Raw genomic sequence first — 48,129 nt, 5'->3', positions numbered from 1 at the left:
GTTTGCTTCTCAGAGCCACGGGACCCCTCCCTGGGGGAAGGGGGGCGGGGGGGGAGGAGTTTGCGGAAATGGGGGGGGGGGGGGGGGGGTGGGTGCCCCACGCGATGTGCGCCCCCCACGCTCAGGACAGCTGCGGCAGCACCTCCGCGCCCAGCCGCCGGACATTCTCCTCGGTCGCGGCCAGATCCCCGGAGCCCTCGACGAGCAGCGCGAAGCGCGTGATGCCCGTACGCTCCGAGGTCGCCGCGAGCCGGTCGGCCGCCAGCCGCGGCGGGCCCACCGGGTGCAGCCCGCACAGCAACTCCGTGTACGCCACGGGATCGCGCATGGAGCGCAGCCGTCCGTCGACCGTGACATGGGCGTCGAGCCCCTTCTTCAGCCACCCCGGCATCGCCTTCACCAAGGTCTCCTCGGCCTCCTCGCGCCCGTCGGCGATCTGGGCCACACCGGCCGACACATGCCCGGCGCGCGCGACGACGTCCGGCGAGTGTCCCGCGTCGAGCGCGTGCCTGCGCCACAGCGCGACCATCTCCGCCTTGTCCTCGTCGCCGCAATGCATTCCGAGGAGCATCGGCAGCCCGCGCTCGCCCGCGAGCCGGACGCTCGCCGGGGACGTGCAGGCGACGACGACCTCCGGGCCCTCGGCGCTCCCGTCGAGCAGCTCGTCCGGCCTCGGCACGACGGCGACTTCACGGAATGCGAATCGTTCACCCTGCGCCGCCACTCGGGGCTCGCGCAGCCACCGCAGCAGCAGGTCGAGCGATTCGGGGAAGCCCTTCTCGTACGCCGCGAGACCGGCGCCGAAGACCTCCAGATCGACCCACGGCCCACCACGGCCCACACCGAGGGAGAACCGCCCTCCGGAGGTGAGGTGCAGCAGCGCCGCCTGCTCGCCGAGCGCCACGGGATGGGCGGTCGGCAGGACGCTCACCGCGGTGCCCACCCGGATCCGCTCCGTGCGGCCGAGCAGCAGCGCGGCCAGGGTCACGGCCGACGGGCACACCCCGTACGGCACGAAGTGGTGCTCGGCCAGCCATACCGAGTCGAGCCCGGCCGCCTCCGCGGCCTCGGCGGACCGCACCGCCCGGTGCAACGCCTCCCCTTGGCCCTGGCCCGGGAACTGGGCCGCCAGTACAAAAGCTCCAACGCGCATCGCCTTCTGCCTCCTTGCGGCCGACGCGGCACTCCCCCCACACAGGCAACAACGTCTGACACGTGCCAAAGGCACGGCCACGCGTGAAGTTGTTGCGATTTTCCGGTAACTGGGCCCTCCGGGTGCCGGGATATCGCCCCGTACGGGACGCCTACCCGCGACCGCGGCCCGTAGGCTGGAAGGGAAACAGTCCGGTCCCCCCGTGAGGTGTCACGTGTCCCCGCGCCGCAACCGCCCCCGTGGCGGCGAGAAGCCCACCGATCGCGCGAGCGAGGCGGGCGACCGTTACGGCGGCGTACAGCGGACGGAGAGCTGGCAGGGCGAGGACTGGTCCGTGCGCCATGTCGCCGGGGCGAACTCCGTCGGCAAGCGCTACCGCTGCCCGGGCTGCGACCAGGAGATCCCGTCCGGTATGCCGCATGTGGTGGCCTGGCCGGAGCACGGCGGCGTCGAGGACCGCCGCCACTGGCACAAGGCGTGCTGGAACGCGAAGGACCGCCGCACCTCGCGGGTGCAGCGGTCCCGTAACGCGCCCAGGTACTGAGGCGGATCAGCCGCCGCGGCTCGGACGCCGCTCAGAGGTCGCTCAGACGTCGCGCTTGTCCAGCGTGAGGTACGCGCCGCCCATCGCGACCGCCGTCACCCCGAGCATGATCAGCAGAGGCTCCCAGCCCGACGGCCCGTTCCCCTCCACCGCACCCTCGTTGTAGAGCGCGACGATCAGGCTCGGGATCGAGTACGTCAGCAGGGCCTCCTGCAGCTTCACGAGCGAGTTCGAGAACATGAACATCGCGGCCACCAGCGGCAGCAGCATCAGCCCGATCATGATCGTGATCGCGCCGGCCGAGTGGCGGATGATCGCCCCGACCGCCAGCGCCAGCAGCCCGAGCAGCGCGAGGAAGAGACCGATGCCCAGGGTCGAGCGCAGCCATTCCCCGGCGGACGCGCGAGGAGCGTCCACGACCGCCGACTGGATCACGGCGACGAGCGTCGCCGTGAGTGTGGTGACCGCGAAGACCAGCAGGAAGAAGACGATTGCCTTCGCCGTCAGCACCCTGGCCCGGCTGGGGCATGCCGTCAGCGTCGTACGGATCATGCCTGTGCTGTACTCGGACGCGATCGTGAGCACACCGAGGGTGATGACGCAGACAGATCCGAGCAGCACGCCGAAGAAGCCGAGGCCGAGGGCGGGCTGCTGTTCGACAGGGGACTCACCGACGGCCGCGACGATCGCGGCGATGCCCGATCCGACGCCCAGCATCAGCACGATCATGACGCCGAGCGTCCACATCGTGGAGCGCACCGAACGGATCTTGGTCCACTCGGAGGCGAGGGCGTCACCGAGGTGGGCCCTGCGCACCGGGATCGGCGAGGCGTAGGCGGCGCCCGGCTGCTGGTAGGGGGTGGGGGCGGTCATCGGGCGTCCTCGGGCTTGTTCGGGTCGTCGGCGGGCGCGGGCGCGGGCGTGGGCGTGGGTGCGGGCGCTGCGGCCTCGGCGGGCGCGGATGCCGCAGGCCCGGCCGCGTCCGGGTTCTGCCCGGGCGGCGGCGGGGCGTACCAGCCCTGCTGCGGGACCTCGGGGACGACGACCGGCTGCAGCGACGGGTCGCTGAGCCGATCAGCGCCTCCGGCGCGGGCCATCGGCGGCTCCTGCATGAGTCCGGCCTTCAGGTCGTCCGTCGAGCGGTAGTCCACGGCGCTCTGCGTCATCCGCATGTACGCCTCCTCCAGGGAGGCCTGGTGCGGCGACAGTTCCCACAGCCGTACGTCGGCCTCGTGCGCCAGCTCGCTGATACGGGGCAGCGCCAGACCGGTCACCCGCAGCGCCCCGTCCTGCTCCGGCATGACCTGCCCGCCGGCCTCGGTGAGGACGGCCGTCAGCTTCTCCCGCTGCTGCGGCTCGGACTGCGGCGTACGCACCCGGGCGAAGCCCGCCGAATTGGCCGCGATGAAGTCCTTGACGCTCATGTCGGCCAGCAGCCGGCCGCGCCCGATCACGATGAGATGGTCGGCGGTGAGCGCCATCTCGCTCATCAGATGCGAGGAGACGAAGACCGTACGGCCCTCGGCCGCCAGCGACTTCATCAGATTGCGCACCCACAGGATGCCCTCGGGGTCGAGACCGTTGACCGGCTCGTCGAAGAGCAGCACCTGGGGGTCGCCGAGCAGCGCGGCGGCGATGCCGAGCCGCTGCCCCATGCCCAGCGAGAAGCCGCTGGAACGGCGCTTGGCGACGTCCTGCAGCCCGACGACGCCGAGCACCTCGTCGACCCGGCGCGCCGGGATCCCGGAGAGCTGCGCGAGCGACAGCAGATGGTTCCGCGCGCTCCGCCCGCCGTGCACGGCCTTGGCGTCGAGCAGCGCGCCGACCTCACGCGGCGCGTTCGGCAGCTGCCGGAAGGGGTGGCCGCCGATCGTGACGTGTCCGGCGGTCGGCCGGTCGAGGCCGAGGATCATCCGCATGGTCGTCGACTTGCCGGAGCCGTTGGGTCCGAGAAAGCCGGTGACGGCGCCGGGCCGCACCTGGAAGGAAAGGTTGTCCACGGCCGTCTTGGCGCCGTAGCGCTTCGTCAGGCCGACTGCCTCGATCATTCTCCAGCCCCATCGACAGTTCAGGTCGTCGGGGCACGGACCGCAGCGGACCGCACGCCCCCGTAAGAGCTAGGAGGATATCCAGCCCTTGACGGTTCCGACCAAGATGTACGAGTCGGTCATGCGTCCCGCTTCTTGAGGACCGCGTAACCGCCGAGAACGGCCACGGCCACCCAGATCAGCATGATGCCGAGACCGCCCCATGGGCCGTACGGCGCCGGGTCGCTGTTCATCGCGTCCGGGAGCACCTGCATGATCTTCGCACCGGCCTGGTCCGGGAAGTACCGGGCGACGTCCTTCGCGTACGGCACGGCCGACAGGATCTGGGAGACCAGGAAGAAGAACGGCATCAGGATGCCGAGCGACAGCATCGAGCTGCGCAGCATCGCCGCGACGCCCATCGAGAAGATCGCGATCAGGCCCATGTAGAGCCCGGCGCCGATCACGGCGCGCAGGACGTTCTCCTCGCCGATCGTCGTGCCGTGGTCGCCCAGCAGGGCCTGCCCGAGGAAGAAGGTGAGGAAGCTCGTCGCCATCCCCACGACCAGAGCGAGCAGTCCGGCGACCGCGATCTTGCTGAACAGGAACGTGGCGCGCTGCGGCACGGCCGCCAGTGACGTACGGATCATTCCGGAGCTGTACTCCGTGCCGACCACCAGCACACCGAAGACGACCATCGCGAGCTGGCCCAGGACCATTCCGGAGAAGCTGATCAGCGTCGGGTCGAAGGTGGCCCGCTCCAGCTCCGGCAGATCGTCGAAGGTCGCGGACATCAGCGCGCAGAGCGCGGCGCTGAGGGCGACCGTCACGGCGAACGCGCTCACCAGGGTCCAGGTGGTGGAGGAGACCGTACGGATCTTGGTCCACTCGGACTGGAGGACGGCGGGTACCGAGGCCATGGGTCAGGCTCCCTCGTTGCGCGGGGCCCACTGCGGGGCGGTCGTTCCGGTGTCGGTGGAGTGCGCGTGGTACTCGACCGCGCCCGCCGTCATCTGCATGAAGGCCTCCTCCAGCGAGGCCCGCTGGGCGCTCAGTTCATGGAGCACGATCCGGTGCTGGGCGGCCAGCTCGCCGAGCTGCTCGGTGGTGGCGCCGTCGATCTCCAGCGTCCCGTTGCCCGACTCGACGGCGGTCAGACCCTGCCCGTGGAGGACGTCCCGCAACCGCTCCTGCTGCGGGGAACGGAGCCGTACATAACTGCGGGAGTTCTGGTGGATGAAATCGGCCATCGACGTATCCGCGAGGAGCCGGCCCTGGCCGATCACGATCAAGTGGTCTGCGGTGAGGGCCATTTCACTCATCAGATGAGAGGAAACGAAGATCGTCCGCCCCTCGGACGCGAGCAGTTTCATGAGATTGCGGATCCAGTGAATTCCCTCGGGGTCAAGACCGTTGACCGGCTCGTCGAAGAGCAGCACCTGAGGGTCGCCGAGCAGCGCGGATGCGATTCCCAGCCGCTGCCCCATACCGAGCGAGAAACTCTTGGACTTCTTCTTGGTGACCGCCGTCAGCCCGACGAGATCGAGGACCTCGGCGACCCGCCGCTGCGGAATCCGGTTCGCCTGCGCGAGGCAGAGCAGGTTGTTGTACGCACTGCGGCCGCCGTGCATCGCCTTGGCGTCCAGCAGGGCGCCGATGTACTTGAGCGGTTCCTGAAGGTCCCGGTAGTGCTTGCCGTCGATCCGGACCGACCCGCTGGTGGGATTGTCCAGATCCAGCATCATGCGCATGGTCGTCGACTTGCCCGCTCCGTTGGGTCCGAGGAAGCCGGTCACGACGCCCGGGCGGACCTGGAACGAGAGGTGGTCGACCGCGACCTTGGCGCCGAAGCGCTTGGTGAGACCCTCGAGCTCGATCATGCGTTCACGCTACGGGCGGGGAATGGCCTGCGCCACCGCTTTGGGTAACCGGGGCTGACGCCCCCGTGCCCCTACGGTTGCCCGTGGACCACCCACCGGCCCGCAGACGGGCACGCAACCGCTACCGCAAACGCCCGTGCCCGGCGCCGTCATGGCACCGGGCACGGGCGAGTGGGGGCGTACCGCGGAGCGGGTCAGCGGGTCTGCTGGGCCGGGACGCCCCGCGAGATCGGCTCGTCGTCGGCGGGCGTGCCCGCCGCGGCCACGGCCGCACCGGTCAGCGTCGCCAGCATCTCGCGGACGTTGGTCAGCTGCGCGTTGATCGAGTCGCGGCGGTTCGTCAGCGCCGCCAGCTCGCGCTCGGATTCCGAACGGATCCGGTCCGCCTTCGCGTTCGCGTCCGCGACGATGTCCTCGGCCTGACGCTGCGCGGTCTCGACCGTCTGGCGGGCGCGGCGCTCGGCGTCCGTACGCAGCTTCTCCGCCTCCAGGCGCAGCTGCTCGGCCCGGTGCTCGATCTCCGCCAGGCGCTTCTCGGCCTTCGCCTGACGCGATGCCAGGTCCCGCTCGGACTGCTCGCGGCGCTTCGCCAGGTTCGTCTCGAAGTCGGCCGCCGCCTGAGCGGCCTTCGCGCGGGTCTCCTCGAAGAGCGCGTCCGCCTCCTCGCGCTTGGACTGCGCGTCCTTCTGCGCGTCGGCGCGCAGCGTATTCGCCTCGCTCTGGGCCTTCTCGACGATCCGGACGCCCTCGTCCTCGGCCTTCTGCTTGCGCTCGGCCGCGAACGCCTCCGCGTCGTTGCGCACCTGCTGGGCCGCCGACTCGGCGAGCTCACGGTGCTGCTCGGCGGCGCGACGGGCCTCCTCGCGAAGGTCCTTCGCCTCCTCCTCGGCGAGGCGGAGGATCTTCTCGACACGCGCACCGAGTCCGGCGTACGACGGCTCCGCGTCGTTGACCTGGGACTGGGCATTCTGCGTCTCGAGGTGGAGCTCCTCGATGCGCTTTTCCAGAGAGGTGATCCGTGCGAGAGCACTGTCACGATCGGCGACGAGTTTGGTAATGCGGTCATCCACCTGACCGCGGTCGTACCCACGCCGCACGAGCTCGAAGCCGAAGGGGGAGGAAGTGTCGCTCATGGGGTTCCTGTCGAATGAGACCGGTGAGGTGTTAGGGGGAATCCTAGGCGCCGAAGCGGCGTGTCATCGAGCAGATGCCCGTTTGATATGGAGAATGTCCAGCCTTTTGGGTGGCTAGCCCTCGGAGGGCTTGCTACTCGAACGTGTAACCCCCGCTGCCGCACCCGCCTTGACCCCGCCCGCACCGGAGCCGCCGCCCGATCCGGCCTTGGAGGTCGGCGTCTCGAACGACTCCAACGCCTCCAGCACGTCCTGGACACGGGAGATCTCCGCCTGGATGTCCTCCCGCCGGCGCACGAGCACGTCGAGCTCCCGCTTGCCGTCCGCGATCATGCGGTCGGCCTCGCGGTCCGCCTCCGCCTTCACCTGCTCGGCGGCGCGGACCAGCTCGGCCTTCTTCTGCTCGGCCTCCTTGAGGAGGGCCTCGGCCTTCTTCACCGCGGCGATCCGCACCTTGCCGGCCTCCGAGTTGGCATCGGACATCAGCTCCTTGGCCTTCGCCTCGGCCTCGGCCAGCTGCTCGGTCGCGGCCTTGACCAGCTGGTCGCAGCGATCGCCCGCCGCCTTCATCTGCTCGGCGGACTCACGGCGGGCCCGCTCGTGCAGCTCCTCGACCTCGCCCTCGACACGGGTGCGAAGCTCCTCCGCGCGCTCCCTGATGGCGGTCGCGTCGCTGCGCGCACCCACCAGCAGCTCGTCGGCGTCCGTACGGGCCTTCTCCACGTGGGAGTTGCCCTCGATGGTCGCCTCGGCCACCAGCCGTTCGGCTTCCTTGCGGGCGGCGCCCACCATCGTGTCGGCCTGCTCCTCGGCCTCGGTGGTGGCGCGCAGCGCCTCCTCCTGGGCCTTGGCCATGAGCTGGTCCGCCTGCTCGGCCGCGTCCGAACGCCGCTTCGCCGCGTCCTGACGGGCCGCGTCGAGCGTACGGTCCGTCTCTTCCCGCGCCTCGGCACGCATCTGCTCCGCCGCGCTCTCGGCATCGGCGCGCACCCGCTCCGCCTCGGCCCGGATGCGCTCGGCGGCCTGCTGGGCGGAGCCGACGGTCTCGGCCGCCTCGGCGCGCAGCCGCTCGGCCTCCGCCGACGCCTCGGCGATGAGCTGGTCGGCCTGCTCGGCCGCGTCGCCACGGCGCTTGTCGGCGGCCTGCCTCGCCTCGTCCAGCACCTGCTCGGCGTCCGTGCGGGCGGCCGCGCGCAGGCCCTCGGCCTGCGCCTCACCGTCCGCCTTGACCTGCTCGGCCTCGGTGCGCAGTCGAGCCGCGTCCTGCTCGGCGAGCGACAGCAGCTCCGACGCCTCGGTCGTGATCCGGTCGGACTCGCTCGTCGCCTCGCCCACCAGCCGGTCGGCCTGGGCCGCGGCCTCGGAACGGATGCGGTTGGCGTCCTCGCGGGCCTCCGCACGCGTCCGTGCCGCGTCCTGCTCCGCGGTGGCGACAGCGTCCGACGCCTCCGTACGCATCCGCTGCACGTACTCCGCGGTGTCCGAACGCAGCCGCTCCGACTCCGCGATCGCGTCGGTCATGGTCCGCTCGGCGAGCGCCTTCGCGGCCTCCGTCTCCTCGTCGGCGCGCGCCCGGATGCGGTTGGCGTCCTCGGTGGCGCGCTCCCGCTCCGCGTACGCGTCGGCGCGGACCCGGTCCGCCTCCTCCTGCGCCTCGGTCCTCGTACGCTCCGCGGCGTGCTCGGCGGCGCTGCGCAGCCCGGCGATCTCCTGCTCGGCCTGCTCCTGGAGACCCGACACGGAGTCCCGTACCTGCTGGGCGGTCTGCTCGGCGGCCGACACCATCTCGGTGGCCCGCCGGTCCGCCTCCTCGACCAGGCGCTGCGCCTCGGTCTGTGCCTCCTCGACCCGCTTGCGGGCGGAGGCCAGCAGCTCCTCGCTCTGCTCCCGGGCCAGCTCGCGCTCCTGGTCCGCCTCCGTACGGGCCGCGGTGAGGATCTCCTCGGCCTCCCGGCGGCGCCGGTTCGCCTCCTCCTGCGCGGCGGCCAGCGCCTCCGTGGCCTCCTGACCGACACGCTCGGCGGCGGCCGCGGCCTCGCCGCGGACCCGGTCCGCGCTCTCCTGCGCCTCCGTCTTCAGGCGCTCGGCCTCGGCGGCGGCCTCGGTCTGCAGCCGTACGGCCACGGCCTCGCCCTCGGCGCGCGAGGCCGAGGCGTCCGCTGCCGCCTCGTCGCGCAGCCGCTCGGCCTCCTGCTCGGCCTGTGCCTGGAGCGTACGGATCCGCTCGGCCGCCTCGGTGCGCAGCCGCTCGGTCTCCTCGGCGGTCTCCCTGCGGATCCGCTCGCTCTCCGTGCGGGCCTCGGACAGCGCCTTCTCGGCGGAGACGAGCCGGGCCTCCGCCTCCGTGTGCAGCCGGGTCAGCTCCTCGTCGGCCTCCCGGCGACGGGCGACCGCGGCGCGCGCCGCTTCCTCGCGCGTCTCACGGGCCGCGGACTCCGCCTCGGCACGGGTGTGTTCGGCCTGCTCCTCGGCCTCGGCGCGCAGCCGGTCCGCCTCGGCGCGGGTGCGCTCCAGCGTCTCCTCGGCCTGCCGGCGCAGCGTCGTCGCCCGCTCGATCGCTTCCGTACGGACCCGCTCGCTGTCCGCGGTCGCCCCGGAACGGACGTCGTCCGCATCGGCCTTCGCCTTGGTCAGCAGTTCCTCGGCGGACCTGGCCGCCTCCTCGATCTGCTGGACGGCCTCACGGCGCGCCTCGCTGCGGATCCGCTCGCCCTCGGCGACGGCCTCGGCACGCAGCTGCTCGGCCTCGCCGCGCAGCCGCCGCGCCTCCTCCTGCAGCTCGACCGTCTTGGCCCGGTACTCCTTGGTGTCGTCCTTCGCGGCGCCCTTGAGCTCCTCGGCCGTGTCATGGGCCTCGGCGCGCAGCCGGTCCGCCTCCGCCTCGGCCTCGCGACGGATGCGTTCGGCCTCCTCGGTGGCCTTGCGCGTGGTGGCCTTGGCCTCCTCGGAGGCCTTGTTGAGGACCTCCTCCGCGGTGCGGGCGGCCTTGGCGAGCTGTGCGGCGGAGTCCTCGGCGGCGACCGTACGGGCCTTGTCGGCGGCCTCCGCGAGGAGCTTCTCCGCCTCGGCGCGCGCGTCCGCGAGCGCCTGCTCGGCCTCGGCCTTGAGGGTCTCGGACTCCTTCGTGGCCTCGCCGACCAGCCGGGCGATCTCCGACCTGGCGGTACGGGTGCGCTGCTCGTTGGCCGACTCGGCGCTCGCCAGCGTCTTGCTCGCGCTCTCCTTGGCCTCCGTGACGACCTTCTCGGCCTCCGCGCGGGCCACGCGCAGCTTCGCCTCGGCCTCCTGCAGCCGCTGCTCGGCGGCGCGGCTGAGCTCCGCGGCCTGCTGGCGGGCCTGGTCGGACTCGGCACTGGTCGTGGAGCGCAGCTGCTCGGCGTGGGTGGTGGCCTCGTGCGCCTGGGTCGATGCGGCGTTCAGCAGCCGCTCTGCGTCCCTGCGGGCGCGCAGCAGGATCGCTTCGGCTTCGGCACGGGCGGTCTCGGCCTCGGAGCCGAGCCGCTGGCGGGTCTCCTCGGCGACGCGGGCAGCCTCGGCGCGGGCGGCGGCCAGTGCCTGCTCCGCCTCGGTGCGCGACTCGTCGAGGAGCCGGCGCGCCTGGGACTCGGTGCGGGCCCGGAGCTGCTCGGCCCAGGCCACGTTCTCGTTGACGTGCGCCTCGACGGTCTGGCGGCGCTCGGCGAGCTCCTGGTCGAGGCGCTGGCGTCGCTGGTTGGCCTCGGCGTGCAGCTCGGCCTGGAGGCGGGCCTGGTGCTCGGCGTGCTCCTGGAGGATGCGCTGGGTCTGCGCACGGGCCTCGCGCAGCTCCCGCTCGGCGTCCGAGCGCAGCTGGTCGGCCTGGATCTGGGCGTTACGGAGCAGCTGCTCCGCCTGGTAGCCGATGTCGGCGCTGTCGTACGCAGGACGGGTCGCGAGAGCTCGGCGCGCCTCGTGGAGCTTGGCGCGCAAAACCTCGACCTGGTATCCGAGGTCCTCGGCGTGCTGGACGGCCTTCTCCCGCTCGGTCTTCAGCCGGTCCATCTCGGCTTCGAACCGCGAGAGGTGGTCGTCGTCAGCTCGGTGGCTCTCCTGGCGTTCGTAGCCCCGCACTGCGCGGTCCCATCCGTCCCCTGGTCGCAAGTCTCTACAGTCGAGCACCGTTCGCCGGCGAACGGCCCCCCGGGGAATGGTGGCAGATCGAACTTCGCCAACAAACAACGCCGTGGCGCGGCCCCCGGCCCCGGCCCGGAGCCGCCCACTCTACCGGGCCAGGAATCCGGAGGTCAGTGCTCCGCTGAGGACGGGTCGGCGGACGTCACGAGTTCCGTGAGTACACCGTGGCAGTCCTTGGGGTGCAGGAAGGTGATCCGGGAGCCCATCGAGCCGATGCGCGGCTCGTCGTACAGGACGCGTACGCCCTTGTCACGGATGGACTGCGCGTCCCCGTCGACGTCGGCCGTGCCGAAGGCGATGTGGTGCACGCCCTCCCCGTTCTTGGCCAGCCACTTCCCGACCGCGGAGTCCTCGCGGGTGGGCTCCAGGAGCTGGAGGTACGAGGCGCCGCCGTCCGAGGTCTCGTTGATCTTGAGCATGGCCTCGCGGACGCCCTGCTCCTCGTTGACTTCGGCGTGGAACACCTCGAAGCCGTACGTCGCCCGGTAGAACTCGACAGTCCTGTCGAGGTCGAAGCAGGCGATCCCGATGTGGTCGATTCGCGTCAGCATGGCTCCAGTGCAGCGCTCACAGCGGTGGTTACGCAACGTGCGCGCGATCACACCGGCTGCCCGGTGACCCGAACGCATACCGCTCAGTACAGTTCAAGTAAACCCTCGTTCACTCCTCAGCCGCCGTGCTGGAAGGGGATCCCCTCTCATGTCTGGAACGAACAGCACCACCTCCGTGATCGTTGCCGGTGCCCGTACGCCCATGGGGCGGCTGCTCGGCTCGCTGAAGTCCTTCTCCGGCGCCGACCTGGGCGGTTTCGCGATCAAGGCCGCGCTGGACCGTGCCGGGATCGGCGGTGACCAGGTGCAGTACGTGATCATGGGCCAGGTGCTCCAGGCCGGCGCGGGGCAGATCCCTGCCCGCCAGGCCGCGGTCAAGGCCGGCATCCCCATGAGCGTCCCCGCGCTGACCGTCAACAAGGTGTGTCTCTCCGGGCTCGACGCGATCGCCCTGGCCGACCAGCTGATCCGTGCGGGTGAGTTCGACGTGATCGTCGCCGGCGGCCAGGAGTCCATGACGAACGCGCCGCACCTGCTGCCGAAGTCGCGCGAGGGCTTCAAGTACGGCGCGATCGAGATGCTCGACGCGATGGCGTACGACGGCCTGACCGACGCCTTCGAGGGCATCGCCATGGGCGAGTCCACCGAGAAGCACAACACCCGCCTCGGCATCGCCCGGCCCGAGCAGGACGAGATCGCGGCCCTGTCGCACCAGCGCGCCGCCGCCGCGCAGAAGAACGGCCTCTTCGAGGCCGAGATCACGCCCGTCGAGATCCCGCAGCGCAAGGGCGAGCCGGTCCTCTTCAGCAAGGACGAGGGCATCCGCGCCGAGACGACGGCCGAGTCGCTCGGCAAGCTGCGCCCGGCGTTCGCGAAGGACGGCACGATCACCGCCGGCACCTCCTCGCAGATCTCCGACGGTGCCGCCGCGGTCGTCGTGATGAGCAAGGCCAAGGCCGAGGAGCTCGGCCTCGAGTGGATCGCCGAGATCGGCGCGCACGGCAATGTGGCGGGTCCGGACAACTCGCTCCAGTCCCAGCCGTCCAACGCCATCGCGCACGCCCTCAAGAAGGACGGCCTGGAGGTCTCCGACCTCGACCTCATCGAGATCAACGAGGCGTTCGCCGCGGTCGCCGTGCAGTCAATGAAGGACCTCGGGGTGTCCCCGGAAAAGGTGAACGTCAACGGTGGCGCGATCGCCCTGGGACACCCGATCGGCATGTCCGGCGCGCGGATCGTCCTGCACCTGGCGCTCGAGCTGAAGCGCCGCGGTGGCGGGATCGGCGCGGCGGCGCTGTGCGGCGGTGGCGGCCAGGGTGACGCGCTGATCGTCCGCGTACCGGCCAAGTAAGACCCTCGAAGATCGGAGCAGGCACGATGGTGGACGTCCCCCAGCTGGTCGCCCAGGCGAGAGAGGGCCGGCCGCGGGCCGTGGCCCGGCTGATCTCACTCGTCGAGGGGGCGTCCCCACAGCTCCGCGAGGTCATGGCGGCGCTCGCGCCGCTGACCGGCGGTGCGTACGTGGTGGGGCTGACCGGATCGCCGGGTGTCGGCAAGTCGACGTCCACGTCCGCGCTGGTGTCGGCGTACCGGCGGGCCGGGAAGCGGGTCGGCGTGCTGGCCGTCGACCCGTCATCGCCCTTCTCGGGCGGGGCGCTGCTCGGCGACCGGGTGCGGATGTCGGAGCACGCGTCCGACCCCGGCGTCTACATCCGCTCGATGGCCACCCGCGGCCATCTCGGCGGTCTCGCCTGGGCCGCGCCGCAGGCCATCCGCGTCCTGGACGCGGCCGGCTGCGACGTGGTGCTGGTCGAGACGGTCGGCGTCGGCCAGTCGGAGGTGGAGATCGCCTCCGAGGCCGACACCTCGGTGGTGCTGCTGGCGCCCGGCATGGGCGACGGCATCCAGGCCGCGAAGGCGGGCATCCTGGAGATCGGCGATGTGTACGTCGTCAACAAGGCGGACCGCGACGGCGCCGACGCGACCGCGCGCGAGCTGAACCACATGCTCGGTCTCGGTGAGTCCCGTGCGCCGGGCGACTGGCGGCCGCCGATCGTGAAGACGGTCGCGGCGCGGGGCGAGGGCATCGACGAGGTCGTCGAGGCGCTCGAGAAGCACCGCGCGTGGATGGAGGAGCACGGCGTCCTCGCGGCCCGGCGCATCCGCCGGGCCGCGCACGAGGTCGAGACGATCGCGGTGACCGCGCTCCGCGAGCGCATCGGCGACCTCCACGGCGATCGCCGCCTGGACGCCCTCGCGTCCCGCATCGTGGCGGGCGAACTGGACCCGTACGCGGCGGCGGACGAACTGGTGGCGGGCCTCACGTCCTGACCGGCTGCGGCCCGGGTGAACAGCAACCCGGGCCGGCCCGCATCCGTCTGCGGCCAGGTGGGTGGCTTGTGGGCAGCCGACCCTTCGGGGCGAGCCCAGGTCGGTGACCCGAAGGGGGACGCGCAGGGGTCGTGTTCTGGACGTAAAAGCGCCCGCAACTCGCGCGAAGCGCGGTGACCACGCGGCGGAGCCGCATACCGGACGCAGCAGTCCAGGACACGAGCCCCGGAGCGGACCCCAACGGCAACCCACCTGTGCGGGTCACCCCGACCACTCACCCCGTCCGGCGTTCGAGGACGGACGCACTGCCCACCCTCACGGCACCGGGCACACCGAGACCGGTCCCCGGGTGCAGCCGCGGACACGGGCCCACCCCCGTGCCCCCGACCGGGGGGCGCCGGGGCGCCGAGGCCCCCGTCAGACCTTGCCGCGGCGGCCGCGCAAGTGGTCCGCCACCGGCTTCAAGGACTCGCTCAGATCCGCAAGCGCCTCCGATGACAACAGGTCGATGAAGTGCTGCCGCACGGACTCGACGTGGTGCGGCGCGACCTTCTGCATGGTGTCCATGCCGTGGTCGGTGAGAACGGCGTACAACCCGCGGCGGTCCGACTCGCAGTTCTCCCTGCGGACCAGGCCCGCGTTCTCCATGCGGGTGATCTGGTGGGAGAGCCGGCTCTTCGACTGGAGCGTGGCCGCGGCCAGATCGCTCATCCGCATGCGCCGCTCCGCGGACTCCGAGAGATTGACGAGGATCTCGTAGTCGTTGTTGGTCAGGCCGAACGGTTGCAGGTCCTTCTCCATCTGGTACGTCAGCAGTCTGTTGACGTCCAGATACGTGCGCCAGGCGCACTGCTCCGTGTCGCTCAGCCAGCGCGTGGCCGTCTCGGTCTCCATGTATGGATACTACCCTAAGAAGTTGAAAGCCGGACGAAGTCGTGGAGTGTGACGTCCGGCGCCTCTGTGCCCATGGTCCCCACGTTGTCCATGGTCCCCACATAGCCCATGGAACCCACGTTGTCCATGGTCTCCATGGTCCCCCACACAAGGGCGCAGACGTTCGACGTCACACTCCGCAGACTACCGCTCACAGCCCGAAGCGACGCTGGAGGTCCCCAAGCTGGCCGGGAAGGCGCGGGGAGGACCCATGTTGACCAGGCGCCCCGTGCCCCGTGTGGCCTCCGCCCGGCACCCCGTCCGCGTGCGGGACGACGCCCGTCGCATGCTCCGGCATGAGCGCCTCGGACGACTGGAGAAGCACCGTCCCCGCCCCCACGAACTCGAACTGGTGCTCCTCGCCGGACGCCCCGCCGATCCCCGTGAGCTGCCGCAGCCCGCCGATGACCCCGCTCATGTAGCCGTGGTCGTAGTGGTGGCACGGCGACGGGCAGTCCGCCCAGCCGACCAGCGCCTGGGGATCCACCCGGATCGGCGGCTCCATGAAGACCACCGGACCGTTGGACGCCGCGACGAACTTCCCCGTACCGATCAGGGTCAGAAAGCCCGGCACGATCGACTGCTTCAGCGCCAGCGACGGCTGGTACGCCAGCAGGTTCCCGGACCGGATCGTCAGATTGCCCTCGTCCAGGTCGTACGAGTTCACGTCGAACGCCCGGTCCGCGAGCAGCATCTTGCCGCTGCCCTCGGCCACCACCCAGTCGCTCGCGTGCAGCGGCGAGTGGAAGCTCGTACGCATCAGCCGGTCCAGTCGGCCGTGGCCGATGCCGTTGAACTCGATCTGCCCGTAGTAGGCGATCATCTTGCCCTTCTGCAGGAACCACTGGGAGCCCTTGAGCTCCACGCAGAAGGTGTAGGCGTTGACGTTGTCGTCGCTCGGCAGCGTCATCGGGTCGAAAATCACCGGCGTGCTCACAGCTTCTCCTCCGACGCCTGGACGTACACCGCACCACTGCCGCTCAGCTCCAGCTGGAACGCCTCGCCCGAGCCGCGCCCCACCATGTCGCGCCAGCCCAGCGCCGTGGAGAGCTTGTTCCGAACGTCGCCGTGGTGCGCGACGTACGCCTGCGGGTCGACATGGACCGGCCGGCCCGGAGTGATCGGGAGTTCGATCACTCCGCCGTGCGCCATGACCGCGACTGCCCCGTGGCCCTTCAGTGTCGTGGTGAAGAGGCCCTGCCCGGTGACCTGGCCGCGCACCATGCCCATGACCCCGCCCTGCGAGCCCATGAACATCGTGCCCTGCTGCAGCGTCCCGTCGAAGGCGAGCAGCCGGTCGGCCTCGACGTACAGGGTGTCGCCGGTCAGGTTGATCACCTGGATGTGGTGGCCGCCGTGGCCGAACATCACGGTCCCGGACCCCTCGACCGTCATCAGCGGGGTCGCCTCGTCGGCCACCCGCCGGCCGATCATCGACATCAGGCCGCCCTGGCCGCCCGCCATGTTCGGGGTGAAGGACACCTCGCCCTTGTACGCGAGCATCGCGCCGCGCTGGCTGTACATCTTCTGACCGGGGACGACGGTCGCCTCGACCATCTTCGAATTGATCTCACGGAAGGGCATGTCACACGTCCCCTGCGATCGTGTTGCGCTCGCTCGGCTGTACGTACACGAGCCCGTCGCCCTCGAAGCGGAGCTGGAAGGCCTCGCCGCCGCCCTCGCCCAGGAGAGTCCGGAAGGTGACCCCGGACTGGAAGTGCTGCTGCACATTGCCCTGGTGCGCGATGTACGCCCCGGGGTCGACCGAGAGCGGGTACTGGGGCGTCACCCGCAGCACCACGGCCGGCCCGTCCGACATGATCGCGGCCTGGCCCGTGCCCTCGACGGTCGTCGTGAACAGGCCGTTCCCGGTCGCGCCACCGCGCAGACCGGTGAAGCTGGTGCCGGTGCGCAGCCCGCCGTCCGTGCAGAGGAGATTGCTCGACTCGACGTACAGCTTGTCGCCGTGCAGTGAGACGAGGTTGATCTCGGACGCGCGGTCGGCGAAGTAGCAGGTGCCCTGGCCCTTCACCTCCATCATGGTCATCTGCTCGCCGGTGAGGCGGCGGGTCACCATGCCGCGGATGCCCTCACCGCCGCCGGACAGTTTCTTGAACGCCATCTGGCCGTCGTAGGCGACCATCGACCCGTTCTTCGCCTTGACGGCGTCCCCGGTCATGTCGACGGCCAGCACCTTGCTGCCTTGAAGTCGGAACATTGCCACGGGGTGACGTTACTGGGCGTTGGGCGCGCGCCGACAGAGACCCGGGGACGATACCGACCCCGATCCGGCCCTTACGCCTGTCCGGCGACCCGGGTAAAGATCAAGGAAAGAGCGATGCCATAATGGCACCGCTTGTGCGTGCGTTCACAAGCCCGACGCCTCTTCTGCCCCCTGCATCGAAGGTGCCTCCGTGGACATCAAGACCGCATCCTCCCTCCACCGCCTCCGACTCGTCTCCGCGCCGGAGGCCGTGTCGTTCCTCCTGCTGCTCGTCTGCTCGGTGCTCAAGCGCACGACGGAGTTCAACGCGGTCCCGGTGATGGGCGCGATCCACGGCGTGCTCTTCATCCTGTACGTGATCTTCTGGCTGGACGCCTGGAACCGTACGAAGTGGGACGTCAAGACGGCCGCCCTCTACTTCGTCCTCTCGGTGCTGCCCGCCGGCGGCTTCTTCGCCGAGCGCAAGCTCAAGCGCGCCGCCGAGGACGCCGTCATCGCCGCCCGCGCCCGCCGCGAAGGCAAGGTGAACGCGTGATCGTCGCCTTCTCCGTCACCCCGCTGGGCGTCGGCGAGGACGTCGGCGAGTACGTCGCCGACGCCGTGCGCGTCGTCCGTGAGTCCGGGCTGCCCAACCGCACGGACGCCATGTTCACCTCGATCGAGGGGGAGTGGGACGAGGTGATGGACGTCGTCAAGCGCGCCGTCGCCGCCGTCGAGGCACGTGCGCCGCGCGTCTCCGTCGTCCTCAAGGCGGACATCAGGCCCGGTGTCACCGACGGACTGACCAGCAAGGTCGAAACGGTGGAGCGCCACCTGTCCGCCTGACCGCGCCCGCCACAAGGAGAGCCCCGGCCCGCTGGGCCGGGGGCTCTTTCGCACCCAGCCGTTGAGCGAGTGCTCAAAGTCGGGCAGCTTCACGTTGCGCAGTCGCTCAAAAGGGTCGCTGGCCTGGGGATCGGCATGGCGCTGTACATCGAGACGCACATCCGCGTGGATCCGGAGACGCTCTGGGAGCGGACCCGGCGCCCCGCGGAGCACCAGCGGTGGGATCTGCGGTTCACCGAGATCGACCACCTGCCGTGTGCGTCGGGCGAGCCGCAGCGCTTCCGGTACGCGACCCGGGTGCCCGCTTCGACGCGACGATGATCCACAGCCCCGAGGGCGGCTGCGTCCTCGACCACCCGGACGGCGCCGAGCGGGCCCTCGACGCCCTGGAGCAGCTCACCGTGCTGACCGCGGCGCTCGAGGGGCTCGGTCCCGTGGCCCAGCGGGCGGTCCGCCACCGGATACGGCGCACGGCGCGCGAGGGGCGCCGCTGAACCCTGCGGGCCCTTGCCCGTTGGACCGCTCAGGGCGCGCCGGGCTGCGGCGCCGCCAGGGCGATGCCCATCGGTGTCCGCTCGTACAGCACCTGATGCCCGTAGCGGCGCGACCTCAGCAGGCCCGCGTCCCGCAGCACCGACAGATGCGCCGACACGCTGGACGGCGCGAGGCCCAGGCGGTGCGCCAGCGCCGTCGTGCCCGCGGGCTCGTCCAGCGCGCACAGCACGTCCGCCCGCACCCGACCCAGCAGCCGAGCCAGCGCATCGGGCGTACGGCCGCCGGGGTCCGACCAGAGTCCGCCGATGCCGCGGGCCGGATAGACGAGGGTCGGCTGCCACGGCGGATCGAAGCCGCTGACGACGTCCGGCCAGCAGAAGACGCTGGGCATCAGCACCAGACCCGCACCGCCCAGCACCCGGCTGTGATCGCTCACCGTGTCGATCGTCAGCGTCGATCCGCCGTCCCACTCCAGGCGCGGGTGCAGCTCCCGCAGCAGCCCTTCGAGTCCCCCTTCGGCCAGCCGCCGCGAGTGGTACGCCACGTCCGCCTCCAGCAGCGCCCGCAGCCTCGGCCAGTCCGGGGCGACGAGCACCTCCCACGCCCTCTCGAGCAACGCGGCGAGCTCCCGCACCGAGCGCGCCGGGTCCGCGAGCATCGCCCGCCCCGCGGGGGTGTCCGCCGCCCCCGCGTCGGTCAGCGCGCGCCTCAGGTCGTCGAGCGCCCGGTTGGGGTCCGTGGCCCTGACCGCGGCGATCTCCTCCTCGAAGGCGGCGGCGGGGCCGATGGGCGGCGGGTAGATGAAGTCCGGGTTGTGCCCCCGGCGCGGCATCAGCAACTGCAGCGGTGTGAGGTCGAGGTCCGCGGCGGCGAGCGCTACGCGCAGCCGGCGCAGCCACGGCAGGTGGTAGCCGTGCCGTTCCGGCCGGGCGAGGGTCCGTACGGCCTCTTGGGTTTCCCAGATCGGCGACACCGCGAACCGGCAGCGGAGCAGATCGGCCTCGCCGAAGTGGAGTGTGAACGGCACGCGGCGCCCCCTGGCTCGTGATGTGCGCGCACTCGGTGATGGGACCGGAGCGTGCCGCGCGAAGATTCGTTCCCAGCCGAAAGTCTAGGGCCGGGGACGGGGCGACGGCAGGCTGCCGGCATGACCGCCGAACCGATTCCTCCGGCCCCCACGGCCCCCGCGGCCCCCACGGCCGCCGGGGCCGCTCCGTCCGGGGCCGCTCCGTCCGGGGGCGCGGGACAGCCATCGGCCGCGACCGGCAGCCCCTCTCCGCGCGGGGGCTATGCGAGCGTCTTCGCCGTACGCGAGTTCCGGGCCGTGTTCGCCGCGCACACGCTGTCCCTCCTCGGCGTCGTGGTCAGCGAGATATCCCTGACCGTGCTCGTCTACGACCTCACCGGATCCCCGCTGCTGAGCGCCCTCACCTTCGCGCTCGGTTTCCTGCCCTATCTCCTCGGCGGAACGCTGCTCGCCGGGGTCGCCGACCGGTACCCCGCCCGCCGGGTGCTCGTCGTGTGCGATCTCGTCTGCGCGGGGTGCGTCGCCCTGATGGTGCTGCCCACGACCCCGGTCGCGGGGCTGCTCGTGCTGCGGTGTGCCGTCGCCGCCGTGGCGCCCGTGTTCAACGGGACCCGAATGGCGACGCTCGCCGACGTCCTCGGCCAGGGGGAACGGTTCGTACTCGGCCGCTCGTTGCTGCGGATCGTCTCGCAGAGCGCCCTGCTCGCCGGATTCGGGGCGGGCGGCGTCCTGCTGACCCTCGTGCCCGCGCGCGGTGCCATCGCGATCACCGCGGCGACCTTTCTCTGCTCGGCCGTCCTGCTGCGGTTCGGCACCCGCCGCAGGCCCGCGCGGGGCGATGTGCGCAAGGTGTCGCTGCTCAGGGACTCGCTCGACGGTGCCCGCCAGGTGTTCGCCGACCGCCGGCTGCGCGCGCTGACCCTGATGTTCTGGGTGCCGCCCCTGTTCGTCGTGGCACCGGAAGCCCTGGCCGCCCCGTACGCCGACGGCATCGGCGTCGGCACCGCCGCGCTCGGGCTGCTGATGTGCGCGATGCCGGTGGGCCACATCGCAGGCGAGCTCTTCGCGGGTTCCGTGCTGAGCGCGGCCGTCCGCGCCCGCATCGTGCTGCCCCTCGCCGGCTGCTGCCTGCTGCCGTTCCTCCTGTACGCCGTACGCCCCGGAGTGCCGCTCGCGATGATGGCCCTGGCGCTGAGCGGGCTGGCGTCGGCGTACTCCCTGGGCCTCGACCAGTGGTACGTCGCGGCGGTGCCCGAAGAGCTGCGCGGCCGGGCCATGACGCTGATGACCGCCGGCATGATGACGGTCCAGGGAATCGGCATGGCGGCCGCGGGCGTCGCGGCCGAGTTCCTGCCCGTCCACCAGGTGGTCGCCGGCATCGGGGTGCTGGGCACGCTCTGCGTGCTCGTCCTCGCCGCCGAGCTGCGGAGGACCGAACTTCGAGACGGGGCTGACCAGCATGTGACCAGTGGGTAAGGTCGGTGCCGTGCCGAAGCCGCTCAGTCTCCCCTTCGACCCCATCGCCCGAGCCGACGAGCTCTGGCAGCGCCGCTGGGGTCCCGTGCCCTCGATGGCCGCGATCACCTCGATCATGCGGGCGCACCAGATCCTGCTCGCCGAGGTCGACGCGGTCGTCAAGCCGTACGGACTGACCTTCGCGCGGTACGAGGCGCTGGTGCTGCTCACCTTCTCCAAGGCGGGCGAGCTGCCGATGTCCAAGATCGGCGAGCGGCTGATGGTGCACCCCACATCCGTGACGAACACGGTGGACCGCCTGGTGAAGTCCGGCCTGGTCGCCAAGCGCCCCAACCCGAACGACGGCCGCGGCACGCTCGCCTCCATCACCGAGAAGGGCCGCGAGGTCGTGGAGGCCGCCACCCGCGATCTGATGGCGATGGACTTCGGGCTCGGGGCGTACGACTCCGAGGAGTGCGCGGAGATCTTCGCGCTGCTGCGGCCGTTGCGCATCGCCGCGCACGACTTCGAGGAGAAGTGACCCGGGCCGTCGGGTCTTGATCGGACCGGACGGGCCGCGACCTGGTCCGACGGGACGTGATCCGGGTCTCCCGACCCACCGGAAGATCGCCCGAACCGGACGGTTAACCTCGTCGGCATGAAGAAGAGCGTGCTGACCCGCTACCGGGTGATGGCCTATGTCACCGCAGTGATGCTGCTCGTGCTGTGCACCTGCATGGTGTTCAAGTACGGCTTCGGGAAGGGCGAGGACGTCACCTTCGCGGTCTCGCAGGTCCACGGCATCCTCTACATCATCTACCTGGTCTTCGCCTTCGACCTGGGCTCCAAGGCCAAGTGGTCGTTCGGCAAGCTGCTGTGGGTGCTGCTCTCCGGGACCATCCCCTTCGCCGCCTTCTTCGTGGAGCGCAAGGTCACACGCACGGTAGAGCCGCTGGTCAGCGGCCAGGTTCCGGCCGTCGCCAAGGCATAACGCAACCGCCGTACGGGTATGTACGGCGGTTTGCCATCGACATTTACTAGGACGTCCTAGTAAATTCGAGGGTATGGACGCTGACGCCATCGAGGAGGGCCGCCACCGCTGGCAGGCCCGGTACGACGCCGCAAAGAAGCGGAACGCCGACTTCACCACGCTCTCCGGTGATCCGGTCGAGCCGGTCTACGGGCCCAGGCCCGGCGACACCTACGAGGGCTTCGAGCGGATCGGCTGGCCCGGCGAGTATCCGTTCACGCGCGGCCTGTACCCGACGGGCTACCGGGGCCGCACCTGGACCATCCGCCAGTTCGCCGGATTCGGCAACGCCGAGCAGACCAACGAGCGGTACAAGATGATCCTCGCCGCCGGCGGCGGCGGGCTCAGTGTCGCCTTCGACATGCCGACGCTGATGGGCCGCGACTCCGACGACCCGCGCTCGCTCGGCGAGGTCGGCCACTGCGGTGTCGCGATCGACTCCGCCGCCGACATGGAGGTCCTCTTCAAGGACATCACGCTCGGCGATGTCACGACGTCGATGACCATCAGCGGACCGGCCGTCCCGGTCTTCTGCATGTACCTCGTCGCCGCCGAGCGCCAGGGCGTCGACCCGGCCGTCCTCAACGGCACGCTCCAGACGGACATCTTCAAGGAGTACATCGCGCAGAAGGAGTGGCTCTTCGAGCCCGAGCCCCATCTGCGCCTGATCGGCGACCTGATGGAGCACTGCGCCCGCTCCATCCCCGCGTACAAGCCGCTCTCCGTCTCCGGCTACCACATCCGCGAGGCGGGCGCGACGGCCGCGCAGGAGCTGGCCTACACGCTCGCGGACGGCTTCGGCTACGTCGAACTCGGCCTGAGCCGCGGCCTGGACGTGGACGTCTTCGCGCCGGGTCTCTCCTTCTTCTTCGACGCCCACCTCGACTTCTTCGAGGAGATCGCCAAGTTCCGCGCGGCCCGCCGCATCTGGGCCCGCTGGATGAAGGAGGTCTACGGCGCGAAGACCGACAAGGCGCAGTGGCTGCGCTTCCACACCCAGACCGCCGGTGTCTCGCTGACGGCCCAGCAGCCGTACAACAACGTCGTCCGGACGGCCGTGGAGGCCCTCGCGGCCGTGCTCGGCGGCACCAACTCGCTGCACACCAACGCCCTGGACGAGACCCTCGCCCTGCCGTCCGAGCAGGCCGCCGAGATCGCCCTGCGCACGCAGCAGGTGCTGATGGAGGAGACCGGCGTCGGCAACGTGGCCGACCCGCTGGGCGGTTCCTGGTACGTCGAGCAGCTCACCGACCGCATCGAGGCCGACGCCGAGAGGATCTTCGAGCAGATCAAGGAGCGCGGACTGCGCGCCCACCCGGACGGGCAGCACCCCATCGGGCCCATGACCTCCGGCATTCTGCGCGGGATCGAGGACGGCTGGTTCACCGGCGAGATCGCCGAGTCCGCGTTCCGCTACCAGCAGGCCCTGGAGAAGGGCGACAAGCGGGTCGTCGGCGTCAACGTGCACCACGGCTCGGTCACCGGCGACCTGGAGATCCTCCGCGTCAGCCACGAGGTCGAATGGGAGCAGGTCCGCATCCTCGGCGAGCGCAAGTCTCGTCGCGACGACGCCCGCGTACGGGCCTCGCTGGACGCGATGCTGGCCGCCGCCCGCGACGGCTCCAACATGATCGAGCCGATGCTCGACGCGGTGCGTGCGGAGGCCACGCTCGGGGAGATCTGCGACGCGCTGCGGGACGAGTGGGGGACGTACACGGAGCCCCCGGGCTTCTGATCCGACTAGCGGGGAGCGGGTCCCCGAAACCCGATGGAAGGACCGGCTGTTCCGCCCGTACGGTGGCGGGATGGCCGGTCTTCCCGTTCCCGTGCGTGACGTACGCGTGCGCATCCAGTCCGTAGGAGCCTGCGGCCCCTTCGCGCGCATCACCGTGGACTTCGAGCCGCCCGGGGCGGCCGGTGCCGCGGAGTTCCGGAACACGGTGCCGGAGGAGGACCTGCCCGCCGAGTACCTCCACGCGCTGTGGGTGGGTCTCCAGGGTGGCCTCGACGGCGTCGCCGCTCTCGTCACGCTCACCCAGGGCCGCCACCACGAGGTGGACTCCTCCGAGTACGGCTTCAAGCTCGCCGGGGAGATGGCGGGCCGTGCCGCGCGCGTCGGGGCCGGGCTGCTGCCGCCCGAGGAGGCGGAGAGGCTCACGAAGGTGTCCTGGCCGGGCAAGCCGGGGTCCACGGAGCCCACGACCGCCGGCTGAGGTTCATCCTGAGGTCGTTGCGCGGCCCCCGGGCCTCACGGCTGCGTCGCCGCGCCGAGACCGCCCAGCAGGACCGCGGTGAAGCGGTGGACCCAGTCCTCGTCGACGGGTTCGCAGCTCACGAGAGCCCGGTGCACCACCGCGCCCGCGATCACGTCGAAGATCAGGTCGGCGGTGCGGGCAGCCGCCTCCGGGTCGGCCTCACTCGGCAGTTCGCCGCGGGCCTGTGCCCGCGCCCGCCCCTCCAGGACCAGCCGCTTCTGGCGGTCCACGATCGAGATTCGGATCCGCTCGCGCAGCGGCTCGTCGCGCGTCGACTCGGCCACCACCGCCATCAGCGCGGTCCTGGCCTCGGGCCGCTCGAGGAGTGCCGCGAACTGCAGCACCACGCCCTCGATGTCCGCGGCGAGCGAGCCCCGGTCGGGGAGCTCCAGCTCGTCGAAGAGGACCGCGACGGCGTCCACGACGAGTTCGTTCTTGCCCGCCCAGCGTCGGTAGAGGGTCGTTTTCGCCACCCCGGCCCGGGTCGCCACATCACCCATCGTCAGCTTGGACCAGCCCAGTTCGACCAGGGCGGCCCTGGTCGCCTCGAGGATGGCGGCGTCCGCCTCGGCGCTGCGGGGGCGGCCGGTGCGGGGCGATTTCGGACGGGTGCGGCTACACATGACGGCGACCATACCGGCCAGTAGGTGATGCGCTGTGAGCCACTTCACCGGGTGACCCTTCCCGTGCCCGCGGTAATCGAGTTACGCTACGACTCGTAGCGAAAGCGTGAGCTGAGCGACAACCACAGGTGCCAGGTGGGGACCCGGCGCCACAGTACGCATCACATGACGCACCACCGGCGGGGCGTACTTCTGCCGGGGTTCCGTCCGGGTTTTTCACTCGTGCGCGCGGAGGGGGGAGGATGTACTCATGCAGCCTAGGAACATGTCCATGAGCGGCGTCGTCGACCTCGCCGCGGTGAAGGCGGCCGGTGAGGCCAAGGCCAAGGCGGAGCAGGCCCGTGCCGATGCCGCCCGGCAGGGTGGCGGCGGTGCCGTGCCCCCCTCCAGTCTGGTGATCGACGTCGACGAGGCGGGCTTCGAGCGCGACATCCTCCAGCGCTCGGCCGAAGTGCCGGTCGTCATCGACTTCTGGGCCGAGTGGTGCGAGCCCTGCAAGCAGCTCAGCCCGGTGCTGGAGCGGCTCGCCCACGAATACAACGGCCGTTTCGTGCTCGCCAAGATCGACGTCGAAGCCAACCAAATGCTGATGCAGCAGTTCGGGATCCAGGGCATCCCGGCCGTGTTCGCGGTGGTCGCGGGTCAGGCGCTGCCGCTCTTCCAGGGCCTGGCGCCCGAACAGCAGATCCGGCAGACCCTCGACCAGCTGATCCAGGTCGGCGAGGAGCGCTTCGGGCTCACCGGTCTCACCGTGGACGCGGACGCCGAGGAGGGCGCCGCGGCCCCGGCCCCGGTCCCGGCGGGACCGTACGACGCGCTGCTCGAAGCGGCCGTCCAGGCGCTGGACGCGGGCGACCTCGGCGGCGCCGTCCAGGCGTACAAGAACGTGCTCGCCGACGACCCGGGCAACATGGAGGCCAAGCTCGGCCTCGCCCAGGCCGAACTGCTCGCCCGGGTGCAGGACATGGACCCGTCGGCGGTGCGCAAGGAGGCCGCGGACAAGCCGGACGACGTCCAGGCGCAGATCGCGGCCGCCGACCTCGACCTGGTCGGTGGGCATGTCGAGGACGCCTTCGGCCGGCTGGTCGACACCGTGCGGCGTACGGCGGGCGAGGACCGCGACGCCGCCCGGCTGCGGCTGCTGGAGCTGTTCGAGGTGATCGGCCCGGACGACCCGCGGGTGACGGCAGCGCGCACGGCGCTCGCGCGCGTGCTGTTCTGACGGGGCCGTTGCCGCCGTTGCGGGCGGCGGATTTGGCGACAGAGTGACAGACGGCGGCCGCGCTTTACCAAAACTTGGTAAACGTGGCCGCTGTTACTTGGAGTAAATCAACTCCATTGCTCTGTCCGTTTTTTCGCACCTATCGCCCCTTCTGTTCTGCACCCCGAGGCACCCTCTGTGGCCGGTCGACATCGCGCTGTCGTGGGGTGGTTATCCGTCCGTTACTAGTGAGTAACGAACCCCCTTGTGCCCCGGCGCGTAATGCACCACGATCGGCGACGCTCGGTCCATTACCGCACCAGCCCGGCAGCCAGCCGCGTCCGCGGTCCTGGGTCCCCACCGAGTGGGCCGGCGGCAGAGGCGCCGGCCGCGGACAGGGGGGTTCCTGCCTGACCGGCAGGGCCTGTCCATTGCGGTTGCGCGAAGGCGTGGCCAGTGGTTGTCGCTCGGGGGTGATCGCCGGTGATGCGGACGCGGCTCGCGCCTGTTCTCACGGCGCTCTCCTTCCCGAGGACGTAGCACTTCTCCCATCCCAGGACGGACCCCCTCGGTCCGTACCGGAGATGTACGTCCGAGAAGGAGGAACAGATATGTCCCAGGTTCGTGGTGGGACCAGATGGAAGCGGTTCGCGGTCGTCATGGTGCCGTCCGTGGCCGCCACGGCCGCGATAGGCGTCGGTCTGGCCCAGGGTGCGCTGGCCGCGTCGTTCAGCGTTTCCGGCCAGAGCTTCAAGGTGACGGCCAGTGAGCTGAAGGGTGAGGACTTCTTCCAGTACGGAAGCCTCGCGACGGGCACCGACCTCAAGGGCAACAAGACCGCCCACCCGGTCGCGGTGTCGTCGTTCAGCCACGCGACGATCACCAACATGTGCCAGTCGGTCGTCACTCCCGACGTGCCGTTCTTCGGCAGCGTCAGCCTGGAGCTGAAGGCCGGCGGCAAGGGTACGCCCGTCGATGCGACGGACCTCTACCTGGACGTCGCGGAGCTCGAGGCGAACGCCGAGTTCGGCCAGATCGACATCGGCGTCGCCGCCGGTGACAAGGCCAACAAGCCGGGCATCCAGCCGGGCACGCAGGCGAACCCGTACGGCTTCGCCCAGCGGGCCAAGACGGCCAAGCTGACCGACGTCAAGCAGACGGCGTGGGCGACCACCGCCGGCACGTTCAAGCTGAGCGGTCTCAGCATGAAGCTGCACAAGGGCGTCAAGGAGTGCTACTAAGCACCCGCCCGGGCGGGTGGGGAGCGCCTGTCGCGGCCCCGCCCGCCCGACCCTCACTTCTTTTCACAGCAACACCGGTTCCAGGGAGCTGTTTTCCATGAGCGCCGAGTCACCGGGGCAGAACGACGAGCACTACCTCCGCGTCATCAAGCGGCGTTTCCGCGACTGGCGGGGCCAGCGGCCCTTCTGGGCCGGCCTGTTCACGATGCTCGGCGGCGTACCAATTGCCTACTTCCCGTATGCCAGCCTCAAGCTCGGCCATATGACGCTGAACATGGCCACGACGGCGGGCGCGGGTTCGCTGATCATCGGAGTACTGCTGGTGACGCTGGGGCTGACGATGTGGTTCCACCACATTGTCCGGGTGTTCGCCGGGGTGGCCACGATTCTGCTGGCGCTGATCTCGCTGCCGGTCTCCAACATTGGTGGCTTTCTCATCGGCTTCCTGTTCGCCCTGATCGGTGGCGCGCTCTCCCTCTCCTGGGCGCCGGGTCAGCCTGCCGAGCCGGCCGAGGCCACCGCGGGGCCGACTGCGCCGGCCCCGGCGCCGGGCGACGAGGCCCACGTTCCCCTGGTACCGGGTCCGCAGTTCTCGGACACCGTGAACATGACGAAGACGACTGCCGAAGGCGGGAGGAACAGTGCGGGGTGACGAAGAATCACTGATCGCGGCTGACGACGAGCCCCGCCTGAGAAAGGGCCCGCGTCACGCGGCGCCGAGGAAGTCGCTGCTCACCAAGCTGCAGATACCCGCCGGCAAGGCCATGGCCATAGCCGCGATGCCCACGGCGGTCTTCGTCGGCATGGGTCTCACGCCCAAGCTGGCGCTCGCCGACGAGAAGGACATTCCCTTCGCCCCCGGCCCGTGCGTGACGCGCTCGGACGAGCCTCAGGAAGCGGAGGAGTCGCCGTCCGCCCCGGAGTCGCCGAAGCCCTCCGGCGACGCGTCCGATTCCACGGACGAGCCTTCGGGCAAGCCGTCCGACGAGCCGTCCGCGAGCCCGTCCGGCGACGCCGGGGAGGAGCCGGAGCCCAGCGAGTCCCCCTCGGCCTCCGAGGCGGCGGGCGAGCCGGCCGGCCAGTCCGCGCCCACCGCGGACCCCACGCCCAGCGAGACCAAGAACCCGCTCGACCCGCTGGGTGTCGGCGACGCGATCAAGGACCTGCTCGACGGCCCTGACGAGGAGCCGACGGCCACGCCGACGTCCCCGGCGCCGAGCGACACCGAGGAGCCCACCGAGGAGCCGTCGAAGCCGGCGGCGGAGGCCCCCGCCGACGCTGGCGAGGGGACCAAGGACCCAGTCGACGGCACGGTCGACAAGACCAAGGAAGCGATCAAGGACGCGGCCGAGAAGGCCGGTGCCGACGTCGAGGAACTCGACGACAAGGTCAAGGGCCTCGACCCGGTCAAGGACGAGGACATCCCGGAGGGCGCCGACGGCAAGCCGCGCTTCCCGTGTCCCACCCCTGACCCGGAGGCCCTGGCCGCCGCCGACCTGGAGGCGGGAATCCCGCTGCTGCCGGACGCGCCCTGGCGCCTGGAGAGCAGCAGGCTCACCCTGAGCGGGCTCAAGTACCACGGCATCGTCGAGGTGAAGACCGGCAGCGGCAAGATCAAGAAGGCGCTGAAGTTCACGGCGACCTCGGTGGACATCAAGGACCTGCACCAGCTGGTCGAGGGCCCGAACGGAACCACCGCGCACGTCAAGGCGGCTGCGGGCTCCACGTCCACGATCCGCAACGGCACGGTGACCATGTACACGGAGGAGCTGAAGGGCAACCTCTTCGGCCTCATCCCGGTCACCTTCAGCCCTCAGACCCCGCCCCCGCTGGACGTCCCGTTCGCCATCTTCACCGACGTGAAGATCAAGCAGGCGGGCCAGTTCGGAGGCACGCTGACCGTGCCGGGGCTGCACAACTACTTCACCGGTGGCAACGCCGGCTGATTTTCCGGGAGCCGCGGAAAAGACTGTGGGCCGCACCCTCGCTACGGGGGTGCGGCCCACAGTTGCGCTACCAATAATTCCTTTGTGATCGCGGCTAGTTGGGGCTCGTCGGCACATGTTACGCACATTCGGTACGGAGCTGCCCGAGGCGTTGGGGATGGGGAGACGCGCCATTTGGACAGTCGGACTCGAGAGAGCGGTGGCCAACAGCAACGTGAGGCTGTCGGTCTCCCTGGACGGCGTCGCAGGCGCCAAGACCGCTGACGAGGCCCTAACGCTGCTGGTGCAGCGGGGAGAGACGATCGCCGCGGGCGACTGGGCCAAGGTCCAGTCCTCGGGCTACGGAACCGCATGGGAGATGATCAAGCTTCGTACGGCGGTCAGGCTGGAGCAGCGCAGGTGGTCGTCGACCGAGTGGCACATGACCGACGAGACGGGCAGGTGGTGCGGGTCTATCCGGAGCGATTCCGGTACCCCAACGGAGAGCTGGTGCCCGAGTGAAGGGAGCATGGCGGCTATGACAGACCTTATCCGCGAGGGGCGGCTGTTCCGAGTCGTCCGCTTCAACCCCTCACACCGGCAGCTCTTCCTGCAGAGTGACGCGACGCTGGTGGACCAGACCACGACACGGATCGAGGTCTACATCGGGCATGTGGAGCTGATGTTCCTCAAGCCCATTTACGGGAATGGGCTCCACATCCGACGGGCTACTGCCGCCGAGTTCGCGGTGGTGAGCGATCGGCACGGGATCCCGGCGGAGGACGCCGCGTACACCTGGATGCTGGAGCGCGACGGCGACAGCTTCGTCGTAGGGGGCAACCCGAGTTGGCGTGAGGCGGAATACGAGCTGATGGGGGAGCGGGAGTCCTTGTACGACCCGTCCAAGCCATGGCCTCCGGAATTTCCGGTGGAGTCAGGCACCGTCAACTGAGCCCGCCTACGCGTGGGTGAAGGGCGGCACCTCAGGACCAACTGGGGTGCCGCCCGCGCCTTCCGTGAGCTCAGAGAGTCACGCCTCGCCCCCACAGCTCCTCCGCATGTTCCGCGAACCTGTCGAACATCCCGCCGTCGCCCTGGCGGCGCAAATGCAGCAGCGGAGAGTCATGGCCGACGAGCCTCGCCAGGTGCGGTGTGACGAGGGCGTCGTGGTCGAAGCGGAACACAGACAGGGATACGTGGTTCACGGCGTCGTCCGCGCTGCTGAGACGTGTCTCCAGGCCGTCCATGGGGCCAAGACGCTCCAAGTTCTCCACGGTGACCCGTGGACACACTGAGCGCCACGTCCTCGATGGCCTCGCGCCGGCGGGTGACCTCCGCGTCGGGGTCTCCCAGCAGGAAGCGTTCCTTGCCGCGTATCCGACCATGGACGCCGACAGCCCGAGGGCCGCACCCCCACCCGGGGTGCGGCCCCATGGTCGTACGTGCCCGAAGGCGTCAGGCAGGCTTGTTGCCGCCGCCCAGGTGGTGCACCCGCACCATGTTCGTCGTGCCCGGGACGCCCGGAGGGGAGCCCGCGGTGATGATCATGATGTCGCCCTCGTTGAAGCGCTGGAGCTTCAGCAGGGCCGCGTCGACCAGGTCGACCATCGCGTCCGTGGTCTCCACGAACGGGGCGATGAAGGGCTCGACGCCCCAGCTCAGGGTGAGCTGGTTGCGGGTCGACTCCTCCGTCGTGAAGGCCAGGATCGGCTGCTGGGCCCGGTAGCGGGAGAGCCGGCGGGCCGTGTCGCCGGACTGAGTGAAGGCGACCAGGGCGCGGCCGCCGAGGAAGTCGGCGATCTCGCAGGCCGCGCGGGCGACCGAACCGCCCTGGGTGCGCGGCTTCTTGCCCGGGACCAGGGGCTGGAGGCCCTTGGAGAGGAGCTCCTCCTCGGCCGCAGAGACGATCTTGGACATCGTCTTGACGGTCTCGATCGGGTACGCGCCCACGCTCGACTCCGCCGAGAGCATGACCGCGTCCGCGCCGTCCAGGATCGCGTTGGCGACATCGGACGCCTCGGCGCGGGTCGGGCGGGAGTTGGTGATCATCGACTCCATCATCTGGGTCGCGACGATCACCGGCTTGGCGTTGCGGCGGCACAGCTCGATGAGCCGCTTCTGCACCATCGGGACCCGCTCCAGCGGGTACTCGACGGCCAGGTCGCCGCGGGCCACCATCACCGCGTCGAACGCCGCGACGACGTCCGCCATGTTCTCGACGGCCTGCGGCTTCTCCACCTTGGCGATGACCGGGACCCGGCGGCCCTCCTCGTCCATCACCTTGTGGACGTCCTTGACGTCGTTGGCGTCGCGGACGAAGGAGAGCGCGACCATGTCGCAGCCCATCCGCAGGGCGAAGCGCAGGTCCTCGACGTCCTTCTCGGACAGGGCCGGGACATTGACCGCCGTGCCGGGCAGATTGATGCCCTTGTGGTCGGAGATGACCCCGCCCTCGATCACGATGGTCTTGACGCGTGCGCCGTCGACCTCGGTGACCCGGAGTTCGACATTGCCGTCGTTGATGAGGATCTGGTCGCCCTTGGAGACGTCGCCGGGCAGACCCTTGTACGTGGTGCCGCAGATGGACTTGTCACCGGGGACGTCCTCGATGGTGATCGTGAACTCGTCCCCGCGGAGCAGTTCGACCGGTCCCTCGGCGAAGGTCTCCAGCCGGATCTTGGGGCCCTGGAGGTCGGCGAGCACACCCACGGCGCGGCCGGTCTCCGCCACCGCCCTGCGGAGACGGTCGTACCGCTCCTGGTGCTCTGCCTGGGTTCCGTGGCTCATGTTGAAACGGGCCACGTTCATGCCGGCCTCGATGAGCGCTTTCAGCTGCTCGTAGGAGTCGACGGCGGGGCCCAGTGTGCAGACGATTTTGGAACGGCGCATAAGGCGGATCCTATCGGTTTGTTTCTATGCGGAATATTCCATCTGGCGGAAAATACAAATGGGCGGGTGTCTGCTCAGTCGAGGGCCCCGCCGACCAGCGCGAAGGTCTGCTGCGCGATCTCCAGTTCCTCGTCCGTCGGCACCACCGCGACCGCCACCCGCGCGTCCTGTGGCGAGACGATCCGCGGCTCGTCCGACCGTACGGCGTTGAGGTCCGCGTCCACCACAAGTCCGAGCTCCTCGAGGCCGGCGACGGCGGCTTCCCGCACCGGAGCCGCGTTCTCGCCGACGCCCGCGGTGAACACGACCGCGTCCACCCGGCCGAGGACCGCGTAGTAGGCGCCGATGTACTTCTTCAGCCGGTGGATGTAGATCTCGAACGCGAGGCGCGCCCGCTCGTCGCCCTCGTCGATACGGCGGCGGATCTCCCGCATGTCGTTGTCACCGCACAGCCCCACCAGGCCGCTCTTCTTGTTGAGCAGGACGTCGACGTCGTCCTCGGACATCCCCGCCACCCGCTTGAGGTGGAAGGTGACCGCCGGGTCGATGTCGCCCGAGCGCGTCCCCATGACCAGCCCCTCCAGCGGGGTCAGTCCCATCGACGTGTCGACACAGCGGCCACCGGCGACCGCCGACGCCGAGGCGCCGTTGCCCAGGTGCAGCACGATGACGTTGACGTCCTCCGGGGCCCTGCCGAGCAGCGCGGCGGTCCGGCGGGAGACGTACGCGTGCGAGGTGCCGTGGAAGCCGTAGCGGCGGATCCGGTGCGCGTCCGCGGTCTCGACGTCGATCGCGTACCGCGCCGCGTACTCCGGCATCGTCGTGTGGAACGCCGTGTCGAACACCGCGACCTGCGGCAGATCGGGGCGCAGCGCCTGGGCGGTACGGATGCCCGTGATGTTCGCCGGGTTGTGCAGGGGTGCCACCGGGACCAGCCGCTCGATCTCCGCCAGCACCTCGTCGGTGATCACGGTGGGCGCGGCGAACTTCAGCCCGCCGTGCACCACCCGGTGGCCGATCGCCGCGAGCTCGGGGGAGTCGAGGCCGAGCCCGTCCTGCGTCAGCTCCTCGGCGACCGCCTTCAGCGCCGCGTCGTGGTCCGCGATCGGGCCCGTGCGCTCACGTTTCCCGGCACCGCCGGAGGCCGTGCCGGCCATCGGGGTGTGCACCAGCCGGGACGTCTGCTCGCCGATCCGCTCGACGAGGCCCACGGCGAGCCGCGAGCTGTCGCGCATGTCCAGCAGCTGGTACTTCACCGACGACGAGCCGGAGTTGAGGACGAGAACGCGAGTGGCGGTCATACGGGGAGCTCCTGACCCTGGGACTGGATCGCGGTGATCGCGACCGTGTTGACGATGTCGCTGACCAGCGCGCCGCGCGAGAGGTCGTTGACCGGCTTGCGCAGGCCCTGCAGCACCGGTCCCACGGCCACCGCTCCGGCCGAGCGCTGCACGGCCTTGTAGGTGTTGTTGCCGGTGTTGAGGTCGGGGAAGATCAGCACGGTCGCCTGGCCCGCCACCTCGGAGCCCGGCAGCTTGGTCGCCGCGACGGACGGCGCGACCGCCGCGTCGTACTGGATCGGACCCTCGATCTTCAGCTCGGGGTGGCGCTCGCGGACCAGCTTGGTGGCCTCACGGACCTTGTCGACGTCCGCGCCGGAGCCCGACGTGCCGGTGGAGTACGACAGCATCGCGATCCGCGGCTCGACCCCGAAGCGGGCCGCCGTGGCCGCCGACTGCACGGCGATGTCGGCGAGCTGCTCGGCGTCCGGGTCCGGGTTGACCGCGCAGTCGCCGTACACCAGCACCTTGTCGGCGAGGCACATGAAGAAGACGGACGACACGATCGACGCGTCCGGCTTCGTCTTGATGATCTCGAAGGCCGGGCGGATGGTCGCGGCCGTCGAGTGGACCGAGCCGGAGACCATGCCGTCGGCCAGGCCCTCCTGGACCATCAGCGTGCCGAAGTAGTTCACGTCCGCGACGACGTCGTACGCCAGCTCCACGGTGACGCCCTTGTGTGCGCGCATCCCGGCGTACCGCTCGGCGAAGGGCTGGCGCAGTTCGGAGGTCACCGGGTCGATCAGCTGGGTGGCGGAGAGGTCGATGCCGAGGTCCGCCGCCTTCTTGCGGATGACGTCCGTGTCGCCGAGCAGGGTCAGCTCGCAGACGTCGCGGCGCAGCAGGACGTCGGCGGCGCGCAGCACCCGCTCCTCGGTGCCTTCGGGGAGCACGACGCGCCGGCGGCCGGCGCGGGCCTGTTCCAGCAGGTCGTACTCGAACATCATCGGCGTGACCCGGCCGGTCCGGGCCACCTCGACCCGCCCGAGCAGGCCCGCCGTGTCGACGTAGCGCTCGAAGAGACCGAGCGCGGTCTCCGCCTTGCGCGGGGTCGCCGCGTTCAACTTGCCTTCCATCGCGAAGAGTTCGGCCGCGGTGGGGAAGGAGTAGCCGGGCACCGAGATCACCGGGGTGCCCGGGGCGAGCCGGGACGCCAGGGCCAGGATCGAGTCGGCGGGGCGTTCGTCGAGGGTGAGCAGCAGGCCCGCGATGGGCGGGGTGCCCGCGGAGTGCGCGGCGAGCGCGCCGACCACGAGGTCGGCGCGATCACCCGGAGTGACGACCATGCAGCCGGGGGTCAGGGCCTTCAGCAGGTTCGGCAGCAAGGCGCCGCCGAAGACGAAGTCCAGCGCGTCCCGGGCGAGACCGGAGTCGTCCCCGAGCAGCACGCTGGCCCCCAGGGCGTGGGTGATCTGGGCGACCGTGGGCGCGGCGAGCGCGGGCTCGTCCGGCAGGACGTAGCAGGGGACGGGCAGCCGGGCCGTGAGCCGCTCGGCGATCGCCTCACGGTCCTCGGGCGCCACCCGGTTCACGACCATCGCGAGGATGTCGCAGCCCAGCACCTCATAGGCGCGGTGGGCGTTGCGGGCCTCGGCGCGTACGGACTCGGCCGCCTGGCCCTTGCCGCCCACCACAGGTATGACCGAGGCGCCGAACTCGTTGGCCAGCCGCGCGTTCAGCGCCAGCTCGTCGGGGAGTTGGGTGGCGTGGAAGTCCGTGCCGAGGACGATGACCACCTCGTAGTCGCGCGCCACCGCGAGGAAGCGGTCGACGAGCTGGGAGACCAGCTCGTCGGTGCCCTTCTCGGCCTGGAGCGCCGCGGCGTCGTGGTAGTCCATGCCGTACACGGTCGACGGATCCTGCGAGAGCCGGTAGCGGGCGCGCAGCAGATCGAACAGGCGGTCGGGTCCGTCGTGGACCAGAGGCCGGAACACCCCCACCCGGTCCACCTGGCGGGTCAGGAGCTCCATGACCCCCAGCTCGACCACCTGGCGACCGTCCCCCCGGTCGATCCCGGTCACGTACACGCTGCGCGTCACGCGTGCTCTCCTGTTCTGTGTCGTGTGTGATGTGAGGTGTGTCCAGCGGTGTGCGCCTACGAGCGCCGGGCCCGGACGCCGGCCCCGGGGCCCCGAGCGCTGCTCGGCGTCCCGCTCGCGTGCTCGAAAAACCCCGATAGGGTGGCGTTGCCCTCTTGACAATACCTCCGGGGGTGGGTAGGGCGCCCGCTGCGTACACCCGGTATCGGCGGGGGTCGTCGGAGGGCGCGGTCCGGACCCGGCGTGTGAGAATCGAAACCGCTCACATGTATCACCAGCGAGCAGGAGACACAGCACGATGCGCATCGGAGTCCTCACCGCAGGCGGCGACTGCCCCGGCCTGAACGCAGTGATCCGGTCGGTCGTGCACCGTGCCCTGACCGGCCACGGCGATGAAGTCATCGGCTTCGAGGACGGGTTCAAGGGCCTGCTCGACGGCCACTACCGTCCCCTCGACCTCAACGCCGTCAGCGGCATCCTCGCCCGCGGCGGCACGATCCTCGGCTCCGCCCGGCTCGAGCGCGCCCGGCTGCGCGAAGCCGCCGAGAACTGCGAGGAGTTGGCCCGCCGCTACAGCCTCGACGCGCTCATCCCCATCGGCGGCGAGGGCACGCTGACCGCCGCCCGGATGCTGGCCGACGCCGGCATGCCCGTCGTCGGCGTGCCCAAGACGATCGACAACGACATCTCCGCCACCGACCGCACCTTCGGCTTCGACACCGCGGTCACGGTCGCCACCGAGGCCATCGACCGGCTCAAGACCACCGCCGAGTCCCACCAGCGGGTCATGGTCGTCGAGGTGATGGGCCGGCACGCGGGCTGGATCGCGCTGGAGTCCGGCATGGCGGGCGGCGCGCACGGAATCTGCCTGCCCGAGCGGCCCTTCGAGGTCGACGACCTGGTGAAGATGGTCGAGGAGCGCTTCGCCCGCGGCAAGAAGTTCGCGGTCGTCTGCGTCGCGGAGGGCGCGCATCCGGCCGAGGGGTCGATGCCGTACGAGAAGGGCGCGATCGACCAGTACGGCCACGAGCGCTTCGCCGGCATCGGCAACCGGCTCGCCATCGAGCTCGAGCACCGGCTCGGCAAGGAGGCGCGTCCGGTCATCCTCGGCCACGTCCAGCGCGGCGGCGTCCCCACCGCGTACGACCGGGTCCTCGCGACCCGCTTCGGCTGGCACGCGGTGGAGGCCGTGCACCGCGGCGAGTTCGGCAAGATGACCGCGTTGCGGGGCTCGCAGGTCACGCTGGTGCCGCTGGCGGAGGCGGTGGCGCAGCTGAAGACGGTGCCGCAGGACCGGGTCTTCGAGGCGGAGTCGGTCTTCTGAGGCTTGTGAGGCCTCTGAGGTTGCTGAGGCTTCTGAGGCCTCACGGCGCCTGAGCACGGGCCCGATCGCCGGACGGGTCACGGAGCCCTACCCCGGGGCCAGCTCCCAGAAGTGGTCCACGACCCGGTCGAGGAACTCCCTGCCCGACTCGCCCGTGCCGCCCGACGCGCCCCAGCTGGACGTCGTCACCATGCGCGCCTGGTAGTCCGCGTGCAGCTGCTGCAGTACGGCCTCGAGATGCCGCTTCGGCATCGGCAGCAGCTTCGCGACCGGGCGTACGTACGCCTGCCACCGCGTCGTCGCCGCGCTGCGCAGCAGCTCCGCCAGCTCGTCGTTACGGCCGGTGGCGGTGAGCAGCTCGCGCGGTGAGAGCGAGAGGGCCTCGGCGAGGGCGGCGGTCTGGCGTTCGCTGCCGCGCCAGCGGTTCGCTTCCTCCGTCTTCCGGTACGAGGACACGTCCATCCCCACCCGGCGGGCGAGGTCCTCCACGGTCATGGCCCGCGCCATCCGGTGCTCGCGCAGGGTCCTGGCCGCGCCCAGCAGGTCACCGGGCGCACACCACAGCACTCCGGCCAGCGCCGTCAGCTCCTGGGAGTTCGGCGCCAGCTGTCCCCGTTCCCAGGCCACCACGATGTCCGGGGCGATCTGGAGTCCGTACTGAGCATGGAGACCGTAGGCGACGTGGCCGGGAGCCATTCCCAGCGCCTCGCGCAGTCGGCGGGCGGCGGGGGCGTTGAAGGGCGGGGTGGAGTGCACGGGCACACGCTAGGAGCGGAAAGGGCATTCTGACTACGGTGCGTTCACCCAAGGTCACAACTCGTAGGAACGTCCAGAAATGCGGGGGCCCGGTTCCGTGCCGGAGACGGACGGGTCGACACGCGTAGCGTACCAGCGGGTAGACACCGGTCGGCAGGCGTCCGGGGCACAGGCACCCTCGGAACAGGCGCCATCGGAGCAGGCACCCTCCGGAGGATTCAGCGGCCGGACGGGATCCAGCGGTACTGGAGCTCGGGGCGGCCGATCTGCCCGTACTGGGGGCTGCGGGCCGCCCTGCCCGCGGTGACCAGGTGCTCCAGATAGCGGCGCGCGGTGATCCGCGAGATCCCGACGGCCGCGCCGGCCTCGGCCGCGGTGAGCCCGGCGGGGGCGTCACGGAGCGTGCGGGTCACGGCCTCGAGCGTGGGCCCGCTGAGGCCCTTGGGGAGCGCGGCCGGCTGGGGCGTGCGGAGCGTCGCGAGCGCCCGGTCCACCTCGTCCTGTCCCGACGCCTCGCCGGCGCTCGCGCGGAACTCGGCGTACCGGTCGAGCCGGTCGCGGAGCGTGGCGAAGGTGAAGGGCTTGAGGACGTACTGGACGACCCCGAGCGACACGCCCTCGCGGACGATCGCGAGGTCACGGGCGGACGTGACGGCGATGACGTCGGCGGAGTGGCCCGCGGCGCGCAGCGCGCGCAGCAGCTGGAGCCCGTGCCCGTCGGGCAGGTAGAGGTCCAGCAGGATCAGATCGACGGGCGTCCGCTCCAGCACCCGGTGCGCCTCGGCGCGCGAATGCGCCACCCCGGCGACGGTGAACCCCGGCACGCGCCCGACATAGAGTGTGTGCGCGTCGGCGGCGACGGGGTCGTCCTCGACGACGAGCACGCGTATGCCGTCATCGGCGGTCGGGCTCATGTGCTCACCTCCGCGGCTCGCAGCGGCAGCCTCACGGTGCTGTGTTCTTCCGGGGGCAACCCCCGGACCCCCGGCCGGCTCATGTGCTCACCTCCGCGGCCCGCAGCGGCAGCCTCACAGTGAACTCCGCGCCCCCGTCCGCTCCTTGGCCCACCTCCACCGTTCCCCGCCCACGATGCGCGGCCTGGCGGACCAGTGCCAGTCCCAGGCCGCGACCCGGGCCCCTGGTCGACCAGCCGCGCCGGAACACGGCGTCCGTGTCGCCGGGGCGCACCCCCGGCCCGGTGTCGGCGACGCGCAGGACGAGTTCGTCGTGGTCGGTGCGGACGGTGACGGTGACCCGTGCCCGGGCCGCCCCGGTGGCGCGTTGCGCGGGCACGCCGCCCGCGCCCGACGCCGCCTCGACCGCGTTGTCGATCAGGTTGCCGAGGATGGTGACCAGGTCGCGCTGGGGGAGCCACGGGGGGAGGACGCCGTCGTCGAGGCGGCTGTCGTCGGTGAGGACGAGTTCGACGCCGCTCTCGTTGGCCTGGGCGGCCTTGCCCAGCAGGAGGGCGGCCAGGACCGGTTCGGCGACCGCGGTGACGACGCGGTCCGTGAGGGCCTGGGCCAGCTCCAGCTCGGCCGTGGCGAACCGGACCGCCTCGTCCACGCGGCCCAGTTCGATGAGGGAGACGACGGTGTGGAGGCGGTTCGCCGCCTCATGGGCCTGGGCGCGCAGGGCCTGGGTGAACCCGCGCTCCGAGTCCAGTTCGCCCGTGAGGGCCTGGAGTTCGGTGTGGTCCCGCAGCGTCACGACCGTACCCCTGCGTTCGCCGCCCACCACCGGCTGCGTGGAGACGACGAGCACCCGGTCCGCGGTCAGATGCAGCTCGTCGACGCGCGGCTCGCTCGACAGCAGCGCGCCCGTGAGCCCGGGCGGCAGCCCCAGTTCGTCGACGCCCCGGCCCACCGCGTCCGCGTCCAGCCCGAGCAACTCCCGGGCGCCGTCGTTGATCAGGGCGATCCGGCGCCGTCCGTCCAGCATCAACAGGCCCTCGCGCACCGCGTGCAGCGTGGCCTGGTGGTAGTCGTGCATGGCGCTCAGCTCCGCCGCGTTCATCCCGTGCGTGTGCCGCCGCAGCCGCGCGTTGATCACATACGTACCGACCCCGCCGAGCACCAGCGCCGCGCCCGCCATCCCCAGGAGCGCGGTCAGCTGCTGCCGCACCTGCTCGCTGATCCTGTCGATGGTGATGCCCGCGCTCACGAGCGCAACGATCCGGCCACTGTCCCGCACCGGTGCCACAGTCCGTACCGAAGGCCCCAGCGTCCCCGTGTACGTCTCCGAGTACGTGCGCCCGCGCAGCGCCTCGTCGATGTGCCCCAGATACGTGCGGCCGATCTCGCCCGGCTCCGGATGCGTCCACCGCGTCCCGTCCGGCGCCATGATCACCACGAAGGTGACGCCCGAGTCCTTCCGCAGCCTCTCCGCATACGGCTGGAGCACCGCCGTCGGGTCGGCGGACCGCGCCGCGGCCACCACCGACGGAGAGTCCGCCACGGCCGTCGCGGTCGCCGTCGTCTGCCGCCGCGCGGTCTCCTCGGCCTGCGCGCGGCCGGTGACGTACGTGAAGAACGCGAACCCGGCCACGATCGCGGCGACCAGCACGACCTGCATCGCGAAGAGCTGGCCGGCGAGGCTGCGGAGGCGCGGTACGTACATGCCGTAAGTCTGCCTGGCCGATTTCGTGTGAACGAAACGTACGTAAGGGTGACCGGGGTCACAGGCTGATGAATAGTCGCGGCATCGAGGACATCCGCCGGGACGTGGATGTTCGTCAGGCCGAGGAGGAATCCCCGTGGCAACCCCACCAGCAGCCGCAAGGCGGGACCGCACCCATTATCTCTATCTCGCAGTCATCGGCGCCGTCGTCCTCGGCATCGTCGTGGGCTTCGCCGCACCCGGCGTCGCCGTCGAGCTCAAACCGCTCGGCACCGGCTTCGTGAACCTGATCAAGATGATGATCTCCCCGATCATCTTCTGCACGATCGTCCTCGGCGTCGGATCGGTCCGCAAGGCCGCCAAGGTCGGCGCGGTCGGCGGTCTCGCCCTCGGCTACTTCCTGGTCATGTCGACGGTGGCGCTCGCCATCGGCCTGATCGTGGGCAACCTGCTGGACCCGGGCTCGGGCCTGCACCTCACGGAGGCCGTGAAGGCCGCCGGCGAGAAGCAGGCGGCGGGGGCGCACGAGAGCACTGCCGACTTCCTCCTCGGGATCATTCCGACGACCCTGGTCTCCGCATTCACTGAGGGCGAGGTGCTGCAGACCCTGCTCGTCGCTCTCCTCGCGGGCTTCGCGCTGCAGGCCATGGGACCGGCCGGTGAGCCGATCCTGCGCGGTGTCGGACACATCCAGAAGCTCGTGTTCCGCATCCTGGCGATGATCATGTGGGCGGCCCCCGTGGGTGCCTTCGGCGCGATCGCGGCGGTGGTCGGCGAGACCGGCGTCGACGCCCTGAAGTCGCTCGCGGTCATCATGATCGGCTTCTACATCACCTGTGCGCTCTTCGTCTTCGTCGTCCTGGGCACGCTGCTGCGCCTGATCGCCGGGGTGAACCTGTTCTCGCTGCTGAAGTACCTGGGCCGAGAGTTCCTGCTCATCCTCTCCACCTCGTCGTCGGAGTCCGCCCTGCCGCGGCTCATCGCCAAGATGGAGCACATGGGCGTCTCGAAGCCCGTCGTCGGCATCACCGTACCGACCGGCTACTCCTTCAACCTGGACGGCACCGCCATCTATCTGACGATGGCGTCGCTCTTCGTGGCCGAGGCGATGGGCAATCCGCTCTCGATCGCCGAGCAGATCTCGCTGCTCGTCTTCATGGTGATCGCGTCGAAGGGTGCGGCGGGCGTCACCGGCGCCGGGCTGGCGACCCTGGCGGGCGGCCTGCAGTCGCACAGGCCCGAACTGGTCGACGGCGTTGGCCTCATCGTCGGCATCGACCGCTTCATGAGCGAGGCCCGCGCCCTCACCAACTTCGCGGGCAACGCGGTCGCCACGGTCCTCGTCGGGACCTGGACCAAGGAGATCGACAAGCAGCGGGCCGCCGAAGTCCTCGCCGGACGCATCCCGTTCGACGAGGAGACCTTCGTCGACGACCACGCCCCGGCCGGCGGCGCCTCCGCGGACGTCCCCGAACCGCGGGACGACGAGGACGAGCTGGTGAAGGCGAAGGCCTGACCCTCACCACCCCCTGCGGGCCCCGGCACCGAGCCGGGGCCCGCACCCGTGCGCCCGTACCGGCCCGTACTCAGCCCGCCGGAAACCCGTACTCAGCCCGTCGGGAACGAGAACACGGCGCAGGTCGTCGTCCCGTGCGCGTACAGCTTCCCGTCCTCGGTCCCCACGACCCGCGCCTCGGCCGTCGCCGTCGTCCGCCCCACGTGCAGGGCCGTGCCCGTGACCCGCAGCGGCGGAGTTCCGGCGAAGACCGGCCGGATCAGATTCAGATTGAGCTGCGTCGTGGTGTAGGTGGAGCCCGCGGGCAGCCGGCTCATCACCGCCGAGCCGAGCGCGGCGTCCATCACCGCGGCGAGATAGCCGCCGTGCACGCTGCCCATCGGGTTGTGGAGGTGCTCGCCGTGCTCGGTCTCGAAGACGGCGAGACCGTCCCCGACCGCCACGAAGCGGAATCCGAGCGTGCTCATGATCGGCGCGGCGGGGAAGCGGCCGTCGATCCCGCCCTGGAGGATCTCGCGGCCGGTCATCCTCAGTACGTCGCCGGTCGGCCGTACCGGCGCGCCCCAGGTGTGCGTACGGGTCCGGGTGCTGGTGTCCATGCTCATACCGGGAATCCAACCCCGCCGCCCAGCACGAGGCGAGTGTCGTATCCGACGCGATCGATACGGTTTCCGACATGGAGGGGCCACGGGCGGGGGTCTATGGATGGCCGGAGGACCACGGGTGCCCAAAGGTGAGACCGTGGCCGCACACCGCGGCGCATCGAAACCTCGGAGCAACGGGAGAGGCGCATGCCGAAGTACCTCGTCCAGGCCAGCTACACCGCAGAGGGAACCAAGGGCCTGCTCAAGGAGGGCGGCACGGGCCGCAGGCAGGCCGTGGAGCAGGTCATCCGGTCGTGCGGGGGCACCCTCGAGTGGATGTACTTCGCCTTCGGCGACGACGATCTCTACTGCGTCATCGACATGCCCGACGACGTCTGCATGGTCGCCACCGCCATGACCGTCCGCGCCACCGGAGCGGTGAAGTCCAGGGTCATCCCCCTGATCAGCGTGGAGGCCATCGACGCGGCCACGAAGAAGACGGTCGACTTCCGGGCTCCGGGGGCCTGATCGGGCCCCCGGAGCCGGGTGTCCCGCCGCTCGGGACTCCGGCCGGCCGACGCAGGACCAGCGGGCGGCCGGATTCTGGTCGGGGGAGGTGGCCAGGTCGTTGCCTGTACGGCGCAACCCCCGCAGGTGCGCCGTACAGGCGTGGTTCAGGGCTCGGTGATGCCCTTGTGTTGGAGTTCTCCCGCCAGGGTGGCTGGGACTCTCACCTGGATTGCTCCGGTGAGTTCGACGGGTCATGCCCGTCCGGCGACTGCGCGCGGCCGGCGTGTTCGGGTTGGCCGGAGCCGCTGTCGTCGCGATCCGTCGCCCATCCCGCCGTGGCCAGGAACAGCGCGGCGGCCGCCCCCGCCAGCACGCGGCGTAACGGAGGATTCACGTCGACTCCTCGTCAGCCGAAGGGGATTCTGACGACGGACTGGTTGCCGATGCCGAGCGTGCTGCTGCCGTTGCCGATCGCGCTCCACACCTCGACGCGCACCTTGCCGCCCGTCAGGTTGCCGTGCGTACCGGTGGCCGACTGGAGGCCGCGCGCCTGCGTGTAGTGCTCGTATCCCGGCACGGGATCGGTGGCGAAGTAGTGGTACGTCTCCGTACGGTCCCAGGTCCCGTCTCCCGTGCGGTCGTAACTCACCCTCATCTGCTGGCCGTTGGCGACCGTCGTGCCCGCGTCCACGAACAGGTCGAACTGCGTCGAGCCGCCGTCGTACGTCCGCGTGATCGGGCCGGACGTGAACACCTGCGGGTTGTACGGAGTGCCGTCGTGGTTCGCGCCGCCGGCGGATGTGAGCGTGACCGTCGAGGACGAGGCGGCCGCGTCACCGGCGGCGCCGCCCGTACGCAGGTACAGCTGTGAGGACCCGGACGGCGGCGGGTCGGTCGGGTCCGGCGGGGTGGTGCTGCCGCCCCGCGTCCAGACGGCGACGTAGTCGACGAGCATCGGCCGGCCCGGGACGGTCGCGGCGGTCGGGGTCTTCCCGGCCAGCGCGTCCGGGAAGGCGCCGCCGATCGCGAGGTTGAGGAGGATGAAGTATCCCGCGTGGTCGGTCATGTTGGCCCAGGTGCCGGCGTCGACCCGGCTCTGGTTCACGCTGTGGAAGAGCTGGTCGTCCACGTACCAGCGCAGCTCGTTGGGGGAGACGGACCGGTCCCACTCGAAGCGGTAGGTGTGGAAGGCCGACTGGCAGCTCGCGCCGGGGCAGGTGCGGCTGGCGCCGATGCCCGTCGTCTCGTTGCAGGGGCCGCCCGGGTTCACGCCGCAGTGCAGCACGCCCCACACGGAGTTGATGCCGTTGACGTTCTCCATGATGTCGAACTCGCCGATGCCCGGCCAGTTCCAGTAGTTGCCCCGGTAGGGCGCGCCGAGTGCCCAGAAGGCCGGCCAGTAGCCCAGGGCGGCGTCGCCGGTCACGTTCGGCATCTGGATCCGGCCCTCGATGCGCAGGGTGCCGCCGGCCGGGGCCTTGAAGTCGGCGCGGCGGGTCTCGATCCGGGCGGAGGTCCAGTTGCCCGCGCCGTCCCGGAGCGGGGTCATACGGAGATTGCCGCTGCCGTCGAGGCTCAGGTTGTCGGGGCTCGACGTGTAGTTCTGGATCTCACCGGTGCCCCAGTTGGCGGGGCCGCCGGGATAGGCGTGGCCGGTGTCGATCTGCCAGTTGGTGGAGGACGGCAGGGACCGGTCGGGTCCGGTGAAGTCGTCGCTCCACTGCAGGGTCCAGCCGGGTGCGGGCGGTACGGCACCGCGCGCCGTTCCTGCGCCGCTGACGGCGAGGAATCCGGCGAGTGCGACGGCCATGGCGAGGAGTGCGCTGAACAGGGGAGTGCGTCTGATGCGGCTCGTACTCAAGGAACACCTCCGGAGGGGATGGTGCCGAGGGGGGCTTGAGAGCGCTCTCAAAGGTTTTGTAGATGGAGCCAGGGCAGCCGTCAATGACTTCGCTCCGTCAACTTCCCGAAGCTGCATGGTGGTTGGTGGCAATGACCGGTCGGACCGCTGCCGCCACCAGTGATCTTCGGTGCCCTGCCAGCCTTCAACAGGACGGTGGGGCATCGCATTCTTGACACGCGACGCGGAAGCGCCACAGCAGCACTTCGGAATGCTCTTCTACAGCTGGGCGGTTCTGCTGCTCGATGTATCGGCGGACTGCCGACAGATCCGGCGAAGCAGGACCCGGCCCAGAGGCGTTGTGCTCGCCAGTAGTGCCGTTCGAGGTCGGGGGAACTCCGGCAGGGGTGCGATCAGCAGCTCACCGGCGCCCGGCTCCTCACCCGGCGGGTGAGTCGGCCGTGTCGTCGATCGTGGTCCCTTCACCCGTGGCCCGGAAGCCGCTGTTGCCGGTACAGCCCACGGGGGCAGCTGACCCCCGGCGGCGGGCCGCTGACCCCGGCAACGGGCGGTTGAGCCGGTGACGGGCCGTTGACCTCGATGTTTACCTCCAGGTGAGTACCTGACTTTTTTGTCGGTACTTGTGTGGTTGTGCGTGGCACAGAAGCATGATCCGTATGCCTACCGACAACACCGCGACCACCGCATCCACCACCGCCGTGACCGTCATCGGCCTCGGCGCGATGGGCCAGGCTCTCGCCGGAGCCCTCCTCGACGCGGGCCACCCCACCACCATCTGGAACCGCACCCCCGGCAAGGGCGACGATCTCGTCGCCCGCGGCGCGGTCCGTGCGGCCACCGCCGAAGAGGCCGTCCGCGCCGGCGAGCTGACCATCGTCTGCGTCGTCGACTACGACGCCGCGAACGCGATCCTCGAGCCCCTGGCCGACGCGCTCCGGGGCCGCGTCCTGGTCAACCTCACCTCGGACACCCCCGAGCGCTGCCGGGAGACCGCGGCCTGGGCGGCCGAGCGGTCCATCGCGTACCTGGACGGCGCGGTCATGGTCCCCACCCCCGTGATCGGTACCCCCGACGCGCTGCTCTTCCACTCCGGCTCCCAGCAGGCCTTCGAGCGCCACGAGTCCACGCTCAAGGCCCTCGGCGGCAACACCGTCTTCGTCGGCACCGACCCCGGTCTCGCCGCGCTGTACGACCTCTCCCTGCTGGACTTCTTCTACGGCAGCATCTCGGGCCTCGTGCACGCGTACGCCCTGGCCACGGCCGACGGGGTCAAGGCCGCCGACATCACGCCGTTCCTCGGCGCCATCGTCCACATCCTCCCGCCCATCGCGGAGTCCTTCGCGGCCAACATCGACGCGGGCAGTTACCCGGGCGTCCAGGCCAACCTCGGCATGATGGCCGCGGGCGTCGACCACATCCTCCACGCGGCGCGCCACCGTGGTCTCGACGTCTCCCACCTGGAGTCCATCAAGGCCGTGGCGGACCGGACGATCGCCAAGGGGCACGCGGCGGACGACTGGGCGAGCACGTACAGGACCATCACCGAAGGGGCGTGACGTCGCCTCGCGGCGGCAGCGCGCGGGGTGGGGCGGCACGGGCCGCCCCGTCGCCGGGTGCGTGCGGACCGGCGACCGCACGCGGGCCGGTCCGCGCCCCGGCGCACCACCGATCCCACCGGGTCGTCAGGCCTCGGCGTAGCAGGCGGCCAGGGTGCGGGCCGTCTCGGCGATGCGCGCCCGCAGTTCGGGCGGTCCGACGACTTCGATGTCCGCGCCCAGCGCGAGGAACTGCGCGTGGGCATGGTCGACCGACTCGATGGGCAGCACCGCGCGGATCCAGCCGTCCGGCTCGACAGCCGCGGTGTCGTCCCGGGCCCGGGCAAGAGCCCCCGTGAGGCGGGATGCCGCCTGGGGAGTCAGGCGGACCACGGCCTCGCCCCGGTACAGGCGGGCCTGGAAGTCCGCCTCGTAGCGCTGCCAGTGGTCGGCGAGATCGAAGCCGTCGGGGATCTCGAACGTCTCGTCCGTGGTGGTGAGTTCAAGGATCTGGTCGACCCGGAAGGTCCGCGGCCCCGGCCCGGCCACCACGTACCAGCGGCCCGCCTTGAGGACCAGGCCGTACGGCTCCAGGCGGCGGTCCACGTCGGTGGGCTCCTTCCAGCGGCGGTAGCGCACCGCCAGGACCTTGCCGTGCCGGACGGCGTCGGCGACCGCACCCAGATGGGGAACCTCGTCGGCCGCCGCGTACCAGCCGGGCGCGTCGAGGTGGAACCGGGCGCGCATCCGGTCGGCCTGCTCGCGCAGGGCCGGCGGCAGTGCGGCGCGCAGCTTCAGCTCGGCCCCCGCGAGGGCTCCGCCCAGGCCGAGTTCGGCCGCGGGCCCCGGGATGCCCGACAGGAAGAGGGCCCCCGCCTCCCCGGCGGACAGGCCGGTCAGCCGGGTGCGGTACCCCGCGAGCAGCCGGTAGCCGCCCGCGTGACCCGCCTCCCCGTACAGCGGCACGCCCGCTGCCGCGAGAGCGTCGACATCCCGGTAGACGGTACGGACCGACACCTCCAGCTCCTCGGCGAGCTGTGCGGCGGTCATCCGCCCCCGGGTCTGGAGCAGCAGGAGCATCGAGACGAGCCGACTGGACTTCACTGACACAAGGTGTCAGTGAACCGCTCGTACGGTCCAGCCATGACCTTCGCAGAGAAACTGCTGCGCGTACCGCCGCCGATCGAGGCCGGCGGCCGCAGCGTCAAGCGCTACCACGTCACCGCCGACCCCGACGGAATCGACCCCGCCGTCGAGAAGGCGGCGTACGACTTCCTCCCCGAGCTCCTGCCGGACCCGGACGGCACGCCTCCCGCCACCTTCGTCGTCCTCCACAGGGGAGCGGACGACGGCGCCTACCTGAACGCGTACAGCTGGGTGTGGGACAACGTCCTTCACTTTGCCGGCGCGGCGGCCGGTCAGCCGGTGCTGGGCTGCCCGGACCTGGACCCCACGCACTTCGTCAGGACCGTGTCGCCATGGATCGGCTGTGTCTGGGAGCTGCCGCCCATCCAGCACGAACGGGATGCCTGGGTCCGCCACATGCTGGCGCCCGACCGGCCCTCTCTCGCCGCGTATCTCGCCGACTCGTTGACCGAAGGAACCACAGGAGACCGCTCATGAGTTTCCTGAGTCAACCTCTATGCCGCCAGAGGCGTGTCGGCGGGCGTGCTGATCTTGTTGTTGGCCTGGTGGGTGACGGGGTCGTAGCAGGTGCCGTCGCGCCAGCATGCCCACATCACCCGCAGCCAGGCACGGGCCAGGATGCGGATGGCGTGGGGGTGTCGCTTCTTGCGGGCCCGAGCGTCGTTGTAGATCTTGGCGGCCCAGCCGCTGCCGTGCCGGCTGTTGTCGGCGAAGGTGGTCAGCGCGACGCGGGCCCTTCGGTTGGTCGCGAAGCGGAAAGCAACTGTGCGGGACTTTCCCGAGGCGCGGGTGACGGGCACAACTCCGGCCTCGGCGATGAGCTGCTCGCAGGTCTGTGCGCGTTCCAGGATCGGGCCGATCTCACCGATGACCTGTCCGAGGCTGACCTTGCCGATGCGCGGCATGCTGGCGAACAACGGCGCGTAGGGGTGGGTCTCGACTGCCTCGGCGATGGCCTTGTCCAGGGTGCGGATGGTGGTGCGTATGCCCTGCACCAGCTGGACC

The 48,129-nt window shown here is 70.7% G+C and carries 46 protein-coding genes and 2 pseudogenes; 23 read left to right on the top strand and 25 right to left on the bottom strand.

Annotated elements, in window-relative coordinates; genetic code table 11:
- Nucleotides 1-121 precede the first annotated feature (121 nt).
- Nucleotides 122-1,153 carry an LLM class flavin-dependent oxidoreductase gene (locus ACFV9O_RS18290; protein WP_385418847.1) on the bottom strand — a complete coding sequence of 344 codons (1,032 nt, stop codon included), beginning with the start codon at nucleotides 1,151-1,153 and terminating at the stop codon, nucleotides 122-124.
- Between the two features lie 214 nt (nucleotides 1,154-1,367).
- Here ACFV9O_RS18290 and ACFV9O_RS18285 point away from each other — a divergent pair, with 214 nt between their 5' ends.
- Nucleotides 1,368-1,697: an ATP/GTP-binding protein gene (locus ACFV9O_RS18285; protein WP_385418845.1), complete on the top strand. Its 330-nt coding sequence runs from the start codon at nucleotides 1,368-1,370 to the stop codon at nucleotides 1,695-1,697.
- A gap of 42 nt (nucleotides 1,698-1,739) precedes the next feature.
- Here ACFV9O_RS18285 and ACFV9O_RS18280 read toward each other — a convergent pair whose 3' ends face one another.
- The 7 genes from ACFV9O_RS18280 to mce all read right to left on the bottom strand — a co-directional run bounded on the left by ACFV9O_RS18280 (nucleotide 1,740) and on the right by mce (nucleotide 11,440).
- Nucleotides 1,740-2,570, bottom strand: a complete 831-nt coding sequence (locus ACFV9O_RS18280; RefSeq protein WP_385418842.1) for an ABC transporter permease subunit — start codon at nucleotides 2,568-2,570, stop codon at nucleotides 1,740-1,742.
- Complete coding sequence (locus ACFV9O_RS18275) at nucleotides 2,567-3,745, bottom strand: ABC transporter ATP-binding protein (protein ID WP_385418840.1); 1,179 nt, start codon at nucleotides 3,743-3,745, stop codon at nucleotides 2,567-2,569. The genes ACFV9O_RS18280 and ACFV9O_RS18275 overlap by 4 nt, the downstream gene beginning before the upstream one ends.
- Nucleotides 3,746-3,864: 119 nt before the next feature.
- Nucleotides 3,865-4,644 (bottom strand): ABC transporter permease subunit, encoded by a 780-nt coding sequence (locus tag ACFV9O_RS18270; RefSeq protein ID WP_385418838.1) that lies wholly within the window; start codon nucleotides 4,642-4,644, stop codon nucleotides 3,865-3,867.
- Nucleotides 4,645-4,647: 3 nt separating this feature from the next.
- Nucleotides 4,648-5,604 (bottom strand): ABC transporter ATP-binding protein, encoded by a 957-nt coding sequence (locus tag ACFV9O_RS18265; RefSeq protein ID WP_385418836.1) that lies wholly within the window; start codon nucleotides 5,602-5,604, stop codon nucleotides 4,648-4,650.
- 194 nt (nucleotides 5,605-5,798) lie between these two features.
- Complete coding sequence (locus ACFV9O_RS18260; protein WP_385418833.1) at nucleotides 5,799-6,737, bottom strand: cellulose-binding protein; 939 nt, start codon at nucleotides 6,735-6,737, stop codon at nucleotides 5,799-5,801.
- Nucleotides 6,738-6,851: 114 nt separating this feature from the next.
- The gene (gene scy, locus ACFV9O_RS18255) at nucleotides 6,852-10,826 is read right to left on the bottom strand and encodes a polarized growth protein Scy (protein ID WP_385418830.1); all 3,975 of its coding nucleotides are present in this window, start codon (nucleotides 10,824-10,826) and stop codon (nucleotides 6,852-6,854) included.
- A 173-nt stretch (nucleotides 10,827-10,999) separates the two neighbouring features.
- Nucleotides 11,000-11,440 carry a methylmalonyl-CoA epimerase gene (gene mce, locus ACFV9O_RS18250; protein WP_385418827.1) on the bottom strand — a complete coding sequence of 147 codons (441 nt, stop codon included), beginning with the start codon at nucleotides 11,438-11,440 and terminating at the stop codon, nucleotides 11,000-11,002.
- A gap of 148 nt (nucleotides 11,441-11,588) precedes the next feature.
- Between mce and ACFV9O_RS18245 the strand changes: the two genes are divergently transcribed.
- Both ACFV9O_RS18245 and meaB read left to right on the top strand, forming a co-directional pair.
- Nucleotides 11,589-12,791, top strand: coding sequence for an acetyl-CoA C-acetyltransferase (locus ACFV9O_RS18245; protein ID WP_385418825.1), 1,203 nt, complete (start codon nucleotides 11,589-11,591; stop codon nucleotides 12,789-12,791).
- Nucleotides 12,792-12,817: 26 nt separating this feature from the next.
- Nucleotides 12,818-13,771, top strand: a complete 954-nt coding sequence (gene meaB / locus ACFV9O_RS18240; RefSeq protein WP_385418824.1) for a methylmalonyl Co-A mutase-associated GTPase MeaB — start codon at nucleotides 12,818-12,820, stop codon at nucleotides 13,769-13,771.
- A 417-nt stretch (nucleotides 13,772-14,188) separates the two neighbouring features.
- Here the strand turns inward: meaB and ACFV9O_RS18235 are convergent, their stop codons facing one another.
- From ACFV9O_RS18235 to ACFV9O_RS18220, 4 genes are all read right to left on the bottom strand, one after another.
- Nucleotides 14,189-14,665: a MarR family winged helix-turn-helix transcriptional regulator gene (locus ACFV9O_RS18235; protein WP_385418821.1), complete on the bottom strand. Its 477-nt coding sequence runs from the start codon at nucleotides 14,663-14,665 to the stop codon at nucleotides 14,189-14,191.
- A gap of 190 nt (nucleotides 14,666-14,855) precedes the next feature.
- Nucleotides 14,856-15,641, bottom strand: a complete 786-nt coding sequence (locus ACFV9O_RS18230; RefSeq protein ID WP_385418819.1) for an AIM24 family protein — start codon at nucleotides 15,639-15,641, stop codon at nucleotides 14,856-14,858.
- Nucleotides 15,638-16,288, bottom strand: coding sequence for an AIM24 family protein (locus tag ACFV9O_RS18225; protein WP_385418816.1), 651 nt, complete (start codon nucleotides 16,286-16,288; stop codon nucleotides 15,638-15,640). Before ACFV9O_RS18225 ends, ACFV9O_RS18230 begins: the two co-directional genes overlap by 4 nt.
- Before the next feature lies 1 nt (nucleotide 16,289).
- Nucleotides 16,290-16,922, bottom strand: a complete 633-nt coding sequence (locus ACFV9O_RS18220) for an AIM24 family protein (protein ID WP_385418813.1) — start codon at nucleotides 16,920-16,922, stop codon at nucleotides 16,290-16,292.
- A gap of 196 nt (nucleotides 16,923-17,118) precedes the next feature.
- On the opposite strand from ACFV9O_RS18220, the gene ACFV9O_RS18215 reads away from it, so the two are divergent.
- The 4 genes from ACFV9O_RS18215 (at nucleotide 17,119) to ACFV9O_RS18200 (ending at nucleotide 18,247) form a co-directional block, all read left to right on the top strand.
- On the top strand, nucleotides 17,119-17,463 hold the full coding sequence (locus ACFV9O_RS18215) for a DUF3817 domain-containing protein (RefSeq protein ID WP_385418810.1): 345 nt from the start codon (nucleotides 17,119-17,121) through the stop codon (nucleotides 17,461-17,463).
- A complete protein-coding gene (locus tag ACFV9O_RS18210; RefSeq protein WP_014176340.1) occupies nucleotides 17,460-17,753 on the top strand; it encodes an MTH1187 family thiamine-binding protein in 294 nt (97 codons plus the stop codon). Before ACFV9O_RS18215 ends, ACFV9O_RS18210 begins: the two co-directional genes overlap by 4 nt.
- A 135-nt stretch (nucleotides 17,754-17,888) precedes the next feature.
- A complete protein-coding gene (locus ACFV9O_RS18205; RefSeq protein ID WP_385419015.1) occupies nucleotides 17,889-18,074 on the top strand; it encodes a hypothetical protein in 186 nt (61 codons plus the stop codon).
- A complete protein-coding gene (locus tag ACFV9O_RS18200; RefSeq protein WP_385418807.1) occupies nucleotides 18,071-18,247 on the top strand; it encodes a hypothetical protein in 177 nt (58 codons plus the stop codon). The genes ACFV9O_RS18205 and ACFV9O_RS18200 overlap by 4 nt, the downstream gene beginning before the upstream one ends.
- A gap of 29 nt (nucleotides 18,248-18,276) precedes the next feature.
- On the opposite strand, the gene ACFV9O_RS18195 is transcribed toward ACFV9O_RS18200, so the two are convergent.
- Nucleotides 18,277-19,275, bottom strand: coding sequence for a DUF5937 family protein (locus tag ACFV9O_RS18195; protein ID WP_385418804.1), 999 nt, complete (start codon nucleotides 19,273-19,275; stop codon nucleotides 18,277-18,279).
- A gap of 120 nt (nucleotides 19,276-19,395) precedes the next feature.
- Between ACFV9O_RS18195 and ACFV9O_RS18190 the strand changes: the two genes are divergently transcribed.
- From ACFV9O_RS18190 to ACFV9O_RS18170, 5 genes are all read left to right on the top strand, one after another.
- Nucleotides 19,396-20,751 (top strand): MFS transporter, encoded by a 1,356-nt coding sequence (locus tag ACFV9O_RS18190; RefSeq protein WP_385418801.1) that lies wholly within the window; start codon nucleotides 19,396-19,398, stop codon nucleotides 20,749-20,751.
- A gap of 10 nt (nucleotides 20,752-20,761) precedes the next feature.
- Complete coding sequence (locus tag ACFV9O_RS18185) at nucleotides 20,762-21,271, top strand: MarR family winged helix-turn-helix transcriptional regulator (protein ID WP_385418799.1); 510 nt, start codon at nucleotides 20,762-20,764, stop codon at nucleotides 21,269-21,271.
- A gap of 117 nt (nucleotides 21,272-21,388) precedes the next feature.
- Nucleotides 21,389-21,721, top strand: coding sequence for a DUF3817 domain-containing protein (locus tag ACFV9O_RS18180; protein WP_385418797.1), 333 nt, complete (start codon nucleotides 21,389-21,391; stop codon nucleotides 21,719-21,721).
- A 73-nt stretch (nucleotides 21,722-21,794) separates the two neighbouring features.
- Nucleotides 21,795-23,495, top strand: a complete 1,701-nt coding sequence (locus tag ACFV9O_RS18175; RefSeq protein ID WP_385418794.1) for a methylmalonyl-CoA mutase — start codon at nucleotides 21,795-21,797, stop codon at nucleotides 23,493-23,495.
- A gap of 70 nt (nucleotides 23,496-23,565) precedes the next feature.
- On the top strand, nucleotides 23,566-23,973 hold the full coding sequence (locus tag ACFV9O_RS18170; protein ID WP_385418791.1) for a hypothetical protein: 408 nt from the start codon (nucleotides 23,566-23,568) through the stop codon (nucleotides 23,971-23,973).
- 35 nt (nucleotides 23,974-24,008) lie between these two features.
- Here ACFV9O_RS18170 and ACFV9O_RS18165 read toward each other — a convergent pair whose 3' ends face one another.
- Nucleotides 24,009-24,638 carry a TetR/AcrR family transcriptional regulator gene (locus ACFV9O_RS18165; RefSeq protein WP_385418788.1) on the bottom strand — a complete coding sequence of 210 codons (630 nt, stop codon included), beginning with the start codon at nucleotides 24,636-24,638 and terminating at the stop codon, nucleotides 24,009-24,011.
- Nucleotides 24,639-24,888: 250 nt separating this feature from the next.
- Here ACFV9O_RS18165 and ACFV9O_RS18160 point away from each other — a divergent pair, with 250 nt between their 5' ends.
- The 6 genes and pseudogenes from ACFV9O_RS18160 to ACFV9O_RS18135 all read left to right on the top strand — a co-directional run bounded on the left by ACFV9O_RS18160 (nucleotide 24,889) and on the right by ACFV9O_RS18135 (nucleotide 29,957).
- Nucleotides 24,889-25,860 (top strand): tetratricopeptide repeat protein, encoded by a 972-nt coding sequence (locus ACFV9O_RS18160; protein WP_385418785.1) that lies wholly within the window; start codon nucleotides 24,889-24,891, stop codon nucleotides 25,858-25,860.
- 590 nt (nucleotides 25,861-26,450) lie between these two features.
- On the top strand, nucleotides 26,451-27,080 hold the full coding sequence (locus ACFV9O_RS18155; protein ID WP_385418782.1) for a DUF6230 family protein: 630 nt from the start codon (nucleotides 26,451-26,453) through the stop codon (nucleotides 27,078-27,080).
- A gap of 97 nt (nucleotides 27,081-27,177) precedes the next feature.
- Nucleotides 27,178-27,732, top strand: a complete 555-nt coding sequence (locus tag ACFV9O_RS18150) for a DUF6114 domain-containing protein (RefSeq protein WP_385418779.1) — start codon at nucleotides 27,178-27,180, stop codon at nucleotides 27,730-27,732.
- On the top strand, nucleotides 27,722-29,026 hold the full coding sequence (locus ACFV9O_RS18145; RefSeq protein WP_385418776.1) for a hypothetical protein: 1,305 nt from the start codon (nucleotides 27,722-27,724) through the stop codon (nucleotides 29,024-29,026). Before ACFV9O_RS18150 ends, ACFV9O_RS18145 begins: the two co-directional genes overlap by 11 nt.
- A gap of 115 nt (nucleotides 29,027-29,141) precedes the next feature.
- Nucleotides 29,142-29,402 (top strand): annotated as a pseudogene (locus tag ACFV9O_RS18140) (polymorphic toxin type 27 domain-containing protein); the annotation flags it as partial.
- 141 nt (nucleotides 29,403-29,543) lie between these two features.
- Complete coding sequence (locus ACFV9O_RS18135; protein ID WP_385419006.1) at nucleotides 29,544-29,957, top strand: hypothetical protein; 414 nt, start codon at nucleotides 29,544-29,546, stop codon at nucleotides 29,955-29,957.
- Between the two features lie 70 nt (nucleotides 29,958-30,027).
- On the opposite strand, the pseudogene ACFV9O_RS18130 reads toward ACFV9O_RS18135, so the two are convergent.
- From ACFV9O_RS18130 to pta, 4 genes and pseudogenes are all read right to left on the bottom strand, one after another.
- Nucleotides 30,028-30,367 (bottom strand): annotated as a pseudogene (locus tag ACFV9O_RS18130) (XRE family transcriptional regulator); the annotation flags it as partial.
- Nucleotides 30,368-30,460: 93 nt separating this feature from the next.
- On the bottom strand, nucleotides 30,461-31,894 hold the full coding sequence (gene pyk, locus ACFV9O_RS18125; RefSeq protein WP_385418773.1) for a pyruvate kinase: 1,434 nt from the start codon (nucleotides 31,892-31,894) through the stop codon (nucleotides 30,461-30,463).
- Nucleotides 31,895-31,968: 74 nt separating this feature from the next.
- Nucleotides 31,969-33,195: an acetate kinase gene (locus ACFV9O_RS18120; protein ID WP_385418770.1), complete on the bottom strand. Its 1,227-nt coding sequence runs from the start codon at nucleotides 33,193-33,195 to the stop codon at nucleotides 31,969-31,971.
- Nucleotides 33,192-35,273 carry a phosphate acetyltransferase gene (pta, locus tag ACFV9O_RS18115; protein ID WP_385418768.1) on the bottom strand — a complete coding sequence of 694 codons (2,082 nt, stop codon included), beginning with the start codon at nucleotides 35,271-35,273 and terminating at the stop codon, nucleotides 33,192-33,194. The genes ACFV9O_RS18120 and pta overlap by 4 nt, the downstream gene beginning before the upstream one ends.
- Nucleotides 35,274-35,571: 298 nt before the next feature.
- On the opposite strand from pta, the gene ACFV9O_RS18110 reads away from it, so the two are divergent.
- On the top strand, nucleotides 35,572-36,597 hold the full coding sequence (locus tag ACFV9O_RS18110; RefSeq protein ID WP_385418765.1) for a 6-phosphofructokinase: 1,026 nt from the start codon (nucleotides 35,572-35,574) through the stop codon (nucleotides 36,595-36,597).
- Between the two features lie 87 nt (nucleotides 36,598-36,684).
- On the opposite strand, the gene ACFV9O_RS18105 is transcribed toward ACFV9O_RS18110, so the two are convergent.
- From ACFV9O_RS18105 to ACFV9O_RS18095, 3 genes are all read right to left on the bottom strand, one after another.
- Entirely contained in the window at nucleotides 36,685-37,293 is a 609-nt protein-coding gene (locus tag ACFV9O_RS18105; RefSeq protein ID WP_385419003.1) for a helix-turn-helix domain-containing protein, read from the bottom strand.
- Nucleotides 37,294-37,571: 278 nt separating this feature from the next.
- A complete protein-coding gene (locus ACFV9O_RS18100; protein WP_385418762.1) occupies nucleotides 37,572-38,267 on the bottom strand; it encodes a response regulator in 696 nt (231 codons plus the stop codon).
- Nucleotides 38,268-38,346: 79 nt separating this feature from the next.
- The gene (locus ACFV9O_RS18095; protein WP_385418759.1) at nucleotides 38,347-39,972 is read right to left on the bottom strand and encodes an ATP-binding protein; all 1,626 of its coding nucleotides are present in this window, start codon (nucleotides 39,970-39,972) and stop codon (nucleotides 38,347-38,349) included.
- A gap of 130 nt (nucleotides 39,973-40,102) precedes the next feature.
- On the opposite strand from ACFV9O_RS18095, the gene ACFV9O_RS18090 reads away from it, so the two are divergent.
- Nucleotides 40,103-41,488: a cation:dicarboxylate symporter family transporter gene (locus ACFV9O_RS18090; RefSeq protein WP_385419000.1), complete on the top strand. Its 1,386-nt coding sequence runs from the start codon at nucleotides 40,103-40,105 to the stop codon at nucleotides 41,486-41,488.
- A 92-nt stretch (nucleotides 41,489-41,580) separates the two neighbouring features.
- On the opposite strand, the gene ACFV9O_RS18085 is transcribed toward ACFV9O_RS18090, so the two are convergent.
- Nucleotides 41,581-42,093, bottom strand: a complete 513-nt coding sequence (locus tag ACFV9O_RS18085; RefSeq protein ID WP_385418757.1) for a PaaI family thioesterase — start codon at nucleotides 42,091-42,093, stop codon at nucleotides 41,581-41,583.
- A gap of 186 nt (nucleotides 42,094-42,279) precedes the next feature.
- Here ACFV9O_RS18085 and ACFV9O_RS18080 point away from each other — a divergent pair, with 186 nt between their 5' ends.
- The gene (locus tag ACFV9O_RS18080) at nucleotides 42,280-42,600 is read left to right on the top strand and encodes a GYD domain-containing protein (protein WP_385418754.1); all 321 of its coding nucleotides are present in this window, start codon (nucleotides 42,280-42,282) and stop codon (nucleotides 42,598-42,600) included.
- Between the two features lie 388 nt (nucleotides 42,601-42,988).
- Here the strand turns inward: ACFV9O_RS18080 and ACFV9O_RS18075 are convergent, their stop codons facing one another.
- Nucleotides 42,989-44,392 (bottom strand): glycoside hydrolase family 16 protein, encoded by a 1,404-nt coding sequence (locus ACFV9O_RS18075; RefSeq protein WP_385418998.1) that lies wholly within the window; start codon nucleotides 44,390-44,392, stop codon nucleotides 42,989-42,991.
- A gap of 707 nt (nucleotides 44,393-45,099) precedes the next feature.
- Here ACFV9O_RS18075 and ACFV9O_RS18070 point away from each other — a divergent pair.
- Nucleotides 45,100-45,999, top strand: a complete 900-nt coding sequence (locus ACFV9O_RS18070; RefSeq protein WP_385418752.1) for an NAD(P)-dependent oxidoreductase — start codon at nucleotides 45,100-45,102, stop codon at nucleotides 45,997-45,999.
- Between the two features lie 126 nt (nucleotides 46,000-46,125).
- Here ACFV9O_RS18070 and ACFV9O_RS18065 read toward each other — a convergent pair whose 3' ends face one another.
- Entirely contained in the window at nucleotides 46,126-47,082 is a 957-nt protein-coding gene (locus tag ACFV9O_RS18065) for a helix-turn-helix transcriptional regulator (protein ID WP_385418749.1), read from the bottom strand.
- A gap of 39 nt (nucleotides 47,083-47,121) precedes the next feature.
- On the opposite strand from ACFV9O_RS18065, the gene ACFV9O_RS18060 reads away from it, so the two are divergent.
- Complete coding sequence (locus ACFV9O_RS18060) at nucleotides 47,122-47,601, top strand: hypothetical protein (protein ID WP_385418747.1); 480 nt, start codon at nucleotides 47,122-47,124, stop codon at nucleotides 47,599-47,601.
- Between the two features lie 17 nt (nucleotides 47,602-47,618).
- Here ACFV9O_RS18060 and ACFV9O_RS18055 read toward each other — a convergent pair.
- Nucleotides 47,619-48,129 (bottom strand): transposase (locus ACFV9O_RS18055; RefSeq protein WP_385418744.1); only part of this gene is annotated, 511 nt, incomplete at its 5' end.

Origin of the sequence: Streptomyces sp. NPDC059909 (assembly GCF_042730885.1) — a bacterium.
In the GTDB taxonomy this organism is placed as follows: domain Bacteria; phylum Actinomycetota; class Actinomycetes; order Streptomycetales; family Streptomycetaceae; genus Streptomyces.
This window is presented reverse-complemented; position numbering and strand designations above follow the sequence as displayed.

What these genes read in the sequence shown, in the direction of transcription:
- ACFV9O_RS18290 (WP_385418847.1), bottom strand. Translation starts at nt 1,153, where the DNA reads ATGCGCGTTGGAGCTTTTGTACTGGCGGCCCAGTTCCCGGGCCAGGGC.
- ACFV9O_RS18280 (WP_385418842.1), bottom strand. Translation starts at nt 2,570, where the DNA reads ATGACCGCCCCCACCCCCTACCAGCAGCCGGGCGCCGCCTACGCCTCG.
- ACFV9O_RS18275 (WP_385418840.1), bottom strand. Translation starts at nt 3,745, where the DNA reads ATGATCGAGGCAGTCGGCCTGACGAAGCGCTACGGCGCCAAGACGGCC.
- ACFV9O_RS18270 (WP_385418838.1), bottom strand. Translation starts at nt 4,644, where the DNA reads ATGGCCTCGGTACCCGCCGTCCTCCAGTCCGAGTGGACCAAGATCCGT.
- ACFV9O_RS18265 (WP_385418836.1), bottom strand. Translation starts at nt 5,604, where the DNA reads ATGATCGAGCTCGAGGGTCTCACCAAGCGCTTCGGCGCCAAGGTCGCG.
- ACFV9O_RS18260 (WP_385418833.1), bottom strand. Translation starts at nt 6,737, where the DNA reads ATGAGCGACACTTCCTCCCCCTTCGGCTTCGAGCTCGTGCGGCGTGGG.
- mce (WP_385418827.1), bottom strand. Translation starts at nt 11,440, where the DNA reads ATGCTGACGCGAATCGACCACATCGGGATCGCCTGCTTCGACCTCGAC.
- ACFV9O_RS18245 (WP_385418825.1), top strand. Translation starts at nt 11,589, where the DNA reads ATGTCTGGAACGAACAGCACCACCTCCGTGATCGTTGCCGGTGCCCGT.
- meaB (WP_385418824.1), top strand. Translation starts at nt 12,818, where the DNA reads ATGGTGGACGTCCCCCAGCTGGTCGCCCAGGCGAGAGAGGGCCGGCCG.
- ACFV9O_RS18235 (WP_385418821.1), bottom strand. Translation starts at nt 14,665, where the DNA reads ATGGAGACCGAGACGGCCACGCGCTGGCTGAGCGACACGGAGCAGTGC.
- ACFV9O_RS18225 (WP_385418816.1), bottom strand. Translation starts at nt 16,288, where the DNA reads ATGCCCTTCCGTGAGATCAATTCGAAGATGGTCGAGGCGACCGTCGTC.
- ACFV9O_RS18220 (WP_385418813.1), bottom strand. Translation starts at nt 16,922, where the DNA reads ATGTTCCGACTTCAAGGCAGCAAGGTGCTGGCCGTCGACATGACCGGG.
- ACFV9O_RS18205 (WP_385419015.1), top strand. Translation starts at nt 17,889, where the DNA reads ATGGCGCTGTACATCGAGACGCACATCCGCGTGGATCCGGAGACGCTC.
- ACFV9O_RS18200 (WP_385418807.1), top strand. Translation starts at nt 18,071, where the DNA reads ATGATCCACAGCCCCGAGGGCGGCTGCGTCCTCGACCACCCGGACGGC.
- ACFV9O_RS18190 (WP_385418801.1), top strand. Translation starts at nt 19,396, where the DNA reads ATGACCGCCGAACCGATTCCTCCGGCCCCCACGGCCCCCGCGGCCCCC.
- ACFV9O_RS18180 (WP_385418797.1), top strand. Translation starts at nt 21,389, where the DNA reads ATGAAGAAGAGCGTGCTGACCCGCTACCGGGTGATGGCCTATGTCACC.
- ACFV9O_RS18175 (WP_385418794.1), top strand. Translation starts at nt 21,795, where the DNA reads ATGGACGCTGACGCCATCGAGGAGGGCCGCCACCGCTGGCAGGCCCGG.
- ACFV9O_RS18170 (WP_385418791.1), top strand. Translation starts at nt 23,566, where the DNA reads ATGGCCGGTCTTCCCGTTCCCGTGCGTGACGTACGCGTGCGCATCCAG.
- ACFV9O_RS18165 (WP_385418788.1), bottom strand. Translation starts at nt 24,638, where the DNA reads ATGTGTAGCCGCACCCGTCCGAAATCGCCCCGCACCGGCCGCCCCCGC.
- ACFV9O_RS18160 (WP_385418785.1), top strand. Translation starts at nt 24,889, where the DNA reads ATGCAGCCTAGGAACATGTCCATGAGCGGCGTCGTCGACCTCGCCGCG.
- ACFV9O_RS18155 (WP_385418782.1), top strand. Translation starts at nt 26,451, where the DNA reads ATGTCCCAGGTTCGTGGTGGGACCAGATGGAAGCGGTTCGCGGTCGTC.
- ACFV9O_RS18150 (WP_385418779.1), top strand. Translation starts at nt 27,178, where the DNA reads ATGAGCGCCGAGTCACCGGGGCAGAACGACGAGCACTACCTCCGCGTC.
- ACFV9O_RS18135 (WP_385419006.1), top strand. Translation starts at nt 29,544, where the DNA reads ATGACAGACCTTATCCGCGAGGGGCGGCTGTTCCGAGTCGTCCGCTTC.
- pyk (WP_385418773.1), bottom strand. Translation starts at nt 31,894, where the DNA reads ATGCGCCGTTCCAAAATCGTCTGCACACTGGGCCCCGCCGTCGACTCC.
- ACFV9O_RS18120 (WP_385418770.1), bottom strand. Translation starts at nt 33,195, where the DNA reads ATGACCGCCACTCGCGTTCTCGTCCTCAACTCCGGCTCGTCGTCGGTG.
- ACFV9O_RS18110 (WP_385418765.1), top strand. Translation starts at nt 35,572, where the DNA reads ATGCGCATCGGAGTCCTCACCGCAGGCGGCGACTGCCCCGGCCTGAAC.
- ACFV9O_RS18105 (WP_385419003.1), bottom strand. Translation starts at nt 37,293, where the DNA reads ATGGCTCCCGGCCACGTCGCCTACGGTCTCCATGCTCAGTACGGACTC.
- ACFV9O_RS18100 (WP_385418762.1), bottom strand. Translation starts at nt 38,267, where the DNA reads ATGAGCCCGACCGCCGATGACGGCATACGCGTGCTCGTCGTCGAGGAC.
- ACFV9O_RS18095 (WP_385418759.1), bottom strand. Translation starts at nt 39,972, where the DNA reads ATGTACGTACCGCGCCTCCGCAGCCTCGCCGGCCAGCTCTTCGCGATG.
- ACFV9O_RS18085 (WP_385418757.1), bottom strand. Translation starts at nt 42,093, where the DNA reads ATGAGCATGGACACCAGCACCCGGACCCGTACGCACACCTGGGGCGCG.
- ACFV9O_RS18080 (WP_385418754.1), top strand. Translation starts at nt 42,280, where the DNA reads ATGCCGAAGTACCTCGTCCAGGCCAGCTACACCGCAGAGGGAACCAAG.
- ACFV9O_RS18075 (WP_385418998.1), bottom strand. Translation starts at nt 44,392, where the DNA reads ATGGCCGTCGCACTCGCCGGATTCCTCGCCGTCAGCGGCGCAGGAACG.
- ACFV9O_RS18070 (WP_385418752.1), top strand. Translation starts at nt 45,100, where the DNA reads ATGCCTACCGACAACACCGCGACCACCGCATCCACCACCGCCGTGACC.
- ACFV9O_RS18060 (WP_385418747.1), top strand. Translation starts at nt 47,122, where the DNA reads ATGACCTTCGCAGAGAAACTGCTGCGCGTACCGCCGCCGATCGAGGCC.